Source organism: Prauserella aidingensis, from assembly GCF_024171865.1.
Lineage (GTDB): Bacteria > Actinomycetota > Actinomycetes > Mycobacteriales > Pseudonocardiaceae > Prauserella > Prauserella aidingensis.
Window position 1 is genome coordinate 344230 of sequence record NZ_JAMTCN010000001.1, and the last position, 57282, is coordinate 401511.

Sequence of the window (57282 nt, forward strand, 5' to 3'; positions counted from 1 at the left end):
GGTGCGGCCGATCCCGGAGGGCGTCGAGGTCAGAACGGCCGGCTCTGCCCAGGTCACGGGGGACACGGCGAAGGTCCCCGCCACGAACGTCACGCAGAACCGCGACTACTTCATCGTGCTCAAGAACGAGGGTGGCGGCTGGTGCTACCTGGGCGACCAGCTCACCTCCTGACGCGCGCCCGGTCTGACGGCGACTCCCGCGCGACCGGCCTCCCGGTCGCGCGGTGAGCGTCTCAGCCGCGGCTGGGCCTGCGCTGCTGCCGAGGCGGGGTCACGCCGTCGGCGAGCCTCCGGGTGGTGAGCAGGAACGCCGTGTGCGCGACCATCCGGTGCTCGGGGCGTACCGCGAGGCCGACGACGTGCCACGGCCGCAGCACGGTCTCCCACGCCTGGGGCTCGGTCCAGCACTGTTGTTCGCGCAGGGCCTCCGTCACGGCCGACAGCTGCGTGGTCGTGGCCACGTACACGACGAGCACACCGCCGGGGATCAGGTTCCTGTGGACGGTCGGCAGCACCTCCCAAGGGGAGAGCATGTCGAGGATGACGCGGTCGACCTCGCCCTCGTGGCCGGCGAGGTCGCCGCGGTGCAGCTCCCAGTTGTCGGGCCGGTGGCCGAAGAACCGTTCGACGTTGCGCTCGGCGTGCTCGGCGTGGTCGTCCCGGACCTCGTAGGAGGTCACACTGCCGTCGGCACCGACCGCGCGCAGCAGTGAGCACGTCAGGGCTCCGGAGCCTGCGCCCGCCTCGAGGACCCGGGCGCCGGGGAAGATGTCACCCCACATCACGATCTGGGCGGCGTCCTTCGGGTAGATCACCTGGGCGCCGCGCGGCATCGACAGGACATAGTCCGACAGCAGCGGCCGCAACGCCAGGTAACTGGTGCCGCCCGCGGACGTGATGACCGACGCCTCCGGCTTGCCGATGATGTCGTCGTGGGCGAGGGCGCCGCGGTGGGTGTGGTACTGCTCGCCCTCCGCGAGCACGATCGTGTAATGCCGTCCCTTCGGGTCGGTCAGTTGCACGCGATCCCCGACACGGAACGGTCCTGCGCTCACGAAACTCCCACTCTCACGCCGCTGCGGATACCTTTCGGCAGCGCTCGATCGTTCCAGACCGACCGGGCGCCGCCCTCAGCGGGTGCGGCGGTTCCCGGAGAGCGCGGCGCGCAGGTCGTCGCGGTGCAGTACGCCCGCGGGCCTGCCCTCGTCGTCGACGACGAGGAACTGCCACGCGGCGACCTCGGCGACGCGTTCGATCACCGCATCGCCCGTCTCCGACTCCAGCAGCACCGTCTCCGCGCGAATCGGCTCGGCGGCCAGTTCGGCGGGCGCCCGTGGCGATTCCGCGGCGAGCTGCTCGGCCGCGCTCTCGTCGAGCAGTCCCGCCGCGACCCCGTCGGCGCGCACGAGCACCACTCCCCTGCCTGCGGACGCCGACAGGGCCGACTCGACGGGGCTCTCGGCCGGCAGCTGGAGCACCGGTCGGGTCAGGTCTCCCAGTGCCAGTCCGGCCGGCCAGCTGCGCCGCTGTTCGGCGGCCATCTCGCCGGTCGCACCGGTGACCACGAACCACGCCGTCACGACGCACACCCCGAGCCGCAACCAGCGGTCGTCACTGCCCTCGGCCAGGCCCCACAGCGCCCACACCAGCAGGCCCAGTGCGACCAGTCCGCCGCCGAACACGGCCGCGCGCGTGCCCGACGCACGTTTTCCCGTGAGTGACCACACGCCCGCCCGCAGCATCCGGCCGCCGTCGAGCGGAAGCCCGGGCAGCAGGTTGAACACCCCGACCGCGAGGTTGGCCACCGCGCACTGGGCGACGAGCAGCCACACCGCACCGTCGGGCGGTACCGCGACCAGCAGCAACCCGCAGAACACGGCCAGCAGCACCGACACGACGGGGCCCGCCGCCGCGACCAGGCCCTCGTGTTTCGGCCTCTCCGGACTGCGGGCGACCTCCGACAACCCGCCGAGCAGGAACAACCGCAGTCTGCGCACGGGGATACCCAGCCGGATCGCGACGAGCACGTGGCCCAGTTCGTGAGCGAGCACCGACAGGCCCAGCAGGATCGCGAACGCGGCCGCCAGCGCCCACGACACGCCCGGCCCCGCGCCGGGCAGCAACCTGCCGACCAGCGGGCTGTACAGCACGACGATCAGCAGCGAACCGATCCACCACGACGGCGCGAGCAGCACGGGTACGCCGCCCACCCGGAACAGCAGCAGGCCGCCGTCGGTCACGGTCCCGCGCCGGGACCGGCTCGTCGTGTTCACCAGGCGAGGGTAGAACGCACCGTGTGCAACGACCGTTATCGCCGCGCCCGCACCCGGCGGTTCGCGACGCGGCCCGGGCGCCCGTGATCGGGTTCTGTCGGTGCCGCTCGTTAGGGTTCCGGGCATGAGCGAGGGCACGCATGACTGACACGCAGGCCGCCACCACCGCCACGGGTTCCACCACGTCCGAGGACCCGGCCGGCCCCGCCGACGGTGCCGGCAACGAGGCACTGCAGCCGCGCAGACGTCCCGCGCTGTCGCCGTCGCGGGCGGGTGACTTCAAGCAGTGCCCGCTGCTCTACCGGTTCCGTGCCATCGACAGGATTCCGGAACCGCCCACGAAGGCGCAGGTTCGGGGCACGCTGGTGCACTCGGTGCTCGAGCGACTGTTCGCCCTTCCCCGCGGCGACCGCAGTCCGGAGCGTGCGCACGAGCTGCTCGCACCGACGTGGGAGGAGCTGTACCGGGCGAGCCCGGAGTGGGCCGAGCTGTTCGCCGAGGACGAAACGGGGCCGGACGGCCACGCGGCCGGGTGGCTCGACGGGGCGGGCAAGCTGCTCGACGCCTACTTCGACCTCGAGGACCCGAATCGGCTCGATCCGGAGGCCTGCGAGCTGCACGTCGAGACCGAGCTCGGGTCCGGGCTGCGGCTGCGCGGCTACGTCGACCGCCTGGACGTCGCACCGACCGGCGAGATCCGCGTCGTCGACTACAAGACGGGTGCGGCGCCGCGCGCGATCGGCGAGGCCAAGGCGCTGTTCCAGATGAAGTTCTACGCCGTCGTGCTGTGGCGCACCCGCGGTGTGGTGCCCCGGCAGCTCAAACTGATGTACCTGCGCGACGGGCAGGACCTGGCCTACACCCCCGACGAGGACGAGCTGGCCCGGTTCGAACGCACCCTCGAGGCGATCTGGTCGGCCATCGTCACGGCGGGCAGGACCGGCGACTTCCGCCCGAGCCCGAGCAAGCTGTGCGACTGGTGCGCCCACCAGGCGCTGTGCCCGGCGTTCGGCGGTACGCCGCCGGAGTATCCGGGCTGGCCCGAACCCACCGGCGGTGAGGAGACGGTGCTCGACCGCGCGGATTGACCTCCTTGCGGGCCGTGGCAGGATCGACCGGCACGCCGGGCGCGATCAGCGCCGCACGCGAGTGCTGATCGACTACTCTGTTCCCGGCAATCGAGATCCAGGAGCGGCGCACAGTGCAGATCACCTCGGTGGTCAATCAGAAGGGCGGGGTCGGCAAGACCGCGCTGAGTGTCGGCGCCGCCGCCGCACTCGCGGAGCGGGGCCGCCGCGTTCTTCTCATCGACCTGGACCCGCAAGGGCACGCCACGACGGAGATGCTCGGCCTGCCGGAGGTTCCGGCTGACCGGCCCAGCCTCGCCAAGGCGCTCACGAAGACGTGGCGCGGCCCCGTCGAGGAACTCGTCGTGCCGCATCCGCGGAGCAACGTCGGCCGTGGCGGGGCGTTCGACGTCATCCCCACCTCCCCCGGCATGTTCGACCTGGTCCGCAGGCTCGACCAGTTCCGGGTGCCGGGCTGGCAGTTGGCGAGGGTCATCCAGTTCGCCAACTACGACCACGTGGTCATCGACTGTCCGCCCGCGCTCGACGTGCTGACCAACAACGCGCTCGTGGCCACCAGCGGTCTGCTCGTCCCGGTTCAGCCGGACCGCACGAGCATCCGTGCGCTGCGCCTCATGCAGGAGCAGATCCGGCATCTGGAGACGATGGTCGAACGGCCGCCGATCGACTACTACGGCCTCGTCCCGGGGCTGTACCGGCGTCCCATCTCCGGTTACGCCGTCACCGCGCTGCGCGAGCTGGAACAGTTCGGCATTCCGGTGCTACCGCACGTGCCGCTCGGCGTGGTGATGAACGAGGCCGCCGCCCGCGGCATGCCGGTCACGACGTTCGCCCCGGAGACCACGCATGCCGCGGCGTTCCGCGAGGTCGCCCGCGCGCTGGACAAATCACCGGGCACGGCCCCGCAGGCGCCCGCGGCACCGGAGCAGGACTTCGACTTCGAGGACTTCATCACCGACGTCGCGCACACCCGCAACGCCAACGACAACGGCGCCCGCAAGAAGCTCTACGACCTGTTGCCGAAACGCAGCAAGGACAACTAGGAGCACCGGGCGCGGCGCCTCCGCTGCGGCACCGTAGCGGAGGCGGCGTACCCCGGCGCCCACCGTGGCGATCCGTCGAGTGCGCTCGGGCCGTACGCGGAACTGCGCACGGCCCGAGCGGTCGCCTCGGCGTCCTACAGCCTGCAGGAGCGGATGTCCGAGGCCAGGATCGCCTTCGCCCCGACAGCGGCGAGCTCGTCCATCACCGCGTTGACCTGCTTGCGCGACACCATCGCCCGCACGGCGACCCAGTCCGGGTCGGCCAGGGGCGCGACCGTGGGCGACTCGAGTCCCGGCGTGATCGACGCGGCCTGCTCCAGCAGCGACCGGGGGCAGTCGTAGTCGAGCATCATGTAGTGCTGGGCGAACACCACACCCTGCAGCCGGGCCGTGAGCTGCTCGACCGCGGGGTTCTCACCGTTGCCGGTGCCGGTGATGACGACGGCCTCGGACACGCAGATCGGGTCACCGAAGGCCACGAGATCGTGTTGCCGCAGCGTCCGCCCGGAGCCCACCACGTCGGCGATCGCCTCGGCGACCCCGAGCTGGATCGAGATCTCCACCGCGCCGTCCAGCGGGATGACGTCGGCCTCGACGCCCTGCCGGGCCAGGTCGTCGCGCACCAGCCGGGGATAGGACGTGGCGAGCCGTTTGCCCTGCAGGTCCGCCACGGTCCAGTCCCGGTCGGCCGGCCCCGCGTAGCGGAAGGTCGAGCCGCCGAAGCCGAGGCCGAGCTTCTCCTGCACGTCCGCACCCGAGTCCAGGGCGAGGTCGCGGCCCGTGATGCCCAGGTCGAGTTCACCGGAGCCGACGTAGATCGGGATGTCCTTCGGCCGCAGGAAGAAGAACTCGACGTCGTTGACCGGGTCGAGCACCGTGAGGTCCCGCTGCTCATGTCGCTTGCGGTAGCCCGCTTCACCGAGCATCTCCGACGAGGGTCCGGCGAGCGCACCCTTGTTCGGCACCGCGACACGCAGCATCTGACGTCCTCTCTCGCTCACAGGTACCGGTAGACGTCGTCCATCGGGACGCCCCGGCCGATCAACAGCACCTGAACCCGGTACAGCAGCTGGGACACCTCTTCGGCCAGCCGCTCGTCCGATTCGTGCTCGGCGGCGATCCACACCTCGCCCGCCTCTTCCAGTACCTTCTTGCCCTGCGCATGCACGCCGGCGTCCAGCGCGGCGACGGTGCCCGACTCCGCGGGGCGGGTGCGGGCGCGCTCGGTCAGCTCGGCATACAGCTCGTCGAAGGTCTTCACGGGACGAATCCTGTCATCCGCGGCCGACGGACCGTCGAGCGGCCTGGCCGGTGATGTCGCAGGTCACCGGCTCCGGATCAGCCGAGCCAGCTCACCGGCGCCGACCCCCACGAGCGAGGGCCGGAACGTCCGCCCCGGACCTCGCTCGACCGCCACGTCGGCCTCGACGACCAGCACGGCGCAGCCTGCGGCCTCGGCGGACGCGGCCCCGACGTGTGAGTCCTCCACGGCCACGCAGGTGGCGGGGTCCACTCCGAGCAGCCGGGCGGCCCGCAGGTACGGCTCGGGATGAGGCTTGTTCTTGCCGTCGACCTCGTCCCCGCACACCGTGGCGGCGAAGAATTCTCGCCCGATCGTGTTGAGTGCGAGTTCGGTCAGGCCGCGCTCGGTGGAGGTCACCAACGCGCACGGCACGCCGGCCGCGCGCAGCTCTTCCAGGGCCTCGCGCGCGCCGGGCCGCCAGGGCAGCGCGCCGGAGAACAGCTCGGCCGTGCGCCCGCGCATCCAGTCCGCGACGTCGTCGGCGGCCTCGCCGGTCACCGCGCATCCCGCGATCTCCAGCAGCCGCCGGGACGTGGCCGCCATGTTCGACCCGACGAGCGCCGTCCGCTGGTCGGCGGTCAGCTCCCCGCCCAGCCGCTGGGCGGCCTCCGCGAGTACCACGTCCCAGAGCTTCTCGGAGTCGATCAGGGTGCCGTCCATGTCCCACAACACGGCGGCCGGACCGCCTTCACCGGGGTCGGAGGACGGATGGATCACGGACTTCTCCTCGGTTCGGCGAGCGCACCGCGGGCAGCGGCCGCCCGTCCAGCCTACGGTGGCGAACCGAGTCGCCGCCGGGACGTACGCTGGGCGGGTGAGCACGCCCTTCAACGACTTCACCGACGGCTCCCCCGACGGCGGCGAGGACCGGCAGCGCCGCGGCCCGGTCATGATCGCCTGTTTCGACGGGTGGAACGACGCGGGCGACGCGGCGAGCACCGCGCTCGAGCATCTCGCCCTGAACTGGGACGCGACACCGCTGGCCGAGCTCGAACCGGACGACTACTACGACTTCCAGGTCGCCCGGCCCACGGTGCGGATGGTCGACGGCGTGACCCGCCGGGTCGAGTGGCCGACGACACGGTTGTCGGTGTGCCGCCCCGCGGGCTCCGACCAGGACGTCGTGCTGGTGCAGGGGCCGGAGCCGAGCATGCGGTGGCGCGCGTTCTGCGCCGAGCTGCTCGAGCACGTCGAACAGCTCGGGGTGCAGACGGTGATCACCATAGGCGCGCTCGTCGGTGACACGGCGCACACCCGGCCGATCCCGGTGACCGGCACGGCCTACGACGCGGACGCCGCCAAGCGGTTCGGTCTCGAACGGGAGCGATACCAGGGCCCCACGGGCATCCTCGGCGTGTTCCAGGACCTGTGCGTCAAGGAAGGCGTGCCCGCGGTGTCCCTGTGGGCGGTCGTGCCGCACTACGTGTCGCACCCGCCGTCGCCGAAGGCCACGATCGCGCTGCTGAACAAGCTGGAGGACATCCTCGACGTCGGCATCCCGCTGGGTGCACTGCCGGAACAGGCAGAGGACTGGCAGAAGACCGTCAGCGAGATGGCCGACGAGGACGAGGAGATCTCCGAATACGTCCGCTCGCTCGAGGAACGGGGTGACGCGGAGATCGACCTCGAAGGCGCGAGCGGCGACATGATCGCCGCCGAGTTCGAGCGCTATCTGCGGCGGCGCAGGAACGACGGGCCCGGCCCCGCCGGCCGGTGACCGTCCCGCGCACGGGCGATTCCCCGGCGGCCCGGGTCGGGCTGCAGCTGGGCGCTCTGCTCGGCCCGTTCGGCGGCGGGATCGTCGCGGCCATCCTGCCGGAGATCGGGGCCGGCTTCGACGTCTCCGCCCAGGCGGCGGCGGCGTCGCTGACCGTGTACCTGGTGCCGTTCGCCGCGTTGATGCTCGTGTCCGGCACACTCGGCCAGCGCTGGGGCCCCGCCCGCACGATCCGGCTCGCCTACGTCGCGTACGCCGTGGTCACCCTCGTCGCCGCCGTGGCGCCGTGGTTCTGGCTCTTCCAGGTCGGGCGCGGCCTGATGGGATGTGCCAACGCCTTCACGACGCCGTTGCTGATGGCGCGGCTGGCGGCCATGACACCGCCGGACCGGCTCGGCAAGGCGCTCGGCGTGTTCGGCGCGATGCAGGCGGTGGGCCAGACCTCGGCCCCGCTGGTGGGTGGCCTCGCGGCCGCGGCGTCGTGGCGGTGGGCGTTCGTCGGCATCGCCCTGGTCGGCGCCGTACTGGCGGCCTGGCCACTGCCCGCCGACGACGCCGACGACCGCGCAGGCACCGCCCGGCTCCGCGATCCCTGGCGCGCGTCCGTCCTGTTGCCGGGGCTGGCGGCGCTCACCGCGTGGGGCTGTCTGGCGGGGCTGTCGTTCCTCGTGGCGTTCCGGTTGCAGGACGCGTTCGGCTTCGGCGCGGGAATGCGGGGCCTGCTGCTGACCGGATTCGGCGTCGCCGGGTTCCTGGCGGCCCGGTTCGCGGGCGCCGCCGCGGACCGCTTCGGCGGCCGCCTCACGGCACTGACGGGACTGCTGGCCGGTGCGGCACTGGTCGTCGTCATCGGGGCGACCGGGCTCGCGCCGCTCGCCGTGGCGGCGTGGGCCGCGGCCGGGGTGTGCAGTCAGCTGGTGCTCGTCGCCGTGAACACGACCGTGCTCTCGGGCGACGGGCCCGGCCGGAGCGGTGCGATCTCGGTGGTCCAGGCCATGCGGTTCCTGGGCATGGCCGCGGCACCGGCCGTGTTCACCGCGCCGTACCACGCCGACCCACTGCTGGGCTTCGCTCTTCCCGCGGCGGTGCTGCTCGCCACCGTGCCACTCACGGCGACGCTCGCCCGCGCCCGCGCCCGCGACTGACCCCCGCCGGAGTCCCGCCCGAGGGTCAGTCGGAGGTGAGGAGCTTGCGGAACGCCACCGGACCGCGGGCGCGTCGGCGCCATTCGCGCGGATAGCCGAGCGAGACCTCCTCGAAGCGCACGCCGTCCGCGTAGGTGGTGCGCGGGATGTGCAGGTGCCCGTAGACGGCAAGGCGCGCACGGAACCGGACGTGCCAGTCCTCCGTCCGGGTCGTGCCGCACCACATGGCGAACTCCGGGTAGTACAGCGGTGCGGTCGGATGCCGGTGCAGCGGCCAGTGCGACAGCAGCACCGTCTCGTGGTCGTCGGGGATCTCGGCGAGGCGCTTCTCGCTCAGCGTCAGCCGGTCCTCGCACCACTCGGCCCGGCCCGCGTACGGTTCGTGCCCGAGCAGGTACTCGTCGGTGCAGACCACGCCGGCATCCCTGGCCTGCCGCAGCGCCTCGTCCAGCGACGCGCCCTGCGCCGCGGGTGTGCGCCAGCTGTAGTCGTACAGCACGAACAGCGGCGCGATCGTGAGCGGGCGATCGGCGTACGGCCACACGGGGAACTCGTCCTCGGGCGTGAGCACGCCGATCTCCCGGCACCGGCGCACCAATTCGTCGTAGCGCGGACGGCCCGACGCCTGGTCGGGATCCTTCGCCGTGGTCCACAGTTCGTGGTTGCCGGGCACCCACACGACGGTGGCGAACCGCTCCCGCAGCCGGGCCAGCGTGTCGACGACGGTGCCGAGCCGTTCTCCGACGTCACCGGCGACCAACAGCCAGTCGTCGGGGGTGTCCGGCCGGATCACGTCGACGTGCGACTCGTTTCCGGTGTGGGTGACGTGCAGGTCGCTGGTGGCGTGGAGAGTAGGCACGCGGCCCACGGTATCTGTCCCCGCCGGGCCACGGGTCCCGTCTCGTCAGACCGTCTCCTCCAAGGAGATGCCGAGAAGCGCGTCGATCGCGGCGCCGATCGCCGCGGGCGCGTCCTCGTCACCGCCGGAACCGCTCGGCCCACCGCGGAGCGCCTCGTCGACCCACGCGTCCACGGCGGCGAGCGCGCGCGGCGTGTCGAGGTCGTTCGCCAGGTGCTGCCGCAGGCGGGCGATCGTGTCGGCCGCCTGCGGTCCCGCGGGCAGCCGGACGGCCTCGCGCCAGCGCGCGAGCCGCTGTTGCGCCGTGGCGAGCACCTCGTCGGTCCACGAGCGGTCGTCGCGGTAGTGGCCCGCGAACAGGCCCAGCCGGATGGCGTCCGGTTCGACGTCGGCGGCCCGGAGCCGGGACACGAACACCAGGTTGCCCTTGGACTTGGACATCTTGGCGCCGTCGAGCCCGATCATCCCGGCGTGCACGTAGTGCCGGGCGAACGGGTGGTCGCCCGCGAGCGCCTCGGCGTGCGCGGCGCTGTACTCGTGGTGCGGGAACGCGAGGTCCGAACCGCCGCCCTGCACGTCGAACCCGAGACCGAGCTGGTCGAGGGCGATGACGCTGCACTCGATGTGCCAGCCGGGCCTGCCCCTGCCGAGTTCGGACTCCCAGTACGGCTCGCCCGGCCGCTCGGTCCGCCACAGCAGTGCGTCGAGCGGATCGCGTTTGCCGGGTCGGTCGGGGTCGCCTCCCCGTTCCGCGAAGAACGTGGCCATCGTCTCCGCGTCGTAGCCGGACTCGTAGCCGAACCGGCCCGTGTAGGACCGGTCGAAGTAGATGTCCGGGTGCTCGGGGTCGTCGACCCGGTAGGCGGCGCCGGAGGCGAGGAGCTTGCCGATGACCTCGACGATGCGGGGGATCGACTCGACGGCACCGATGAAGTCACGGGGCGGCAGCACCCGGAGTGCCTCCATGTCTTCCCGGAACAGCGCGGTCTCACGCATGGCCAGCACGACCCAGTCGTCCTGGTCCCGCTCGGCACGTTCCAGCAACGGATCGTCGATGTCGGTGACGTTCTGCACATAGTGCACCTCGTGGCCCGCGTCGAGCCACAGCCGGTGCACGAGGTCGAACGCGAGGTACGTCGCGGCGTGCCCGAGGTGTGTGGCGTCGTACGGCGTGATGCCGCAGACGTACATCCGGGCGATCCGGCCGGGCGAGGTGGGACGGATCTCACCGGATGCCGTGTCGTACAGCCGCAGCGGGCGGGACTCTCCGGGGACACGGGGCACGGCGACCGAGGACCAAGTCTGCATATCTCAACCCTATGTGTGCCCCGGCGAATCGTTCCCGTCCGGTGGGAAGGACGCCGACCACAACGTCGTCAGACCGGCGAGCAGCTCGTCCGGGGTGGGAACGCCGTCCGGGTCGACCAGCCACTGGACGGCGAGGCCGTCACAGACGGCGACGACGAACGTGGCGACCGCGCGGCAACGGGGGTCGTCGCCGCGGGTGCCGTCACCCAGCGATTCGGCGACGAGATCCGCCACCCGCAGCCGGCAGGTCCGGTACAGCTCGGCCAGTTGCTGCCGCAGGTCGGGTGCGCGTTCCGCCTGCGCGAGCGCCTCGATGTAGGACACGAGCAGCCTGCGCTTGCCCGCCAGTCCCGCGAGCCATGCGGCCCAGGTCACGTGACCGCGTTCGATCGGAGAGGCCGTCGGGTCGGCCATCGCGAGTTCGGCGAGCTGGTCGGTCCACTCCTCGAACACCGTGCCGATCGCCGCGTTCAGCAGTCCGGACTTGGAGCCGAAGTGGTAACCGATGGAAGCCAGGTTGGTGCCGGAGGCCGCGACGAGGTCGCGCGCCGTGATGTGCGCGTAGCCCTTGTCCTCGAGCAGCGTTCGCGCCGCCGCGAGCAGATCGTCCCGGTGGCCCACGTCGCGCAGCCTACTGCCCGCGCGTCGCTGTGGATCCGCTGCCGCGCCGCGGGCCCGGTGGGCGGCACTGGACACCGAATCTATACGGGCGTATAAATCGGCGGCGAGGAGCAGGACCCGGACGGGCGTCCACCGCGCCGTCCGCCACCCCGTCCGCGCAAAGGAGCGCGCTCATGACGACGACCGAGTCCGCCGCATCCGACGCCCGGAGCACGGCCGTACGCACCGAGGACGTCACCGCCACCACCACACCGCCGGGGCCGCGCCTGCCGCAGGCCGTCCAGAGCGTGTTGTTCGGGTCGTACCGAGACCGGTGGATGCCCCGGCTGCGCCGCAGGCACGGCGACGTCTTCCGACTGCGCATCTTCCCCGAACGGGACGTCGTGCAGCTGGCGAACGTCGAGCACATCCGTGCCGTGTTCGGCGGCCCGGCCGAGGTGTTCCACGCCGGCGAGGGCAACGTGGTCCTCGAACCCGCCATGGGCAGGCATTCGGTGCTGCTCACCGACGAGGACGTCCATCTGCGCGCCCGCAAGCTCCTCATGCCCGCCTTCAACGGCTCCGCCCTGCGGGGCTACCGCGACCTGGTCACCGAACTCGCCGAGGCGGAGGTCGACGGCTGGCGGCCCGGCCCGTTGCGGTCGCACGGGCGGATGCAGGCCGTCACGCTGGAGATCATCCTGCGCGTGGTGTTCGGTGTGGCCGAAGGACCGCGGCTGGACCGCCTGCGCGAACTGCTCCGCCGCATCGTCGACATCGGACCGATCGACATCCTCGGCTGGCACCAGCCGACACTGCAGCGGTTCGGCGTGTGGAAGCGGGACGCCGAGGTGCGCAAGGCCGCCGACGAGCTCATCTACGCCGAGATCGCCGATCGCAGGCGGGCGGGCGACCTCGCCGACCGCCGCGACGTGCTGTCCCGGCTGCTGACCGTCGGAGAGGGTGCCGACGGCGACGGGCTCACCGACGCCGAACTGCGCGACCAGCTCATCACCCTGCTGCTCGCGGGCCACGAGACCACCGCGACGGCCCTCGCCTGGGCACTGCACGAACTCGCCCGCGACCCGCGGGCGCTGGCCGAGGCCGTTCGCGCCGCCGACGACGGAGACGAGAAGCACCTCGAGGCGGTCGTCAAGGAGGCGATGCGACTGCACCCGGTGATCTCGGAGGTCGCGCGCGTCGTCACCCGGGACGTCGAGATCGGCGGCTACCGCATTCCCGCGGGCCACACCGTCATGCCTTCGATCACGATGGTCCAGCACGACCCCGAGCACCACGACGACCCGCACGCGTTCCGCCCGGAGCGGTTCACCGGCTCCGGACCCGCCACCGGCACGTGGTTCCCGTTCGGGGGCGGTGTGCGGCGCTGCCTCGGCGCCGGCTTCTCGCTGCTCGAGTCCGCCGTCGTGCTGGGCGAGGTGCTACGGCGCTTCGACATCGCCCCGGACCGGCCGCGGGCCGAACACGCCAAGGCCCGCAACATCACGATGGTGCCCGCCCGCGGCGCCCGCCTCGTCGTCACCCCACGTTGACCCTCGCGTGTCCTGCGCTCGGACGGATCAGCCGCGCCGGCCGCGCAGGTAGTCACCCACCACGGCGGCACCCAGACCGTCGAGGTCCGGTGCCAGCACCCGGCCACCCGCCCGGCGGGCGAGCAGGTCCACGAACGCCTCGAGTCTCGGATCGTCACCCAGGCGGAAGACCGACAGCGCCGCCCCCGTCTTCGCGAGCCTGTCCACTTCGGACAACGTCTTGACGAGCGTCGTCGGGCTGGGCGGGTAGTCGAACAGTGCCTCACCGTCCGGTTCGAGGTGGGCGGTCGGCTCGCCGTCGGTGACCATCAGCACGACGGGTTGCGCGCTCGGATGACGCCGCAGGTGCCGCCCGGCGAGCAACAGCGCGTGGTGGGCGTTCGTACCCTGTTCCCACGTCCCGTCGAGGGCCACCAGCTCGGACAGCTCGACCTGCCGGGCGTAGCGACCGAACGTGATGATCTGCAGCGCGTCGGTGCGGAACCGTGTCGAGATCAGCTGGTGCAGGGCGAGGGCCGTACGTTTCATCGGCAGCCACCGGTCCTCGGCGACCATCGACCACGACGTGTCGACGCACAGCGCAACGGCGGCCCGCGACCGGTGTTCGGTCTCGGCGACCTCCACGTCGGACACGTCGAGGCGCACCGCGCCGCGCCCTGTCGACGCCGTGCGCAGCACCGCGTTCTGCACGGTTCTCGACACCGCCCACGGTTGCGTGTCCCCGAAGGCCCACGGCCGGGTCTGACCGGTCACGTCGCCGGCCGCGCCTGCCGCCGTGGTGTCGCGTTCGCCCCGTCCCGCCCGCAGCGCCCTGACCACATCGGACAGTGCCGTCTCGCCGAGCCTGCGCAGAGCCTTCGGCGACAGCCGCAACGAGCCGTCCGGGGTCCGCTCGAACACGCCCTGCCTGCTCAGCTCCCGTTCCAGTTCGGCGAGCCTGCGCGCGTCCACGCCCGCGTCGTCGCCGAGCTGACGTTCGAGCGACTCGAGGTCGATGTCCTCCATCCGGGCGCCGGGGTAGCTCTGTGCCAGCTGTTCGGCGAGCGCGTCCAGTTCGGACAGATCCGTCATCGCGCGGGCGCCCTCGGCGAGCCCCAGCGGATCCTCGCCACGGAAGCGGCCGGACGACGACCAGTCCTCCCCCGGCCTCGCGGCGCGCAACTGCTCGTCCAACCGTGACAGCTGCTCGGCGATGCGCGGGTCCCCGAAAGCCTGCTGCGAGAGCTGTGCCAGCTCCTGCCGCTGCTCGGGCGTCATCGAGTTGAGCGCCCGCTGCGCCGCCGCCGACCGCGCGGCCAACGCGTCGATCAGTTCGTCCACGTTCCGCGGGTTCTCCGGGAAGAGCTCACCGTGCCTGCGCATGAACTCGTCGAACCGCTCGTCGACGTCCGCGTCGCCACGGGCGTGCGCGGCGAGCAGGTCGTTGAGGTCGGCCAGCATGGCGCCGATCCGGTCGGCGTCCTCGGACGTGGCCTGTTGCAACGCCTCCTTCATGCCTTCGAACCGAGACCCGAGCAGCTCCTGCCCCAACAGCTCGCGGATCCGCTCGTAGTTGTCCCGGCCGGTCTCCGACCGCCACTCGTGGTCGGCCAGCTCCGAGACCGCGCCCGCCGTTCCCGGCGGCAACGCGTCGAGCCGCATCTCCTCGAAGCGGGCGTCGTCCGACGGATCGGTCGCCAGGCTCTGCCGCTCCGCCGCGAGCGCCTCGTCGAGCAGCCGCTGCACCTCCTGCAACGTGCCGTCCAGTCGGTGGCGGCGCTGAATCTCCGACCGGCGCTGCCACACCCGGCGGGTCAGCTCGTCCAGTCCGGGCGTGGCGGGAGTGCCCCGGCGCAGTAACTCGTCCATCGCCGACCGGGGCGAGGCGCCCTCCATCACGTCCCTGCCGATCTCGTCGACCGCCTCCCGCAGGTCGACCGGCGGCGCGAGCGGGTCCGGGCCGTCGTGATACGGCCCGTACCGGTACCCGTCGCCACTCATGGTCCGTAGACCGTCCTCGCCGCGCCGCCGTCGCCGGGCCCGCGGACGTCCTTGGCGACCTTCCTGCCGAGATACAGCGATTCGAGCGCCAGCTCGACCGCCGCGGCGATCCGGGCAGGCGGATCCCCCGGGCCCACGCCGCACCGCTCGGCCGCCTGGTGCAGCACCGGCAACTCCGGCAGGGCGGCGAGCAACTCCCCACCACGAACCCGCTCGCCCGTCTCGACCGGACTCCCCTCGGTCACCGCGTCCGCCAACGGCGTCAGATCGAGGCCCGCGAACCGGCCGCGCGCCGTCTCGGCCACCGCCACGCGCAGCAGGTGCACCAGTTGTTCGAGTTCACGCCCCTCTTCACCGGGTTCGAACTCCAGCTTGCCGCGCAGCACCTCCGGAACCGACTCGAGGTCCACGGGGCGCGCCACCGCGGGCTCCTCCCCCGTCAGCGCGCCACGTCGCAGCGCCGCCGCCGCGACCGTCTCCGCGGCCGCCACCGCGAACCGCGCCGACACCCCGGATCGTTGGTCGATGACGGTCGCCTCGCGCAGCGCGCGCACGAACCGTGCCAGCACCTCCACGAGCGGATCGCCGACCTCGGCGACCAGTTCCGACTCCTGCCGCACGAGGTCGATCTCGGCGTCGAGCTCGTGCGGGTAGTGCGTGCGCACCTCGGCGCCGAACCGGTCCTTGAGCGGGGTGATGATCCGCCCGCGGTTCGTGTAGTCCTCGGGGTTCGCCGTCGCGACGAGCAGCACGTCGAGCGGCAGGCGCAGCGTGTAGCCGCGGACCTGGATGTCGCGCTCCTCCATCACGTTCAGCAGCGCCACCTGGATCCGCTCGGCCAGGTCGGGCAGTTCGTTGAGGGCCACGATCCCGCGGTGCGCACGCGGCACCAGTCCGAAGTGGATGGTCTCCGGGTCGCCGAGCGTCCGCCCCTCGGCGACCTTGACGGGGTCCACGTCGCCGATCAGGTCGCCCACGGACGTGTCGGGCGTGGCGAGCTTCTCCGCGTACCGCTCGCTGCGGTGCAGCCACCGGACCGGCAGCTCGTCGCCGAGTTCGGCCGCGCGGCGCACCGCCGCGGGCGTGATCGGGTCCAGCGGGTGCTCGGCGAGTTCGGAGCCCTCGATGGCCGGGGCCCACTCGTCGAGCAGCCCCGCGAGCGTGCGCAGCAGGCGTGTCTTGCCCTGACCGCGTTCGCCGAGCAGCGCGACGTCGTGTCGAGCCAGTAGCGCGCGTTCCAGCTGCGGCACGACCGTGTCGCCGAATCCGACGATGCCCGGCCAGGGGTCGCGGCCCTCGCGCAGCGCCGCGAGCAGGTTGTCGGCGATCTCGTCCTTCACACCACGGGGCGTATGACCGGCGGCGCGCAGTTGTCCCGCCGTGCGGGGCAGATCCGCGGGCACGGTCTCCTCTGGGGCCTTCACCCCGACCAGCCTATCCCCGCTGCGACGGTCGCGTCACGATCGGCGATCGCCCGGGATCGCCCGGCGGCTCCGGCCGGTACGCTCGGGCCCTGTGTGTTGTCCCAGTGCGACTCTGGCCGTGTGGTCCTCGGCATGGCTCCACGGCGCGGCCGCGTCCGACAACGTGCTCGACTCCCTGCTGCCGTGGGGCGAAGCGCACGAGGTCGTCGCCGCCGACGATGCCACCGCTTCCGCCCTCGATCTGCCCGTGACGGGCGGCTTCCCCGCCCAACCCGCCCAGCTGCTCGGCACGCTCCGCCGACTCGGCACCCCCGACACGCGGCTGGTCCTGCCCGTGCCGGGCGACGTCCGCGGACTCGGTGGCGGCGGGGAGTTCCCGAAGGCGGCACTGGCCGCGGGTGAGGCCGTGGTTCTGCCCGGCGCCGGCTACGGCATCGTGCCGCACCACATCGCCGAGGGCCTCGTCCGGTGGACCGTCCACCCGCTCGCGACCCCCGGCCCGGTCACGCCGCAGGACGTCGGGCTCGAGCACCTCGGCCTCGCCGAGGCCGAACACGGCCTGACCGACGCGATCCGTGACAGCGCGGGCGCACTCCAGGCACTCGACGTGGCCAGCGAACGGCCGAGCGTGCGCTCCGAGCTGTCGGCACGGCTCCGCGCGCGCCCCTCCCCCGACTGGCCCGACGGCATGCCCGGCCGCGCACTCCGTGTGCTCCAGCGCGCGGAGGAGATCGGCGCGATCCTCGAGGTCGCCTCCACCGAGGAGCCCGGCGGCGCACTGTCGGCGTCGGCCGCCGAGCGGCGCGCCGATGCACTCCGGCCCCTGTCGGAAGCGGTGCGCACCGCCAGGTGCGCGGCGGTCAACGAAGCCGTGCGCGTGTTCGCCGATCAGGCCAACCGGCCGTGACACGCCACGGCCGAGCCGTATAGGACGTTATACACAACGAGGGTCTGCGGCCGAGGGTCTGCGGTGACGTGCCGCAGCGGCCCGCCGCTCCGGCACGTCACCACTCCGGCGTCTCACCGGGTCGGCACGTCCGCGGCTACTCCGCTGCGGGCCGCTTCACCGATGCGCAGCATCCCTCGGCGCACGGCGCGCCGTTCCGGGTACAGCCCGCCACGGGAAAGACCTCGGACAGCTTGCGCACTCCCCCGCCCGCGAGGTGCTCCTGCGCGAGTTCGACGACGAGTTCGGCGAACCGCGGATCCCCGTTCGGGGTGGCCGCACGGGCGAAGCCCATCCCCAGTTCGGCCGCCCGGTCGGCCGCCTCGTTGTCGAGATCCCACACCACTTCCAGGTGGTCCGAGACGAAACCGATCGGGCTCACCACCACGGCACCGACACCCTGCTCGTGCAGCGCGTCGATGTGGTCGACGATGTCCGGCTCCAGCCACGGGATGTGCGGCGGACCGGACCGCGACTGCCACACGACGTCGTACTCGGAGACGCCCGCCTGCGCGGCAACGAGCCGCGCGGCCTCGAAGACCTGCTTCGAGTACCACTCCCCGCCCGTCTCCGGCGGCCCCGCCGCCGCGTCGGCGGCCGTGGGAATCGAGTGGGCGGTGAACACCGTGCGCGCCTGCCGCCCGCCGAGTTCGGCGTGGGCGGCCCTGACGGCGTCGGCGTTCGCGGCGACGAACAGGGGATGATCGAAGAACTGGCGGAGCTTGACCAGCTCCGGCGCTCCCTCGCCCACGGCCGCACGGGCACGCGCGATGTCCTCGTCGTACTGCCGGCACGCCGAGTAGCCGCCGTAGGCGCTCGTCGGGAAGACCAGCGCCCGCCGCACCCCGTCTGCCTGCATCCGCGCGAGCGTGTCCTCGACCATCGGATGCCAGTTGCGGTTGCCGAAGTACACCGGGAGATCGATACCGCGGGAGGCGAGCTCCTTCTCCACCGCGGCCATCGCCTCACGGTTGAGGCGGTTGATGGGCGAGACTCCGCCGAAGTGGCGGTAGTGCTCGGCCACCTCCTCGAGTCGCTCCCGCGGCACTCCCCTGCCCCGCGTCACGTTCTCCAGGAACGGCATCACGTCGTCCGGACCCTCCGGCCCGCCGAACGACAACCACAGCAGCGCGTCGTAACTCACGGTGTCCATCTTTCCGCTGTGGCCCACGGCACGCAGCACCGGGTCGACCCCACACGAGCCGGCCGACCCGATGCGGGCGTCCGCCCCGGACCGGCAGCGCCGGGGACGGCCGAACAGGTCACCCGCGACCGACCCCGCCGGACGCGGGGAATTACTGGCCGGTGGCGTGGACGCCGCCGTCAACCATGATCATCGAGCCGGTCGTGGCAGGCATCCAGTCCGACATCGCGGCGCAGATGGTCTTCGCCACCGGTGTCGGGTCCGTCGTGTCCCAGCCCAGCGGGGCACGGTCGCCCCAGCCGTCCTCGAGCTCACCGAAGCCGGGGATCGACTTGGCCGCCATGGTCTTCACCGGGCCCGCCGACACGAGATTGACCCGCACCCCGTGCGGCCCGAGGTCGCGGGCGAGGTACCGGTTGACCGACTCCAGCGCCGCCTTCGCGACACCCATCCAGTTGTAGGCGGGCCACGCGACGCGGGCGTCGAAGTCCATGCCCACCAGCGCCGAACCGGGGCTCAGCAGCGGCAGCACGGCCTTGGCGAGCGCCTTGTACGAGTAGGCGGACACCTCGACGGCCTTGCCGACGTCCTCCGACGGCGCGTCCATGAACGGGGCGCCCAGGCAGGTCTCCGGTGCGAACGCGATGGAGTGCAGCACGCCGTCCAGCCCGTCGACGTGCTCGGCCACCCGGTCCGCGAGCGTGTCGAGGTGCTCCGGGTTCTGCACGTCCAGCTCGATCACGGGCGCGGGCTCGGGCAGCCGCTTGGCGATGCGCTCGATGAGCGACATCCTGCCGAAGCCGGTCAGCACCACCTGCGCACCCTGTTCCTGCGCCGTCCTCGCGGCGTGGAACGCGATCGACGCGTCCGTGATGACGCCGGTGATCAACAGGCGCTTACCTTCGAGCAGTCCGGACACGGAATTCTTCCCTTCGTGTGTACCGATGGTCGCGGCGGTGATGCCGGGTGAACGGGATGTGGACAGGGCGCCGGGCGACCGTGCCGCGGCGCGGCCCACGACACCGGCCGCAGGGCGCGGCGCGCAGGGCGGCGTCCGGAGACGGCGGGTGTCGCGTGCCGGGACAGTGTCCCCCGACGGTCGCGCGTGTCGCCCGGTGGGCCCGCGCGGCCCGCGGAGGCGCGATGCGGCTCGCGGCGGCTCAGTGCCCCATACCGAGGCCGCCGTCCACCGGCAGCACCGCCCCGTTGACGTAGCCCGCCTCGTCGGAGGCCAGGAACCGCACCATGTTGGCGATGTCCTCGGGCGCGCCGTACCGCCCCGCCGGGATCTGCGCCAGCGCGGCCTCCCGCTGCTGCTCGGTCAGCTCGTCGGTCATGTCGGTCTCGACGAAACCGGGCGCGACGACGTTGGCCGTGATGTTGCGGGAACCGAGCTCGCGGGTGATGGAGCGGGCCACACCGACCAGACCGGCCTTGCTCGCCGCGTAGTTCACCTGACCCGCGCCGCCGGAGAGCCCGACGACCGACGAGATGAACACGAGCCTGCCCCACTTCGCCCGCAGCATGCCACGGCTGGCGCGCTTGGCGACCCGGTAGGCACCGGTGAGGTTCGCGTCGACCACGCGGGTGAACGACTCCTCGTTCATCCGCATCAGCAGCGTGTCGTCGGTGATGCCGGCGTTGGACACCAGCACCTCCACGGCTCCCTGGTGCTCCTCGACCTCCTTGAACGCGGCGTCGATCTGCTCGGAGTCGGTGACGTCGGCCTGCACGCCGAACAGCCCCTCCGGCGCGCCCGATCCGCGGTGGGTCACCGCCACCCGATGCCCGGCCTCGGCCAGACCGCGCGCGATCGCCAGTCCGATGCCGCGGTTGCCTCCGGTGACCAGAACCGACCGTCCCACGAGAAACCTCTCCTCACGCCGCATGGCAATTGTCCGCCGTGAGGCTATCCGGCACGGGCCGCTCCGCTGCCCGGTACCCGGAGGTAACCCGGCCGTGCCCGGCATGGTCTTCACCACACGGCCCGCCGGCCCGCGGGTGCGACGGGCCGCCCGCGGCCGGCGCGGCGCGGTCGGCAGAATCGGTGCGTGGCCGTCGCCCGGCCGCCCGCCGTACGAACGAGGAGAAACCACCGACGTGTTCCGGGTCGTCTTCTACCACCCCGAGATCCCGCCCAACACCGGCAACGCGATCCGGCTGTCGGCCAACACCGGCTGCGAACTGCACCTCGTCGAGCCGCTCGGGTTCGGCTTCGAGGACAAGCAGCTGCGCCGCGCCGGGCTCGACTACCACGACCTGGCCGACGTCCATGTGCATCCGTCGCTGGAGGCGGCGTGGGAGACGCTGCTTCCCGCCAACGTCCACGCGTTCACCGCCAGGGGCGACCGGCTGTACACGGACGTCTCGTACGCGCCCGACGACGTGCTGCTGTTCGGCCCCGAGTCGACCGGTCTGCCCGACGAGGTCCTCACCGACCCGGCCGTCACCGAACGGGTCCAGCTGCCGATGCTGCCGACGTCGCGGTCGCTCAACCTCACCAACACCGCCTCGATCGCCGTGTACGAGGCCTGGCGGCAGCACGGCTTCCCGGGAGCGCGGCCCACCGGGGCGTGACGGGCGGCGCTCAGTCGGGCAGGCGCCGTCCGATGAGCAGCGAACTGGCCGCCGCACCGAACAGCACCAGCGTGCCCAGCACCACCCAGGGCCTGCTGGCGTCGGTGTCCTTGGTCTCGTATCCGATCTGCTCGCCGAGGCTCTCGTAGACCTGGTCGAGCTCCTCGGCGGTGGCCGCCTTGTAGAAGTCGCCGCCGGACAGCCGGGCGATCTCGCGCATCGACGCGTCGTCGACCTGGACCGGCACGTCCTTGCCCTCGATCTCGACGCTGCCGTGCGAGGTGCCGAACGAGATCGTGCTGACGGGGATGTCCTTCTCCTTGGCCTTCGTCGCCGCGGTGAACGCGCCGCGCGGGGCGTACTCGTCCTGCGGGACGGTCTGTTTGCCGTCGGTCATGAGGACGATGCGAGCGGGCGGCGGCCCCTGCGCACCGCCCACGACCGCCGAGAAGCTCTCCACCGACTGCAGCGCAGCGAAGATGCCCTCACCGGTCGCCGTGGACTGGGCCAGCTTCAGATTCCGGATCGCGCTGGTGACACCGTCACGTTCGGTGGTGGGCGCCACCAGGACGGTCGCCGTGCCCGCGAACGAGATCAGCCCCAGGTTCACGCCCGGGGTGAGTCCCTCGGCGAACTGCGACGCGGCGTCCTGCGCCGCTTTCAATCGGGTCGGCTCGACGTCGGTCGCCTCCATCGACAGCGACACGTCCATCACGAGCATGACCGTGGCCCGGTTCCGCGGAACCTTCTGCTCCGCCGTCGGACCCGCCAACGCGAACGTCAACAGCAACAGCGACACCATCAGCAGCGCCGACGGCACGTGCCGCGTCCACCGCCTGCCCGTCGGTGCGACCCGTTCCAGCAACGCGAGGTTCGAGAACCGCATCGTCCGCTTGCGCCGCGACCGGACCGCCAGCACGTAGCCGACCGCGACCGCGGCGACGACGACCAGCAGCAGGAACCACCAGGGCGACGCGAAGCCGGTCAGGTTCATGAGGCCGCCCCCGACCAACCGCGCTTGCGGGCGACCACGAACCGGACCGTATCGGCGATCCAGTCGGAGTCGGTGCGCAGCACGAGGTGCCCGGCGCCGGCCTGCCGCAGCGCGCGGGCCACCTCACCGCGGTGCTGCTGGGCCGCGGCGGCGAACTCCTTCCGCAGCTGCGCCGACGCGTGCACCTCGCGCTGCCTGCCGGTCTCCGGGTCGGCGAGCACGATGTCCCCGACCTCCGGCAGGTCGACGTCCCGCGGGTCGAGCACTTCGACACCGATCAGGTCGTGCCGCGCGGACAGCCCACGCAACGGCTGCTGCCACGCGGTGTCGCCGAGGAAATCGGACACGACGACGGCGAGCCCGCGCCGTCGCGGCGGGCGGCGCAGCTGGTCGACGAGTTCGGCCAGGTTCCCGCGCGTGCCCTCCTCGGCCCGGGGCATCTCCGCGATCGTGCGCACCAGGTTGCGTGCGTGTGCGCGTCCCCCGCGCGCGGGCACGCGCACGGTCTCGGCGCCGTTCGAGACGAGTGCGCCCACGCGGTTGCCGCCACCGAGGGTCAGGTGGGTGACCGCGGCGGCGGCGCACACGACGAGGTCGCGCTTCTCGCACGCGGCGGTACCGAAGTCGAGGCTCGCCGACACGTCCGCGACGATCCACGTCTCCAGTTCCCGGTCGGCGACCGTCTCGCGGATGTGCGGCGTGGTGGTTCGGGCGGTCACGGCCCAGTCCATGCGGCGCACGTCGTCACCGGGCTGGTACGGACGCGCCTCCCCCGGTTCGGAGCCCGGCCCGGGGACCAGGCCGAGGTGGTTGCCCTGCAGGAGGCCGTCGAGTCGACCGCGGACCTCGAGTTCCAGGGTGCGCAGGCCGGCCGCCATCCGGTCGCCCCGCAGCACGGGCGGAGCCCACGACGGCCTCCCCTCGCGGCTGCCTGCGGCGGCAGGCCCCACACCGAGCGGGCCTCCGGGGTCGTTCGTGCGCGCCATGTCGACGGACTACCTGCCCGGCGCGCCGGCGGCAACGGACGGCTGACCACCCTGCGGGCCCTGCGGCCGCGCGGTGACCTGCGGCAGCGGCACGGTCTGCAGGATGCGGCTCACGATGTGGTCGAGCGGCACGCCGTCGGCGAGCGCGTCGTAGGACAGCACCAGCCGGTGGCGCAGCACGTCGCCTGCGACGTCGACGATGTCCTGCGGCAGCACGTAGTCACGGCCGCGGACCAGCGCGAGAGCGCGGGCGGCGGAGATGATGCCGAGGCTGGCACGCGGCGAGGCGCCGTAGGACACCCAGCCCGCGACGTCGGACAGTCCGTGCTCGCTGGGAGTCCGCGTCGCCAGCACCAGGCGGACCACGTAGTCGACGAGCGCGTGGTGGACGAACACCTGCGAGGCCACGCCCTGCAGCCGGACGAGCTCGTCCGGGGTGAGGACCGTCTGCGGTTCGGGCGCGGCGACGCCCATCCGGTAGACGATCTCGCGCTCCTCCTCGGCCGTCGGGTACTCGACGATGATCTTGAAGAGGAACCGGTCGCGCTGCGCCTCCGGGAGCGGGTACACGCCCTCGTTCTCGATCGGGTTCTGCGTCGCCAGCACGAGGAACGGGTCCGGCATCGGGAAGGTCTCGCCGCCGAGGGAGACGTGCCGTTCGGCCATCACCTCGAGCATGGCCGACTGGACCTTCGCCGGGGCGCGGTTGATCTCGTCGGCGAGGACGAAGTTGGCGACCACCGGGCCCAGCTCGACGTCGAACTTCTCGCTGCCCTGGCGGTAGATGCGGGTGCCGAGGATGTCGGCGGGCACGAGGTCGGGGGTGAACTGCACGCGCGAGAACGAGCCGCCGACGACCTTCGCGAACGTCTCGACGGCCAGGGTCTTCGCGACGCCGGGCACGCCCTCGAGCAGCAGGTGGCCCTTGGCGAGCAGCCCCACGAGCATGCGCTCGACCAACCGGTCCTGGCCGACGATGACGCGTTTCACCTCGAACACGGTGCGTTCGAGCAGCTGGGCGTCGCGTGCCGGTGCGCCGGGTTCCGCCCCGTTCGCGTTGTCGGGGGTGCCGGGCTCGGTCACACCTAACCTCCTTGCGGTGATCTTCCCTCTCGCCGGGACCGTACCGCTCGCGGGCGCGCACCCGGCGGGTGAGGTGGAGGGTTCCATGGAACCCCACTCCCGGTATGACGCCTGTGAACCACGTCGCCCCTCACGGCAGGTCGTCGACGGTGTCGACGTCGGCGGCCTCGTCGCCGCGCGCGGGCACGTCGACGATCGTGAGCTCGCCGAGCACCCGGCGCACCGAGGCGCCCGCGGGGTCGGCGGGAAGGGCCTCGCGCAGCGACGTCGTCCGCCACGCTCCGAGCAGCCACTGCCTGCGGCCGTCCGCGTCGACGAGGACCGCGCCGTCCGGCGCCTCGGCGTGGCCACCGTCGTGCGGCCGGTCGAGCGCCTCCAGCAGGCGGCCGACGACGGCCGCCGTCACGCCGCGCAGGTCCCCGGCCAGCACCACCACCCGCGACCGGTGCACGAACGCCAGCCCGGCGGCGAGTGCCGCGACGGGGCCGGTCCCCGGCGGCTCTTCCCGGGTCCAGACCACACCGTCCACCCCCGGTCGCCGCGGCCCGACGACCACGACCGGATCGGCGTCGGACAACGCCGCCAGTGATCGCGCGAGCAGGGTGCGTCCGCCGACCTCGAGCATCGGCTTGTCCACGCCGCCGAGCCGTTCGGCGGCGCCACCGGCGACGACGACGCCCCCGTACGCGCGTCGCCCGGTCGCCGGCCCCGCGTCCTCCGGCCGGGGCTCGCTCCCTGCGATCACCCGATGAGGCGTGTGGCGTACGGGAGGATGTCGCCGTACCGCACGGGGACCACGCGGACGTGCCCACCGGAGTACGGCGCCTCGATCATCTGCCCGTTGCCGAGGTACAGCGCCACGTGGTGGATGCCGCCGTTGCCCCAGAACAGCATGTCGCCGCGCCGCATCTGCGACAGCGGCACCTTCCGTCCCGCGTCGTACTGGTACCCGCTGTAGTGCGGCAGCGCCTGCACCCCGGCGAAGGCGTAGATCATCAGTCCGGAACAGTCGAAGCCGATCTTGGCGTAGTCGCCGTGGGCGTCGGCGACACCGCCGTCCCGGATGCCGTAGGTCGGGCCGTGCGCGTTGCCGCCGCCCCAGGCGTACTGCACCCCGAGCTGGGACATCGCACGCTGGACCACCGTTTCGACGCTCGCACCCGCCGGAACCGACGCGGCCTGGCTCTGCGGGGACGGAGCCGAAGCGCCACCGCCGGACGCCGCGGCGGCCGCCTGCTGCGCCTGGGCCGCCTCTTCGGCCTCCTTCTCGGCGAGCCACGCCTCGTACCGTTCACGCTGCCCCTCGAGCCCGCCGACGCGGGAGCGTGCCTCCTGCAACTGCTGCTCGACGGCGCTCTTCTCGGCCCGGAGTTCCTCGGCACGGGACGCCTGACCGTTGCGGGCCTCGACGGCAGCTTGCTGCGCCTGCTCGGCCGCGGTCTTCGCCCGCGCCGCCGCTGCCCGCTTCTGCCGGGCGTTCTCCAGCGCCTGCCTGGCGGCGGCCTCCTTGTTCGACTTGCGCACCTGCGCACGCTTCATGCTGCCCAGCGCGTCCAGCTCGCTGCCGCCGACGGCGCCCAGCAGCTGCTCACGGGCGAGCAGGTCCTTCGGCGAGTCGGCACCCAGGTAGGCGCTCAGCGACCCGACCGTGGTGCCCTGCCGGTGACTCGCGGCAGCGAAGCGGTCCAGCGACTCCCGCGCGTTGCGGATGGCGCCCGACGCGCTCCGCACCTCGGCGCGCGCCGACTCCGCCTCGGCCTCGGCCGTGTCCGCCTCCGCCCGCGCCCGCTGCAGGTCCACCCTGGCCTTGTTGGCCTGCTCCAGCTTCCGCTCCACCTTGTTGCGCAGGGTGGTCAGTTTGGCCTCGGCGTCGGCGAGACGGCTCGTGAGTCGGCCGACCTCGCCGGCCTTCTCGGACGCCTCCGCGCGGCTCGCGTCGAGTTCCGCATCGCTCGGGTTCGGCGGCGGTGGCGGCACCGCGACGGCCGCGGGTGGAGCCGCCAGCAGCACCGCGAGCGCGAACACTCCGGCCGCCAGTCCCCTACCGGACCTCCGTCCCCCCGGCCGCGACGACGACGTCCGCGCCGTGCGGTCCACGCTCGTCCGCATCCGATCCCACCTCCTGCTACTCCGAGTAGGACTCTGCCACCCACGACCCGGCCTCACCATTCACCACATGCGGAACACGCGCATCGCGCGTCACATTTCCCCGGGTGGGGGACCCGCGTCCGGATTGTCGGGCAAATCGGGCAAGATGTGGCGCATGGTCAACTCCCGTCCCCCTGTGGTCGTGGCACGCGTTGTCGCGACCGCACTGACCGGGGCCGGTCTCGCGCTCGCCGTCGTCGGCACGTTCCTGCCCTGGTTCGTCTCCGGCGAGGTGACCCGCAGCAGCTACGAGGCCGTGGGACTGGTCGAGCACTTCGACCTCGCGGGCGCTGCCGGACCGGCCGTGGCCGTGTGGCCTGCGGTGCCACTGCTGGCCGCGGTCTGCGCCGCCGCGCTGGTCACCCGGTTCGTCCGCACCGCCGCCGTGGCGTGCCTGGTGTGGTCGCTCCTCGTGGGATTCACCGCGGTGTGCACCGTCGCCCAAGCGGGCGACTACGGGGCGGCCGGCGTCGACCGGACCGGTCCCGTGGTGACCGCCGTCGGCGCAGGCCTGGCAGTGGTGGCCGCGCTCGTCGCCGTGGTGCTCGCCGGCCGCGCGGCCCGGCACCCACGGCCGCCGACCGTCGCGGCTGCGGGCGGACCACCGGGGCACGGCTGACCACGACCGCGCACCCGGTCGCGGCGGGGTCACGGAACGACGAGGGTGCCGTCCCCGTCGGACCGGAGACTGTGCACGCACCCCCGCGTGCACAGGGATCGACACGGAACAGGTGGGTATCGTGACCACTCCGCAAGGCCCCGGCGAGCCCTGGGAGGGCCGGGCCGGCGAGCAGCCGGGACCGCAGTACGGGCAGGACCACGGATCGCCGTACGGCGGACAGCCACAGCAGGGCGGGTACCCGCCGTACGGCCAGTACCCCTACGGCCAGCCGCCGCAGGGGAATCCGCAGGAATATCCGCAGCAGGGATTCGGCCAGCCCGGGTATCCGCAGCAGCCCTACGGCCAGCCCGGCCCCTACCAGCAGGGCGGGTACCCGCCCTACGAGCAGCCCGGCCAGCCCGGCGGGGTCGGTTCCGCGCAGCCGTCGGGCAGCGGCCGCAAGCGCGGCCTGATCATCGGGCTCGTCGTCGCGCTGGTCGTCGCCGCGGGCGCCGTGGGCAGCTACTTCGCCTTCTTCCAGCAGAGCTCCGTGGCCGCGGGCTCCCCGTCCCCCACCGAGGCCGTGCGCAAACTCGCGACCTCGTTCGAGGGCGGTGATCTCGCAGGGGTGTTGGGCACCCTGGCGCCGTCGGAATCGCGACTGCTCACCGATACGGCCGACGAAACGGTCGCCGAGTACAAGCGCCTCGGCCTGTTCACCGAGGACGCCGACCCCGAGATGCTCGGCGGACTCAGCATGTCCACGGAGAAGCTGCGCTTCGACGAGCAGGGTGAGGAACGGATCAACGACCGCGTCGCGGTCACCGAGCTCACCAGCGGCACGATCACGTTCAAGGCCGACTCCTCCGAAGTGCAGTTCGCACCCGAGTTCAAGGACCAGCTGCTCGAGGACTGGCCCATCAAGGACGGCACGCACACGATCGACATCGCCGAGGATCTCGACGAGCCGCTCCGCATCGCGGCCGTCCAGGAGAACGGCGAGTGGTACCCGAGCCTCTTCTACACGCTCGCCGACAAGATCCTCCAGGACGAAGACCTCGAATGGCCGTCCCAGTCGATTCCTGCCCGCGGGGCGGGCTCACCCGACGAGGCGATCAAGGGTGTCGTCAACGCCGCGCTGGGCGGGGACCTGGAACGCGTCATCGAACTGCTGGCGCCGGACGAGATGGCGGTGCTGCACGACGCGGGCCCGCTGCTGCTCGAGGAGGCGGGCGACTTCGAGGGCGTGCCGGGAGCCGAGGTCACCGACCTGCAGACCGAGAACTCCGAGGTCCAGCGTGGCACGCGCGCCACGATCACCTCGGTGACGGTGTCCGCCCAGGGCAGCACCGTCACGGTCGCCAAGTCCGGCGACTGCTACGAGGTGCAGGCGCAGGGCCGGAGTCAGCGGCTGTGCGCCGATCAGTTCGCCCAGCTCGCCGCGGGTGAGAACGCCGCCGACATGCCACCCGCCGTCGCCGGGATGGTCTCCAACCTGGTCGGCGGGATCATGGAACAGGGAGTCGGCGTCGTGACCACCGAGATCGACGGCGAGCACTACGTCAGCCCGGTGCGCACGCTGAACGACCTGGGCATGACGGTCCTGCGCAGCCTCGAACCGGAGGACGTCGAGGCCATGTTCGGCGGGAACTGAACCGCCGACGGCACGACCGCGGGCCCGGCGCAGGGGAGGCCGCCGGGCCCGCGCTGCTGTTCCGGGGCTGCTGTTCCGGGTGCGCGTCAGCGCCGGGCGTGGACGCCCCACGCGCCCCAGTGCACGACCTCCTCGACCGGGGCCCGTTTCGGCCGGGCCCACCGGCCTCGCTCCGGGTAGCCCATCGGGACCAGCGCCATCGTGAGCGCGTCCTCCGGCAGTCCGAGGAGGGCGCGGAGCTCGTCCTCGTGTCCCGCGTAGAGGGTGGTCAGCGACGTGCCGACGCCGTGCACCCGCGCGGCGAGGCAGAGGTTCTGGACGGCGCCGTAGATCGACGCGCCCGTCCGGGGGTCCGTGGCCGTCGCCGCTCCCCGCAGCACCGGGAAGACCCACACCGGCGCTTCCTCGAGGTGGTGGGCCAGGTGCTCGGCGCCGCGGAAGCCCGCCGGACTCAGCCCCTCGGCCGTGCCCGCGAGGAACTCGTCGCGCCGGTGTCCGTAGGCGCGCTCCCAGTTCTCGCGGTACCAGGGCGTGATCCGCCGTTTGACCTCCGGGTCGGTGACCACGACCCAACCCCACCCCTGCCGGTTGCCCCCGGAGGGTCCGCGCACCGCGGCGTCGAGGATGTCCCACAGAACCTCGTCCGGAATCGGCTCCGGTGAGAGGTAGCGGCGGGACGGCGTCGAATGCAGGACGTCGAGCGCGCTCGGCGGCTCGTCGGTTCGCACCTCGTCGCCGGTTCGCGTGTCGCCGGTTCGCGTGTCGGCGGTCGCACCGTCGGTCATGGTCGGCTCCCCTCCGGGATGGTCGCGGCCCGGCGCGGGCCCGGTGCCCGCGCCGCAGTCCTGATCCAGCCCTATCATCGCCACGGCCACACCCGTCCCGCCCGGCGGAGGGGCAGCCCGCGGTCGTCGCCGGGCACACGGCCGTTCGGGACCGCGGCGGATATCACACACGTCCCACGACATCCGGGCGCACCCTTGGTTGAATACAAAAAAGGACAAGCGTACTGTTTACAGCGCAGGGATTGTCCGAGCCCACCTCTGCGGGCGCGACGGGGGTGCGCAAGACTCGGCCCTGGGTACCCGAACTAACCGCCGCATGGAGTGAGACGTGACTGCACCCGCCAGCAAGAACAGCTTCGGCGCTCGCGACACACTGAAGGTCGGTGACGCCTCGTACGAGGTGTTCCGCCTGAACAAGGTCGAGGGCTCGCAGCGGCTGCCGTACAGCCTGAAGATTCTTCTCGAGAACCTTCTGCGCACCGAGGACGGCGCCAACATCACCGCGGAGCACATCCGCGCCCTGGGCAACTGGGATCCGAAGGCCGACCCGTCCACCGAGATCCAGTTCACGCCCGCCCGCGTGGTGATGCAGGACTTCACCGGCGTGCCGTGCGTGGTCGACCTCGCCACGATGCGGGAGGCCGTCACCGCTCTCGGCGGCGATCCGGACCAGGTCAACCCGCTCGCGCCCGCCGAGATGGTCATCGACCACTCGGTGGTGATCGACATCTTCGGCCGCGCCGACGCGTTCGAGCGCAACGTCGAGATCGAGTACGAGCGCAACAGGGAGCGCTACCAGTTCCTGCGCTGGGGCCAGAACGCGTTCGAGGAGTTCAAGGTCGTCCCGCCGGGCACCGGCATCGTCCACCAGGTCAACATCGAGCACCTGGCGCGCACGATCATGGCCCGGAACGGCCAGGCCTACCCGGACACCTGCGTCGGTACCGACTCGCACACCACGATGGTCAACGGTCTCGGCGTGCTGGGCTGGGGTGTCGGCGGTATCGAGGCCGAGGCCGCGATGCTCGGCCAGCCGGTGTCGATGCTCATCCCGAAGGTCGTCGGCTTCAAGCTGACCGGCCAGATCCCGCCCGGCGCCACCGCGACCGACGTCGTGCTGACGATCACCGAGATGCTGCGCAAGCACGGTGTGGTCGGCAAGTTCGTCGAGTTCTACGGTGACGGCGTGGGCGCCGTGCCGCTGGCCAACCGCGCCACGATCGGCAACATGAGCCCCGAGTTCGGCTCCACCGCCGCGATCTTCCCGATCGACGAGGAGACGATCCGGTACCTCAAGCTCACGGGCCGCTCCGAGGAACAGCTCGCACTCGTCGAGGCCTACTCCAAGGAGCAGGGCCTGTGGCACGACCCGGCCCACGAGCCGGAGTACTCCGAGTACCTGGAGCTGGACCTGTCGACGGTCGTGCCGTCCATCGCCGGTCCGAAGCGCCCGCAGGACCGCATCGAGCTGACCGACGCCAAGACGTCGTTCCGCAAGTCGGTGCGCGACTACGTCCAGGACGACCAGGCCACGCCGCACACGAAGATCGACGAGAAGGTCGAGGAGTCCTTCCCGGCCAGCGACGCGCCCGCGCTGTCGTTCGCCGACGAGGACTCCGTCGCGGTGCAGTCGGCCGCCAACGGCGCGGACGGCCGCCCGTCGAAGCCGGTGACCGTCACGTCGGCCGAGCGCGGCGAGTTCGTGCTCGACCACGGCGCCGTGGTGATCGCCTCGATCACCTCGTGCACGAACACCTCCAACCCGTCGGTCATGCTCGGCGCGGCGCTGCTCGCCCGCAACGCCGTCGAGAAGGGCCTGTCGTCGAAGCCGTGGGTCAAGACGTCGATGGCCCCGGGCTCGCAGGTCGTCACCGACTACTACGAGAAGGCCGGCCTGTGGCCGTACCTGGAGAAGCTGGGCTACCACCTGGTCGGCTACGGCTGCACGACCTGCATCGGCAACTCCGGTCCGCTGCCGGAGGAGATCTCGCAGGCCATCCAGGACAACGACCTCACCGCCGTGTCGGTGCTGTCCGGTAACCGCAACTTCGAGGGCCGGATCAACCCCGACGTCAAGATGAACTACCTGGCCTCGCCGCCGCTGGTCATCGCCTACGCGCTCGCGGGCACGATGGACTTCGACTTCGAGAACCAGCCGCTCGGCCAGGACACCGACGGCAACGACGTCTACCTGCGCGACATCTGGCCGTCGCCGCAGGAGATCCAGTCCACGATCGACTCGGCGATCACGCAGGAGATGTTCACCAAGGACTACTCCGACGTGTTCGACGGCGGCGAGCGCTGGAAGTCGCTGCCCACGCCCGAGGGCAAGACGTTCGAGTGGGACCCGCAGTCCACCTACGTCCGCAAGCCCCCGTACTTCGACGGCATGGGCGCCGAGCCGGAGCCGGTCACCGACATCTCCGGTGCCCGGGTGCTGGCGCTGCTGGGCGACTCGGTCACCACCGACCACATCTCCCCCGCCGGTGCCATCAAGGAGGACTCGCCCGCGGGCCGGTACCTGAAGGAGAACGGCCTCGAGCGCAAGGACTTCAACTCGTACGGCTCGCGCCGCGGCAACCACGAGGTGATGATCCGCGGCACGTTCGCCAACATCCGGCTGCGCAACCTGCTGCTCGACGACGTCCAGGGCGGCTACACCCGCGACTTCACGCAGGAGGGCGGTCCGCAGGCGTTCATCTACGACGCGGCTCAGAACTACGCCGCGGAGGGCACGCCGCTGGTCGTGCTGGGCGGCAAGGAGTACGGCTCCGGGTCGTCGCGTGACTGGGCGGCCAAGGGCACGCGCCTGCTGGGCGTGCGCGCGGTGATCGCCGAGTCGTTCGAGCGGATCCACCGGTCGAACCTGATCGGCATGGGTGTCGTGCCGCTGCAGTTCCCGCAGGGCTCCACGGCGTCCTCGCTGGGCCTCGACGGCACGGAGACCTACGACATCGCCGGCATCACCGAGCTCAACAACGGTGTCACGCCGTCGACGGTCAAGGTCACGGCCACCAAGACCGACGGCCAGAAGGTCGAGTTCGACGCCGACGTCCGCATCGACACCCCCGGTGAGGCGGACTACTACCGCAACGGCGGCATCCTGCAGTACGTGCTGCGGAACCTGACCACGTCCTGAGTCACCGGCCACGCGACACGATCCGGTCGCTGACCCCCTCCAAGCGCCCCGCCAGGCCTCGGCCCGGCGGGGCGCTTGCTCGTTCATGGCTCCGGCTTCGAACCACAGAGGTAAAACGCTCGTGGTACATTGGTGGCGTGACGACGACCCGGGAACGCATCATCACCAGCACCGAACCCGTCTTCGACGCGCACGGTTTCGCCGGCATCGGCGTCGACCGGCTGACCGAGGCGGCCGGAGTCTCCTCCCGCACCTTGTACAAGCACATGGGCAGCAAGACCGGTCTCATCGCCGCGGTCCTGGACGCTCGCCGGGACCGGTTCAGCCGCGTTTTCGCCGTCTCGACAGTCGATGAACTCTTCGACGCGCTGGCGAGCTGGGTCCGTTCCGAGGGTGCGCGCGGGTGTCTGTTCCTGCGTGCGCTCGGCGAGGACGGACACGGCGTCGCGGAGGTGGAGCACGCGGTCGCGGAGTACCGGGAGCTGCTGCACCGGGTGATGGCCTCGATCGTCGAGCGGGAAACCGGCGGTGCGGACGAACTGCTCGCCGAACAGTTGCTCGTGGTCTTCGAAGGTGCGACCTCGGCGGCCTCCTACCGCGGACAGCGGGCTGTGGACGCCGCTCGCGCCGCCGCGAGATCCCTCGTCGTCGCACGCACCTGAATCGGCCTCGACCTGTCGAACGGAGCCCGTCCCCATGCAGCTGCTGACCGTCTTTTCCCACCCCTTCACCGACCGTTACCCGGCCGCGGTGATGGACGCGTTCCACGAGCCCTTCCGGCAGGCGGGGCACACGATCGACGTGCTCGACCTGCACCGCGAAGGGTTCGATCCGCGGTTCACCGAAGCCGATCACGCACACTTCTGGGGCGGCCCGGTTCCGGACGGGATCGCCGAGATGCACCGCCGGGTCGAGGCCGCGGACAGGCTCGCCTTCGTCTACCCCGTCTACTGGTGGGGGATGCCCGCGATGATGAAGGGGTGGATCGAGCGCGTCTTCACCGGTGGCTGGGCGTACCAGTACGGCGCCGGTGTCGACGACCGCGGCAAGCAGCCTCTCCACGCACTGCTGCCGAGCATCCCCACCGTGCTCATCGGCGTGGGCGGGTCGAAGCAGCGAACGTACGACAAGTACGGCTACGACGAGGCGATGCGCACCCAGATCGATGTCGGCATCTTCGCCTACTGCGGTATCGACGACGTCGAGAGCCACCTCATCCACGACGTCGAAGGCGAGCACAACGCACCCCGGCGCGAGGCCGGGATCGCGCAGGCCGGCCGTATCGCGGAGGCCTTCATCGCGCCCGACCGCGTGGCGCGGACGGCGAAGGCCGACCACCTGGCCGCTCGGCAGGGGATGCTGTCCCGGTGATAATCGCCTCGCGCCCGCGCCCCGGTGATGGTTCCGTGTCGGGGTGATTCCCTCCGACGTCTTCCGCGACCTGCCAGTGCTGACCGATGACCGCGTCCGGCTCGTGCCGCTCGGCGAGGAGCATTTCGACGGGGTGCGCCGGATGCTCGACGACCCGGAGGTCCGCAGGTTGACCGGGACGCACCACACGTTCACCGACGAGGAGGTGCGACGTCTCCTCGCCACCCGCTCCGACCACCACGACCGGGCGGACTGGGCCATCACCGACGCCGCCACGGGAGCGTTCCTGGGCGAGGCGGTGCTGCACGAGCTGGACCCGCCCAACGCCGCGGCGGGGTACCGCATCGCGCTGCTCGGGCCCGAGGCCTTCAGCCGCGGCTACGGCACGGCGTCGACCCGGCTGGTGCGCGACTACGCCTTCGACGTGGCCGGACTGCACCGGGTGGGACTCGAGGTGTTCGACTTCAACGTGCGTGCCCAGCGGGTCTACGAGAAGTGCGGGTTCGTCCGTGAAGGGATCCACCGCCAGGCGATCTGGTGGAACGGCATCTGGCACGACATGATCACGATGGGCATCGTCGCGAGCGATCCGCGTCCGGGGTGAGCACGAAGATCGGGAAGTCGCGGCCCGCCTCGTCGCGCTCCATGGCGTAACCGGGCCAGAAGCCGAGCAGCCGCCGCCACGTGGCCTCGCGGTCCAGACCGGTGAGTTCACGGGCGCGCACCGGGATGTCACGGCCACGCACGCGCACCTGCGCGTCCGGCCGGGCGCGCAGGTTGAGCACCCACGCCGGGTCGTGGGGGCGGCCCCAGTTCGATCCGGTGACGACGAAGACCTCGTCGTCACCCACCGTCTCTCCGGTGGCGCCTCCGCGGCAGCGTGCCCGGCCCACGCGGTGCGGGGTGCCGCGGTCGGGCATGTAGAGCAGGTTGCTCTCCCTCGGCCGGCCGGTCCGCCGTCCCGTCGTGATCAGCCGCAGCGACGGCAGACCGGCGATGCCGACCAGGCTCACCCGGCCCCGGGAGGCGCGATGCAGCCGGGTGTCGGCCCACACGACAGCCTCGGCGAGCTTCATCAACGACCGCCGCCGGCCGAGCAACCGCGCGACGGCGGGCAACGGGTTCCGCATACCGGACATTCGACCATTCCCGGCAGCGGCACCGCACACCGGTTTTCCCGGGGCGGCCGCCGAAGGCGGAACACGTGGCCCGGTCGGTGACAGCGGCGTCAGGGGCTCACGGCGAGTTCGCCGCGCAGTAGGCGCCCCGCCTCGGGGATGGCGGGCGGGTGCCCCAGTGCGGTGAGTGTCTCGAACGCCGTCGCCGTGGCCGCCGTGACAACCGGAAGGCCGAGTTCCTGCTCCACGGCCTCGACCGCGTCCAGGGACGGCATCTGCACGCACGCCGACAGGACGACGGCCTCGGCCCCGTCCCGGTGCAGGCCTCGGGCTATCCCCGGCAGGTTTGCCTGGTCCAGCCTTCCGACCTCGAGGTTGTCCGGCACCTCGAGCGACACCGCGTCGAGCACTCGGACTCCCTCACCGTCGATGTAGGACCGCACCGTCTCCGTCAGCGGCGCCAGGTACGGCGTGACGATGGCGACCTGCCGCGCGCCGATCGCCCGCAACGTACGCACGAGCGCACCGGCGCTGCTCACGACCTCCGCGGGGTGACCGTTGTCGGCGGCCGCCCCACCGATCACCTTCTCCGACTCGACATGCGCGCCCGCCCCCTGTGCCATCACGGCGACGAGGCACGCGTAGGCGATCGCGTCGACGTCGGCGTCCGACACCGCGGTCGCACAGTCGGCGGCCTTGTCCACCATGGCCAGCAGTTCGTCGCGGTTGACATTGCGCATCCGCGCTCGCGCGGAGTGGAACGTGTACCGGTGGCCGGTGGCCTCGGTCTGCCGCCGGAACAACTCCGGCAGTTCGGTCTCCATCGTGGTGTTGGAGCTCGGGACGATCAGGCCGATACGGGACCGGCCCGTGGACTGCTGCTCGGGAGACTGGGACTCGGCGGACACTGCGTTCATCGGAATTCGACTCCTTGGTCGGAGGGGCCCGTACCGGCGGGGTCGGGCGCTGCTGGTTCGGGAGAGGCGGGTTCGGACACTGCGGCGAGCGCCCGCCAGACGGTTTCGGGCGTGATCGGGAGGCTGTCGAGATCGACGCCGTACTCGGCCAGCGCATCGCACACGGCGTTGGCGACGGCGGCACCCGGCGGGATCGTGCCGACCTCGCCCACACCGCGAATGCCGAACGGAGTGACCGGCGACGGCACCTCGGTGTGCAGCAGTTCCATCGACGGCAGGTCGGCCGCCGTGGGCACGAAGTAGTCCATCATCGACCCGTTGATCAGCTGCCCGGTCTCGGGGTCGTAGCGGAGTTCCTCGCTCAGCGCGGCGCCGAATCCCTGAGCCAGCGCGCCGCGCACCTGACCGTCGACGATCTTCGGGTTCACCACGGTGCCCGCGTCGTGGACCATCACGAACCGTTCGACGTCGAACTCCCCCGTCTCGGGATCGACCGACACCGCGGCGGCGGCCGTCCCGAACGAGTACGCGGCGTCGGCGGGTTCGAAGTGCGCGGTCGCCTCCAGGCCCGGGTCCTCCTCCGGCGGGATGCCCTGGCCGGTGATCGCCACGGTGTACAGGTCCGCCAACGTCGCGGCCACGTCGCCGTCGCGGCGATGCCGGACGACCGAGCCGGCGATCTCAAGGTCCTCCTCGGCGACCTCCAGCCGCCACGCCGCCAGCCGCAGGGTCTTGGCGGCCAGCGCGTGCGCGGCCTCGCGCAGCGCTCCCGCCGCGGCGATCATCGTGCGGGAGGCGAACGACCCCGTGTTCAGCGGCGAGGCCGCCGTGTCACCGGCGTGGACCCGCACCAGGTCGTAGTCGGTGCCGAACACCTCCGCCACGACCTGCGCGAACGCCGTCTCGCTGCTCTGTCCGATGCTGGAGACACCCGTGTACACGTCGATCCCGCCGGAACGGTTGGCGCGCAACGTCACGCTCTCGTGCGCGCCGAACTGTGAACCGCGTTTGGCGAGGAACCGCGCGCTCGCGTAGCCGGTGCGCTCGACGAACGAGGAGAAGCCGATACCGACGAGACGGCCGTCCTCGCGCGGCGTGCGCGAGTGGCCGCGGTGTTCGGCCCAGCCGATCCGCTCGGCCGCCATGCGCAAGCAATGTTCGTAGTCACCGCTGTCGTACACCGCACCGGACGGGTTTCGCCACGGCAATTCCCGCGGAGTGAGCATGTTCCGTGCGCGCAGCTCGACGGGGTCGAGGTCGAGGCGCCGCGCGAGCCGGTCCATGAGCCGTTCGTAGGCGAAGTTCACCTCGGGCTGGCCGTAACCGCGGTAGGCCCCGATCGGGGTCTTGTTGGTCAGCGTGACGCGGCGTTCGGTGTAGCCGTCCTCGACCCGGTAGGGACCGTTGAACACCACACTGGACAGTTGTGCCGATCCGAACGGTGAGTTCCAGCCGCCGATGTCGGTGGCGTAGACGTCGGTCATCGCCAGGATCGTGCCGTCAGCGGCAGCGGCGATGCGGTAGTCGTGCACCGACTCCCGTGCATGGGTGCTGGCTCGGAAGTGCTCGGCGCGGTCCTCGCTCCACTTCACGGGGCGGCGCAGGGCCATCGCGTGCAGGCAGGCGAGCACGTCCTCGGGAAACACGCCCAGTTTGAGCCCGAAACCGCCCCCGACGTCCGAGGCCACCGTGCGGATGTCGCTCTCGGACAGTCGGAGCGATTCGGCGAGCTGCTTACGCACCAGGTGCGGCACCTGGGTCGAGCAGTGCACGACCAGTTCGCGCGCGCCCGGCCGCCACTGCGCGACGACACCGCGGGTCTCCATCGGCAACGCGGTGACCCTGCCGATGCGGAACCGCCCCTCCTCCACGACGTCCGCCTCGGCCAGCCGTGCGTCCGGGTCTCCGCTGCCGCTGGAGTTGGCGGCGAGGAGGTTCGACTCCAGCACGGACGGATGCAGCACGGGAGCGTCCGGTTCGAGTGCCGCGAGCACGTCGGTGACGTGCGGCAGCGGTTCGTAGGTGATCTCGAGTGCCTCGACCGCATCCTCGGCGACGTGCCTGCTCGTGGCGACGACGCTGGCCACCGGCTGGCCCTCGTGCGTGGCCACGTCCTGCGCCAGCGCGTAGTACGGCAGCGTCGGCGCACCCGGTACGGGGCGCAGCACCGTGATCGGGTCGCTGAGCCTGCGCAGCGTGGCCGGGTCGAGTACGTGCTCGACACCGTCCATCCGATCGGCGGCGCTCGTGTCGACGGACGTGATCCTGGCGTGGGGGTACGGACAGCGTGCGACCGCCATGTACAGGACTCGCGCCGGCTCGACGTCGTCGGTGAACCGGCCGTCACCCCGGACCAGCCGCTCGTCCTCCTTGCGCGAGAGCGACGCGCCGAGGCTGCCACCCGCCACGGCGGTCTGTTCTCGCGAGTCCTCCAGTGCCGTCATACCGACCTCACCTCTCCGCCGGATCCGGCTTGTTGCGGGTGTTCGGCGAACCAGCGTTCGATCGCCGACACGACGTTCTCGTAGCCGGTGCAGCGGCACAGCACACCCGCGATCTCCTCGCGGATCTCGCCCCGTGACGGGCAACCACCCTGGTATCCGAGTGCCGTCGCGGTCATCAGGAAGCCCGGGGAGCAGAAGCCGCACTGCAGTCCGTGCTCGTCGGACAGCGCCTGTTGCACCGGAGCGAGCTCGTCGCCCGCCAGTGACTCGACGGTCTGCACGCTCCGGCCGTCGAGCTGGCACGCGAGCATGAGGCAGCTCTTCACGGCCTCACCGTCGACGACCACCGTGCACATGCCGCAGGATCCCTGCTCACAGCCGAGATGCGTGCCGGTGAGCCCGAGGTGCTGCCGGAGAAAGTCCGCCACGTGCAGCCGGGGTGGCACCTGCGTGCGCACCGCATCACCGTTGACCGTCGTGTCCAGTTCCACGAGTGCCGCGGGCGCGTGCTCGCCGTCCGTCCCGCCGTGGCTCGTCGCCGTTTCCGTCATCGCTTGTCCGCGGGCCGCATCTCCGACACCGTGAGCTCACCGGCGTCGACGATCAGCTCGTCGTCGAGGTAGAGGCTGTTGCCGCGCATAGGAATGTCGAAGTGGCACGGCGTGTCGTTGGGACCGCCGAGCTCGTTGTTCGGGCCGATGGAGAACATCACGTTGCCGTAGAAACTGCGCAGTTCCATGCCCATGCCGCCGGGGAACTGGGTCAGCCCGTGCCAGTGGGCGCGTTCGTCGAGGCCCCAGCCGACGTGGCTCATCCCGTAACCGCGCGGGTCGTCGAACGACTTGATGTAGGACGCGAGCAGTTCGGCATCCAACCCCGACGAACCGGCGCCGCCGCGGATGTCCTGGATGAAGCCCTGCTCGATGGTGATCTCCACGGGCGTCTGCACGTAGGTGTTGAACGGCAGCAGCACGTCCCCCGGGGCGAGCACGATCTTGCCGTCGACGCCGTCGTCGGCACCGCCGGTGAACACGAATGCGGCGGGCCAGTGGTCCCAGCGGCCCGGGGTGTCGGTGTAGCCGTACTCCGACATCGTCGGGTACACGCCGAGCCGGTAGGTCACATCGGTGCCGTGCGGGCTGGTGATGCGCATGGTCTGTGCCTTGGCCAGCAGCTCCGCGCCGGTCTCGACCCGCTCGCGCAGCTCCTTGGTCGGCATCAGCCGTGCCAGCAGTTCGGGCGGTTCGACCGCCGTCAGGATGCGCGTACCGGCGTCCTGGATTTCGAACTGTTCCTTCGAGAACAGGAGGAACGTGCAGTCCACGACCATGTCGACGGCCTTCAGCGCTTCGACGGCGTGCCGGTTGCCCGCCAGTCCGGAGTCGCCCACCGCCCACGCGCCGGAGGCGTTGACGGGCGCCGGCATCCGCAGATGGAACGCCTGGGCGCCGAGTTGGCGAGCCGCCCACAGGAACGCGTCGGCGTACTCGCCGCGTTCGGACCCGCGGGTCAGCACGGCGACCGTCTCCCCCTCGTGCACACCGGAGAAGGTCAGCTGTCGCAGGCAGATGTCGTTGAACAGGTTCTGGTCCATGATGGTTCTCTCCTACTCCGGACGGGTCGCCGTCACGTGGGGCCGGACGGCATCGAGAAAGCCGGTGGGGTTGTCCCAGGGCACCATGTGGCCCGCCCCGGGAACGGTCAGCAGTGGGATCTCGGGACGCGTGCGGGTCAGTTCCTCCGCTGCGCGGGGTGGGACGACGGGGCTGTCGCCGCCCCGGACGAGCGCCACCGGCGCGGTGACCTTCGCCCAGTACTCGAAGAAGTCCTCGCGTTCGAACCCCGCGTGGGTCTCGACGACGGCGGTCTCGTCGCACGTGGCCAGCACCTCGGCACGCAGGCGCAGTTCGCGTTCGGGCCAGGCCGGGTAGAACCTCCGCACCTCGTCGGCGGTCGTGCCGCGCTGCGCCTCGCGCAGCTGTTCGAGAAACGCCTTGCGGGAGGTCGGATACGGGTCCCGACCGGGACCGGATGTCGGCGGGTCCACCAGGACGAGCGGCCCGTGGCCGCCGGGCGCGTGCAGCACCGCGTAGGCGGCCGCGATCCGCGCGCCCATCGAGTGTCCGATCACGGCCGGTGACGCCAGGTCCAGTGCCTCGACCAGGCCCGCGACGTCGGCGGCGTAGTCGGTGAGCCGGTAGCCGCCCGAAGGGCCGCGGTCACTGTCTCCCCTGCCGCGAACGTCCGGCACCGTCACCCGGAAACCCCACTCGGCCAACCGCACCGCGACGAAATCCGCGGTGACGGCCGGACTGGTGATGCCGGGCAGCAACAGCAGGTCCGGATCTCCGGTGTCGCCGTAGCGCAGCACGTGGTGGCGCAGCCCGTTGGCGTCGGCGAAGGCGCTCTCCCCCGCGATGTCGATCGTGCTCATCGTGGTCACTCCTCCTCCGGCAACCGGGCGGACGCCCAGTCCAGCCATTCCGCGACATGGCCCTGCGCGGCGGGCACGCGCACCCGCTCGGCCATGTACTGCAACTTGGCGGCCGCTTTCTCCCGGGAGCACGCGCCGCTCGTGACCCAGCCGGCCGTCAGGTCGGCGAGGGTTTCCAGGAAGGACAGTGAGTCGGCGGCCTGCAGTTCGTCGCCGCCGCTCAGGCCGCCGACCTCGTGCAGGCCGACGAGCCTGCGCACCTCCGCCACGTCCACCTCGGCAGCCACGGGCCCGACGCCACCGAGCCACACGGTGACCGCATCCGCGGACCGCAGGCTGTGCGCGAACAGGTAGAACGGGTCGTCCCAGTCCGTGTTCGCATGGTCCAGAACCGGCCCGCCGGGGAACATCCGCTCGATGTCGTGGGTGAGCGCGGCGAGGCGTGCCTCGGCCGTGGCGTCCGGGACGAGGTGCACGAGCCAGTCGCGCGCCCGGCGCAGGTGCAGTTCCTGGCCGTACGGTGCGATCCACCCGGTCGCCAGTCGTTCGACCTCGGTGCCCGGCGCGAGGGCGGGCGGCGCCCACGGGGTCACGGAGGTCATGACCGCCCCCGCCCCATGCTGTGCCCGAGTGCGACGAGTCCGACGGCCAGGGACGCGGCGCTCAGCGCGGCCGCGACCTTCGCCCACCGCTCGGCGGCGGCCGATTCGGGGGCATGTCCGGGTTCGGCGATCTGTCGGACGGAACGGTCGCGGTCGCCTGTCGCCACCTCCCGTGCGCCGCCCGGCGTGTCCGCGGCCAGGGCCGGTGACGGCCGCTGCGGCGTCTCACCGCCGAGGGCGGCCTCGAGGTTGCGCGCGAACTCCGCGGTGACCTTGCCCGCCTGTTTCGCGACGACCTTCTGCCCGACACTGCCGAGCGCGCCCGCCAGTGCCACGTCGCCGTCGACGACCACGGTCGTACCGTCGCCGCCGGGCTCCAGTTCGACGGCGACCGAAGCCCGCACGTTGCCCATCGCGCCGCGCACCGTCTTGCCGGTCGCCGTGAACGCGACCCGTTTCTCCGGCACCCGCTCCACGATCGTCAGGTCGGCCGCGAACGTCGCCGACATCGGGCCGACGCTCTGCGTCACCCGCACCCGCAGCTCGTCCGGACCGGACATGCTCAGGTCCTCGACACCCGGCATGCACTTCGCGACCAGTTCCGGCTGGTCCACGAAGTTCCACACCTCGGCCACAGGGCGTCCGAGGCGGAACTCTTCCCGCAGTTTCATGGTGTCCCCTCCCCCCACGCCTGCCGGGCGTGGGACTCGCGCAGTTCGGTGAGCACTCTGCGCACGTACACGGGCAGCAGATGGCGGCGGTACTCCGCACTCGCGCGGATGTCCGACGGCGGATCGGCGACCTCGAGCGCGGCGTCGGACGCAGCCGCCACGTCGGCGTCACGAAGTTCCGTACCCTCGAGCCGGTCGGCGGACGCGGTGGCGAGCACGGGGGTGTCGGCCACGCCGCCCAGCGCGATCCGAACGTCCCGCCACCGGCCACCGTCGTCGCGGCTGCCCGCGGCAGCCACGCTGACGACGGCGAAATCGTTGTGTTTGCGGCACAGTTCCCGGAAGGCGACCGCCTCGGCCGGTGGTGGGAACTCGACCGCGACGACCAGTTCCCGGGGATCGACCGCGGTGGCGTACGAGCCCTCGTACAGCTCGTCGACCGGGATCCGGCGGACACCCTCCGGACCGGCGGCTACCACCACCGCGTCGAGGGTGAGGCACGCCAGCGGCAGCTCACCGGTCGGATCGGCGTGCACCAGAGCCCCGCCGACCGTGCCGCGGTTGCGCACCTGCCGGTCTCCGATGTGCCGCACGATCCGCGGCAGCAGCGGCAGTCGCCGTGCCAGCAGGGAGGAACGCTCCACGGTGGAGTACCGGACGAGTGATCCGATGGTCACGCGGTCGCCGTCGGCGACGATGTCGTCGAGTTCGTCGATCTCGTTGATGTCGACGATCGCGTCCGGCCGCCACAGCCGCATGTTCAGCATCGGCACCAGGCTCTGTCCTCCGGCCAGTACCCGCGCGGTTCCCGGGTAGTCGCCGAGTGTGGCTACGGCGTCGGCCACCGACCGAGGCCGGTGGTACTCGAACGGGGCCGGTTTCATGCGCCGCCGCTCCCCCGCACGACCCGCTGCCCGGCGAACCGCGCGAGCACCCGGTCGACCGGCGACTTGCGGTCGCCGACCAGTTGCTCGGTCCCGCGCCTGCTCCACACCGTCTCCGGGCGCACCTGCAGCACGCGCACCTCACCGTGCTCGCCGACAGCCCACTCGATGTCCTGTGGCGCGCCGCGGTGCCGTTCGATCCGCTTCGCCAGCTCGGCGAGCGCGTGGAGCTGCTCGTCGGTCACGCACGGCTGCGAGCGCAGTTCGTCAGCCACCTCGACCAGCGCCACTTCGCCGCATCCGGGATCGAAGGCGAACTTGGATTCCTGCTCGACGATGTCCCGGTCGAGCACTTCGAAGGTGACCTTGTCGACGCGGTACCGGCTCGGGGTGATCCCGCCGCTGACGACGCCCTCACCGAGTCCCCAGCATCCTTCGACGACGACCTTCGAGCGATCGCCGCTGACCGGGTCGAGGGTGAACATCACCCCGGCCGACCGTGCGGCCACCATCTGCTGGACACCGACGCAGATGCCCAGATCGGAGGGCGGAGGCTTCTCGTCCTCGGTACGGTATGTCAGCACCGCCTCACCGAACATGCCCGCCCAGCAGCGCCGCACATGCCGGAGCAGCTCCTCGACGCCGCGGATCCACAGGAACGTGTCGTACTGGCCCGCGAAGCTCGCGCCCGCGAGGTCCTCGGACTCACCGCTCGAGCGTACGGCGACAGGTACATCGACCTGTCCTGAACGCGTGCCGAGCTCGGCGTACGCCTCGCACACCGCGGTCTCCAGTTCCGGCGGCAGCGGCGCGGACTCGATCTCAGCGGTCAGTCCGGCGCTGATCTCCCGGATCTCCGACAGCTCGGCGTTCGCTGCCTGGCTGCGTGCCTCCTCGGCGCGCCGTGTCAGTCCCGCCGCGTCGAGGAACCGTCGGTAGGCGCCGGTGGTGATCCCGAATCCGGGCGGCACCTCGAAGCGGGCCGCGTGCATGTCCGCGAGGCTGCCGAACTTGCCGCCCAGCAGCCGGTTCCCCGGTGCCTCGGGGTCGTCGATCCACAGTACGTGCGGGGTGGTGGTCATGCGGATGCCTCCTCGATGACACGGACGACGCCGGTGCCGCCGTCCACTTCGATGAGCTGACCGGTCTCGATGGACGTCGTCGCGAAGCCCGTGCCGACCACCGAGGGCAGGCCATACTCGCGGCAGATGATCGCGGTGTGCGCCATGATGCCGCCGACGTCGGAGACGGCGGCCGACAAGCGGGAGAACACCGGGGCCCAGCTCGGCGCGGTGATGCGGCAGACGAGGATGTCCCCGTCCTCCACCAGGTGCAGGTCCTCGGGGTCGAGGATCACGCGTGCCTTTCCGACGGCTGAACCCGCCGAGGCGGCGACGCCACGCAGCTGCCCGTCGTCGGCCCCGTCCTCGCCACCGGTGCCCAGCCATTCGTCGATCGACTGCTGCGTGATGCCCCAGAGCATCACCGTCAGCGGTTCGGTGATGAACTCCGGCGGCACCCCGAGCGCCGGCTGCGGCGGGTGGGCCTTCAGCACGTCCCGAATGCGGCGGCGGCGCTCGACCTCCGGCCGCCAGTACGTCACGCCCCTGGCCTCGGCATCGGTCGCCCACCCGATGATCAGGTCGTAGAGCGCGGAATAGATCTCGTTGCGGTGCAGGTAGAAGATGTCCTCGCGGTCGTCGAGGAAGTCGTGTGCGACGAACACGTCGCCGAGCTCCCGTACCTTCGAGAAGAACAGCGTGTGGTGCCAGTGTTCGACGTAGAAGTTGTGGTTCTCGACGAACGGGAACACCTTCCGTGCCAGCTCGATCAGGCCGTCGAACTCCTCGCGGTCGGCCTCGGTCGGCAGGTAGCCGCGGTACTCCTCGGTGATGCGGCTGCGTTCGGCGAGGATCGACTCGAGCGGGCGGTCGATCTCCTCACCATCGAGCAGGTTCTTGATGTAGCCCCGCATCGCGGTGAACGGCAGGCGTAGATCGTCGATCCACGCCCGGTCGCTGTGCGTGTAGCCCGCGCCGGTCGAGAACCAGAACCACGGGTCCTGCGCCTCCTCGAACGCCTCGATCCACCGTGGACCGTTGGGGTGGGCCCGTACCGCCGCGATCGCGGCGTCCGGATCCTCCGTACCCAGCAGCTGGTCCGTCACACCGAGCTCGACGGCCAATCGCGCCAGCTTGCGCAGCTCGTCGTCCGGACGGAACAGCAGGATGTCGATGCCCGACACCATCTTCGCCAGCGTCTGATCGGTGATCCCGGGGAATGCGGCCTGGCAGAATTCCTGGAACGTGAGATAGGCGCCGTAACCGAGGTTGAGCATCTCGAAGTGGTAGGAGCCCATCTCGAACAGGTTGTGGATGAGTTCGCCGTACTTCGTGAGGAGCTCGTAGCTCGAGTACGTCCCGCGGTGGGATAGCACGCTCTCGAGGGGCTCCCGGTCCGGCAGTGGCCGGAACTCGATCGCCTTGAGCCGCTTGATGCAGTCGGTGGCCTTTGCCTCCCACTCCTCGTAGATCTCGTCCCAGTTCTCGTAGTAGTGGCCGGCACGTTCCGAGAACTCCTCGGCCCGGCGGGCGATCTCGTCCGGGTCGGTGACCGCACTCGGGCTGATGTAGAGGTACCCGTTGATGATCCGGTGCTCGATGCCGCCCGCGGGCGGGACCGGCCAGACCCGCGTGGACATCTGACTGGCGGCCACCCACCAGTTCTCGGTCATGATGGTGTCGAACGGGTACAGCGGTTCGGGGTTGTGCATCCCGTCGAAGAACCAGAACTTGCCGTCCTCGCTCTCGGCGCGTTCCTCGCTCAACAGCGCGTAGTAGGGGTACATGCTCTGCCAGCCTTCGGCCCCTTCCGGAGTCCGGATCGCGAACGGACTCGCGAACCGTTCACCGGGAACGGCTTCGGCCGGGGTCGTATCCGGGTGGGAATCAGCCAGTGTCATGGGTACGCCTCCGCCTGGGATCGGGTCGTGGAACTGCGCTCGCGCAGCGGTCTCCGGTCAGGGCCGGGATGCTGAGGAATTCGGGATGGTCAGGGCCTCGGGGTATCGAGAGTTGCGAGATAGCTGAGGACATCGGCGACCTCGACGACGTCGCCGTACTTCTGATCGATGTCGAACAGGTTCGCCTCGTGGGGTTCCTGAGCTCTGTCGGCGACGCACTCGCGGGGAACGAGTACCGGGTAGCCGTACTGGACCGCGTCCACGACGGTCGCCCTGACACAGCCGCTGGTCGTCGCCCCGGCCACGACGACCGTGTCCACTCCGGACGCGGCGAGGTAGGACGACAGTGCGGTACCGAAGAACGCCGACGCTCCGGTCTTGACGACGAGGTGCTCGTCCGGCCGCGGTTCGAGCCGGTCGTCGATCTCGACGAGCCTGCTGCCCACTTCGAGGGCCCGCATGCCGGTGGCCTTCTTCAGCCAGGTCAGGGTGTCCCGCTGCGCCGGGTCGTAGGCGATGGTCGTGAACACCACCGGCAGGTCCGCTGCACGTGCAGCGTCGAGCAACCGGGCGGTCGCCGCGATCTCGCCGGACATGTCGGAGCCCGTAGGGCTCGCCGGGTCGGTGAAGCCGTAGGAGAAGTCGACCACCACCACCGCCGGGCGGGCGCCACGCTCCACCGGCCTGCCGAAACCGGCCCGGTCGTAGACGTGGTCGGTCGTGTGTGTGCCTGCCACGGCGGCTCCCTTCATTGGAACACCTCCGCCAGTTTGCATACCGGTATACCATTTTGGCAAGAGGTGTTTCCCGTTCGAACCGATGATGACCGAGTCTGCCCCTCCCGTCCGGATCCGGGAATCCCTCCGGCGCATCCGCAACGCAGCCGTCATCAATCGTCATCGCCGCGTCACACGAACCTCCGTCGTACGGGCCCTGCCGCACCGGGCCGGTACGATCACCGGATGCCGCGGGCAACTCTGCGGCGAACGCGATGCGATGTCAGACGACGTGTGGCGACGAACTAGGCGCGAGGACGGAGCGACGAATGCAGCAACCGGGACGCGGCGCGATCCCCTTGTCCCAGCGGACGAGCGAGGGTGTCGCACGCGTGCTGCGTTCGGAGATCTTCTCCGGCGAGCTGAAGCCCGGGGAACCGCTGCGGGAGAGACTCCTCGCGGAACAGCTCGGAGTCAGCCGGACCCCGGTACGCGAAGCACTGTTCACGCTGCAGAGCGAAGGACTGATCGAACTCACGCCCAACCGGGGCGCGACCGTCCGCACCATCACCTCCCACGACATCATGCAGGTCTACACGCTGCGCGAGGTGCTGGAGTCGTACGCGGCGAAGGAGGCGGCCACCGGCCGGACCGAAGACGACCTCGAGGCCCTCGAGGACGCCCACGCAAAGCTGGTCCGCATCTCACCCAGCGGGAACGCGAGCCAGCAGGCGATAGCCGATCTCGCCTTCCACACGCTGGTCGCCGAGGCCACGGGCAGTCGGATGCTCCAGACGACGATGGGACACGTCCTCGCGTTCACGGTGAGCTTCCGGTCGAACTACTCCTACCCCGCCGAGCGCTCGGCCATCGCGGTCGAACAGCACCGGGCTGTGCTCGACGCCATCCACGCCCGGGACGCCGCGGGCGCGGAGCGCCTCATGCGCGAACACGTCGAATCGGCGCGGCTGTTCGCCGTCCAGCATTTCGAACGACTGCAGGACGCCGACACGTAGACACCGAGTGCAGGACACGCGGCTCAGCCGGCTCGGGCGAGGGAGACGCCGAAGCGGTCCTGCTCGTCGGTCCACCAGTGGTCGAGCGCGAAACCCGCGTCGGCGAGTTCGCCTCGCACGCCGTCGGGCCGGAACTTGGCCGAGACCTCGGTCCGCAGGTGCTCACCGGCGCGGAACTCGACGTCCAGTCCGGCACCCGGCACGTGCACGACCAGGTCACGGCGGGCGCGCAGGCGCATCTCGATCCACTCGTGTTCGGCGTCCCACGCGGCCACGTGGTCGAAGTCGGCCGGGTCCGCGTCCGCACCCAGCCGGGCGTTGAGCACGGTCAGCACGTTGCGGTTGAACTCGGCCGTCACGCCGCGCGCGTCGTCGTAGGCGGCCACGAGCGTGGCGGGGTCCTTCACCAGGTCGGTGCCGAGCAGCAACCACTCCCCCGGTTTCAGCACCTCCCGCACCGACCGGAGGAACGCCGCGCGCTCGGCGGGTGGGAAGTTGCCGATCGTGCCGCCCAAGAACGCCACGAGCCGCGGTGACGTACCGGGCAGCTCGCCCAGGTTCACGGTGAAGTCCCCGACGACCCCGTGCACGACGAGGTCGGGATAGTCCGCGGCGATCGCCTCGGCCGCCCCGGTCAGCGCGGAGGCCGACACGTCCTGCGGCACGAAGCCCGTCAACGTCCCGGCCGACCGCAGTGCATCCAGCAACGCCCGCGTCTTCTCGCTCGACCCGGCGCCCAGCTCCACGAGGGTGCGGGCCCCGGTCGCCGCGGCGATCGCCGGGGACTCTCGCAACAGCACCTCGCGCTCGGCGCGTGTCGGGTAGTACTCCGGTAGCGCGGTGATCTGTTCGAACAGCTCACTGCCCCGCGCGTCGTAGAACCACGTCGCGGGCAGCCACTTCTGCGGCGCCGACAGTCCTTCCCGGACGTCGCGGCGCAGTGCCGCGGTCAGGTCCTCGCCGGTGCGGTGTCGTTCGATGATCACGTCGTTCACGTGGAGCTCCGTTCGTCGAGGGGCACGATCCGGTCGACGACCGCGCCGGTACCGTCCCGGCGGGCCACGACGAGGTGTCGGTCGGGCACCGGCTGCCACGCCGGATCGTCGTCGTACGGTTCCGAGGCGACCGCCACGCCGCCGGCACGGGCGAGGACCGACAGCGAATGGGTCCACGCCGTCGCGACGAGCAGGTCACGGCCGGTGAGCACGAGGTTGAGCCGCGACCCCGGTGCGGCGCGCTCCACATCGGACACCAACTGCGCGACCTCGGTCACGGGGTCACCGCCCGCGGCCAGCCGCCTGCGCAGCAACGCCCACAGCAGCGCCGAATCGGTGCGTGCCTCCAGGCCCAGCAGGTCCACGACGGGCAGTTTCTCCGCGAGCCCCGCCACCGAGGACGGCCAGCCGGTCACCACGCCGTTGTGGCTGAACATCCACCGGTCGTCGACGAACGGTGCGCAGGCACCTTCCTCGACCGGCATACCCGGGGTGCCCGAGCGCACCGCGCCGACGAACGCCGCCGGCCGTACCGTCTCGGCCAGCCGTGGCAGCGTCTCGTCGGTCCACACGGGTCGCGCGCGGCGGTACCGCACGGGAGGTCCCTCGTCGTCGGCCAGCCAGGCGAGGCCGAAGCCGTCGGCGTTGACGGTGCCACCTCCACGCATGTCCGCGGGCGCATGGGCCTGCACGAGCAACGCGTGCGGCGCCCCCACGAGCGGACCCACGGGCGAGACCGGTGCTCCGAGGTAGGCGAGATGGCGGCACACCGCTCACATCACCTCGTCGCGCGTCAGGTCGCGGGCACAGCGGAACCCGGTGAAGATCTGCCTGCGGATCGGGAGGTCCCAGTTGCGGAACGTGCCGCGGATCGCCACCGGGTCGGTGCCGAACGAGCCGCCGCGGAGCACCTTGTGGTCGCCGCCGAAGAACACCTCGGAGTACTCGCGATACGGGAACGCGGTGAACCCCGGGTAGCCGCGGAAGTCCGTGGACGTCCATTCCCACACGTCGCCGATCAGCTGGTGCGCCCCCACCGGCGAAGCACCCTCCGGGTAGGCGCCGACCGGTGCGGGCCGCAGGTGACGCTGGCCGAGGTTGGCACGGTCGGGCGTCGGGTCGTCGTCCCCCCACGGGTAGCGCAGGGACCGGCGGGAGACCGGATCGTGGCGGGCCGCCTTCTCCCATTCCGCCTCGGTCGGCAGTCGCCTGCCCGCCCATGCCGCGTAGGCCTCCGCCTCGTGGAACGACACGTGCAGGACCGGCTCGTCGGCAGGCACCGGCTCGTCCACGCCGAACCGCCTCCGCCGCCAGTGTCCGCCGTCGCGATACCAGAACCGTGGCGCCGTGATGCCGTGGGCGGACACGTACGCCCAGCCGGCCTCGCTCCACCACCGCGGGTCGTCGTACCCGCCGGCCTCGACGAACGCGGCGTAGCGCTCGCACGTCACCGGAACCGTGTCGAGCGCGAACCCGTCGACGTGCACCTCGTGGGCGGGCCGCTCGTTGTCGAGCGCCCACGGCTCCACCGACGTGCCCATGACGAACGGCCCCGCTGGGACGACGACCTCCTCCGGCAGCGGGCCCGCGCGCCTGCCGGGCGGCGGGGGCGCCTCGAGCAACGGATCGCCCCGGCGCAGTTGGTGGGTGGCGAGCATGGTCTCGTCGTGCTGCTGCTCGTGCTGGGCGATCATGCCGAAGGCGAAGCCCGACTCCGTCAGCCGGTCGCCCTGCAACGGGACACGGTCGAGCGCGTCGAGCGCCTTCTCCCGCACCTGGCCGACGTAGGCGCGTGCCTCGTCAGGGCCGAGCAGCGGCAGTTCCGGCCGGTCGGCGCGCGGGTGCTGGAACGCGTCGTACAGATCGTCGATGTCGGGCCGCAGCGGTTCGCGGCCGCCGACGTCGCGCACGAGCCAGATCTCCTCCTGGCTGCCGACGTGCGCGAGGTCCCACACCAGCGGCGACATGAGCTTCGAATGCTGCCGGGTGAGCTCGGTGTCGTCGATGTCGGTCAGCGTCGCCGTACGCCGGCGCGCCCGGTCCAGCGCCGCCGCGGCGTGGGCACGCAGCGCCTCCGAACCCTCCGTGCCCGGGTGCGCGCCCGCGGGCTCGGTCGTACCGGGAGCGGCGGTGACGTCCTGGGCGGACGCCGGGGAACGGTCGAACGCGGCCATGTTTCCTCCTCGAACGGGACTGGCTCGAACGGGCCTGTGGGATGGGCGGGACACGGACGGGACAGCCGTGGCGACCGTCCCGGCGACGCCGGCCGGCCGCCACGGGTCAGCCGGGGTGCGGGCCGAGCCGGACGTCGACGGCGGCCGTGATCTCGTCGATCAGCGCCGGCGGCAACCCGAGGTCGGCCAGCCCGTCGCAACCGAGCTCGGCGACGGCTCGCGCGCCGCGGTGCAGCGCCGGGTCGGCGAGTCCGAGGCGGGCGGCGTCGGCCCACCTGCCCTCGGTGGCGGCACAGACCTCGCGGACGCGGTCGACCACGGCGGGCCCCCGCAGCAGGGCGGCCACCAGGGCGACGGGATCGACCCACCGGCCCGCGGGCTGGGCGTCGACGTAGCGCACCTCGAGGTGCCCTCGCGGCCGGACCGGCGTGAACAGCGTGGTCAGGTGGTAGTCGAGGTCTCCGAAGGTGGGCGGTGGCCAGTGCCGGGCGACGCCGCGGCGCGCGATCCAGTCGGCGAACGTCAGCCGGTCGGGCGCGTCCCACGCTCCGGCCGCGCGCCTGCGCACCATGAGCGGGGTGTCCAGCACGCGGGAGGCCCAGCGTGCGGGCGGATCGTTGACGGCGCCTCCGGCCGCGGCGGGGTCGGTACGCGCAGGCTCGGTCTCCATCACGGCACGCCAGCGCGCCGAGGCGTGCCCGCTGTCTCGGCCGAGGTGCGTGCGCGAATTGGCGAACAGGGCGAGCAGGACGGGGCCGAGCGCGTGGACGGCCGCCCAGCGGGACGGCAGCGTGTCGGGCTCACCGGCGTCGACACACACCTGCACCGCCGCGGTGCTGCACATCATCGTGGCGCCCGCGGGGCCGATGGTGGCGAACCGCCGTTGCATCGCCGCGTAGCGTTCCGTCTCGAGCAGCCGCCGCGGCGGGCGCAACGGGTCGATGGCCTGCTCGCCGAGGACGAGTCCCTCACCGGCGAGCAGCTCGGTCACGTGGGTCAGGTCGGCACCCGCGTCGGACACCAACGCCGGGATCGAGGCGTGCGGACGGGTGGAGATCTCCACCTGGCCGCCCGGTTCGAGGGTGAGCGCCGAACCGGACGGCAGTGGAGCCGCCCGGCCGCCGGGGGCGAGCGTGGCCGGGGCGTGCCGGCCGAGCGCGCGGCCCAGCCGGTCGCGGTCCGGGGTCCTGCGCGGGTCGGCGGCGTCGTGGACGAGGAACTCGAGTTCGGCGCCGGTCAGTCGCGGCGGTCCGTGCTTGAAGCAGACCGAGGCGACGTACGCCTCTCCTTGGGCGCGATCGGCGATCGCGCACGCGGCGACCTCGGCGGCCGTCTCCCGCGTTCCGTCCGGCGCCGGGATCTCGGCAGCCGGGATCCCAGGAGCCGGGGTCCCAGGAGCCGCGGTGTCGGGAGCCGGGACGTCCGGGCCCGGCCTGCCGGGTGCGCGCTCGTCCCGGGTCGTGGCGCCAGAGGCAGCGCCCTCGTGAGTGGGGGTTTCCGGGGGCGGGCTCCCTCCCGAGGCCGGCGTTCCCGGGGTTGTCGTGCCCGGGGTTGTGGTGCCGGGGGTTGGTGTGACAGAACCGTGCATCGCCGTCATGCGACCACCGCATCCGCTCGAGGACCGTCGGTGTCGGACGCTACCGGCGCCCACCGACAATCGCAGCCTTACGCGCTCGCCGGGGCGCGCCGCGGATGCCGCGGGGCGGGCGCGACACGCCCCTCCCAGTACGTACGTACGGTTTGCATCCGGTGCACACGCGGTGTCAAGATCGGTGAATGCCACGGGTCAGCCAGGACCACCTCGAGGCGCGCAGGCGCCAGATCCTCGACGGGGCACGCCTGTGTTTCGGACGGTTCGGCTACGAAGGTGCCACCGTCCGCAGGCTCGAAGAGGCGACCGGCCTCTCACGCGGCGCCATCTTCCACCATTTCCGCGACAAGGAGTCGCTCTTCCTCGCCCTCGCCGAGGACGACGCCGCCCGCATGGCCGACGTCGTCGCGCGGCAGGGTCTGGTCCAGGTGATGCGTGACCTGCTGGCGGGCGACTCCGAACACCCCGCCGACTGGCTCGGCACCCGCTTGGAGGTCTCCCGCAGACTGCGCACCGATCCCGAGTTCCGCGGCCGGTGGGCCGAGCACTCGCAACAGCTCACGACGGCCACCCGCAAGCGGCTCGAGTGGCAGCGCCGGTCCGGCAACCTGCGCGACGACATCAGCGTCGACGTGCTCGCCGAGTACCTCCAGCTCGTACTGGAGGGCCTCGTCTCCCACCTCGCCATGGGCCTGCCCGCCGACGACCTGGAACCCGTCCTGGACGTCGTCGAGGACAGCGTCCGCAGGCACCGCGGCGACTGACCCGGGCGGTGCCGGGGCCACCGTCCGACCCGGGCACCGCCCGGTTCGGGAACTCCGCCACCGTCACCGCCGTTTGTCCTGGTTAAGATACCCGTATCCCCTGTTGGCCCGTGTTCTGTCGAGGAGTGACGTCGTTCGTGCGCGATGCGCAGTCGCCGGGAGACAGTATTCGGCCGGGTGACGGACCCGGCTCGCTGATGTCTCCCCCTGCCCGCCCCGCTCATCCGGCCCCGGGCGGCGCATTCTGATGGACGTCCTGCTCACCATCGGCGGCCTGCTCGTCGTCCTGCTCCTGACCGTCGGCACGGGCCTCGCGGTGGCGGCCGAGTTCTCGCTCACGACCCTTGAGCGCAGCACCATCGAGGCGAACGTCCGCCAGGTCGGCGACCGGCGGGCACGCACCGTTCTCAAGGCGCACCGCACGCTCTCGTTCCAGCTGTCCGGCGCCCAGGTCGCGATCACGCTGACGACGCTGCTCACCGGGTACGTCGCCGAACCCTTGCTGGGCCAGGTCATCCGCCCGGTGCTGACCGGGGTCGGACTGCCCGACGGCGCCGCACGGGGCACGTCGCTCGTGCTGTCGATGCTGCTGGCCACGGCGCTGTCGATGGTCATCGGCGAGATGGTGCCGAAGAACCTGGCCGTCTCGCTGCCCCTCAAGACGGCGCGGGCCGTCGCCGGGTACCACTCGCGGTTCTCGGCGCTGTTCCGCTGGCTCATCGCGCTCATGAACAACAGCGCCAACGTCGTCGTGCGCAAGCTCGGCATCGAGCCGCAGGAGGAACTGCGCTCGGCGCGGTCGCCCCAGGAGCTCGGCTCGATCGTGCGCACGAGCGCCGCGAGCGGCACGCTCGACGTCGCGACGGCCCAGCTGCTCGACCGTTCGCTGCGCTTCGGGGAACGCACCGCGGCGGAACTGATGACGCCGCGGGTGCGCGTCGAATCGCTGCACGTCGACGAGACGGTCGCCGACCTCGTCGACCTGTCGCGCAGCACCGGCCTCTCGCGGTTCCCCGTGTACCGCGAGGACCTCGACGACGTACAGGGCGCGGTCCACGTCAAGCAGGCGTTCACGGTCCGCGCGGACGAACGCCGCACCGTGCCGATCGGCTCGGTGATGCGGCCCGTGCCGACCGTGCCGGAGTCGCTACCGGGCGACGCGCTGCTCGAGCGGCTCCGCGCGTCCCGGTTCCAGCTCGCGATCGTGGTCGACGAGTACGGCGGCAGCGCCGGACTCGTCACGCTCGAGGACGTGGTCGAGGAGATCATCGGCGACGTCCGGGACGAGCACGACGACCGCGAGGAACCGTCCTCGCAGCAGATCGGCGTCGACAGCTGGGCCGTGTCCGGTCAGCTGCGCGGTGACGAGGTCGCCGACATCACCGGGTTCGCCATGCCCGACGGCGACTACGAGACGATCGCCGGGCTGATCCTCGAACGGCTGGGCCGGATCCCCGACGTCGACGACGCGGTCGACATCGACGGCTGGCGGCTCACCGTCACCGAGATGGACCGGCACCGCATCGCCGAGGTCCGCGTCGAACGACGGGAGGTGCCTGCGTGAACGACTGGGTCGCCATCTCCCTCATCGGGGTCCTGCTGGCATTGAACGCGTTCTTCGTCGGCGCCGAGTTCGCGCTCATCTCCTCCCGGCGCGACCGGCTCGAGGCGCTGCTGGAATCCGGCAAGGGCCGGGCCAGGACCGTCATCAAGGCGGGGCAGAACGTCTCGCTCATGCTCGCCGGGGCCCAGCTGGGCATCACCGTGTGCTCGCTGCTGCTGCTCCAGTTCGGCGAACCGGCCGTGGCGCACCGGCTCGAGGCGGCCGTGCACGCACTCGGTGTCCCCCTGCCCGCGTACGTCGTTCACGCCGTCGCCTTCGTCGTCACGCTCGTCGCCATCACGCTGCTGCACGTGCTGGTCGGCGAGATGGTGCCGAAGAACATCGCGATCGCCGAGCCGGAGCGGATGGCGCTGTGGCTCGTGCCCGTGCACGTGGCGTGGGTCCGGCTGGTGCACCCGTTCCTGTGGCTGCTCAACGGCATCGCCAACGGTGTACTGCGGCTCATGCGGGTCGAGCCGAGGGACGAGGTCGACACCGGCTACACCTCCGACGAGCTGGCCGCGCTGCTCAGCGAGTCACGGCGGGAGGGCCTGCTCGAACACGCCGAACACCGGCGCCTGTCGCAGACCCTCTCGTCGGCCGACAAGACCGTCGCCGACATCATCGTGCCGATGTCCGACCTGAGGACCGTGCCCGACCACCCGACGCTCGGCGACGTCGAGGCCGCCGTGTCCGCCACGGGATTCTCCCGCTACCCGCTGCGCGCCGACGACGGCACACTCGTCGGCTACCTGCACGTCAAGGACGTGCTGGCCCACCTCGGCGACGACCCCGGCGCGCGGGTACCGGCGAACAAGATCCGCAGGCTGACCCAACTGCCGGTCCACGCGCGGCTGGACACGGCGTTGTCGGCGATGCGCAGGGAAGGCAGCCATCTGGCGACCGCCACCGACGACGACGGCGAGGTCGTCGGGGTGGCGGCACTCGAGGACCTGGTGGAGGAGTACGTCGGCACGGTGCGGGACGGCACGCATGTCACCTGACACGGTGCTCACCGAACCGGAGTGGCGTGCCCGCGAGGAGGCCCACATCGCGCGCATGCGGCCGTGGACGGGGCCGCACCAGGACCGCCGGTCGCGGGGCGAGAAGCATCCGGTGCTGGACTTCCTGTTCACGTACTACTCGTTGCCACCGTCCCAGTTGCAGCGCTGGCAGCCCGGCGTCGACGTGCTGCTCACCGGCGAGGGCGCCCGCCGGTTCCTCGACCGCACGGGGTACGTGGAGACGGCCGAGGGCGTCCACGCCGATCCGGTGCTGCCGCCGAAGCGCGCCCGCATGGCGCGGTACGCCGTCTCCCTCCTGGAGGCGACGGCGGCGCGACAACCCCGGCTCAACTGTTTCGGCCTCCACGAATGGGCGATGGTGTATCGCCACCCGCCGGATCAGGTCCGCCACGCTCAGTTACCACTGCGGCTGGGTTCCCGTGGCACCGACGACGTCGTCGAGAGCCTGAACATCCGGTGCGGCCACTTCGACGCCTTCCGGTTCTTCACCGAGCAGGCACGGCCGCTCAACACATTGCAGCCGACCAGGGAGACGCAGCGCGACCTGGATCAGCCCGGCTGCCTGCACGTCGGTATGGACCTGTACAAATGGGCCTACAAGCTCGGGCCGCTCGTGCCGTCGGAGCTGCTCGGCGACTGTTTCGAGCTGGCGGCCGACATCCGCGTGCTCGACATGCGGGCCAGCCCGTACGATCTGTCGGCACTCGGCTACTCCCCCGTCCCGATCGAGACTGCGGCGGGCCGGGCCGAGTACGCCCGGTACCAGGCGGACTTCGCCCGCCGTGCGACTCCGTTGCGCGAACGGTTGATCACCCTCTACCGCGGGTTGCTTTCGGGAACGGAAGTCGGATCCGAATCACAGTAATCCGACGGGCTGGGCTGTTAGGGTGGTTACGTTTTTGTCACGTCGACAGAGTGTGATCGGCACTCCGTGCAGGTGAGAGGACGCGAATGGGGCGGCACTACAGAGCCGACGATCCGGCTCCCGGGCACCCTGATCCGCTAGGCAAGGCGAGACAGGCGATCGGCGGAGCGAACGCGGGCGGCGGCTCGCCGGACGACTGGTTCCGCGACACGACGACGCCGCCTGCGGCCTACCGCAGCACGCCCGGCTACGCGCCGGCCCCGGACGACGTCCTGTCCACCTCACCTGCGATGCACCCGGTGGCACCACGCCGCACCGCCGACGAGAGCGCCACCGAACTGACCACCCGCCTCGACCCGGTCCCGCCGGCCGCAGCGCCGTCACCCCACGCCGGTGCCGGCCACACGACGAACCCCCCGGCCCCTGATCACGCCGCGGCCGCGGAACGGCCCCCGCGTCCCCGGCAGCGGCCCGGCGGCCGTCCCCCCGTCCACGACGCCGGTCACGCCACGGGCGAGCACCCACCCGCGGCGGACCGCCACGACGCCGCGACCACCGGACCGGCACCCGGCCCGGTCGCCGCGACGCGCGGCCCCGCCGACCGGACTCCCGACAGCGGTACGGACGACCGCGAGGCACCCGGCGGCACCACCGACGCCGACCGCGACGCGGTCACGTCCACCGGCGGGCGCCGCCGCGTCACCTCGACCGGCAGGCACAGCACCGTCAGCGCGACGGGCGGCCACCGCGCCGTCACGTCCACGGGCCGGCACGGCACGG

At 71.6% G+C, this 57282-nt stretch carries 55 protein-coding genes (2 of these 55 cut by a window edge); 20 read left to right on the forward strand and 35 right to left on the reverse strand.

The genetic code is table 11. From position 1 onward, the window contains the following. A protein-coding gene (locus LY13_RS01320; protein WP_253826252.1) for a hypothetical protein crosses the window boundary here: on the forward strand, positions 1 to 172 show its end. Its footprint begins 581 nt before the window's first position; 172 of the gene's 753 nt are visible here — the last part of the coding sequence; the start codon falls outside the window, past its left edge; its stop codon occupies positions 170 to 172. A gap of 61 nt (positions 173 to 233) precedes the next feature. Here LY13_RS01320 and LY13_RS01325 read toward each other — a convergent pair whose 3' ends face one another. Both LY13_RS01325 and LY13_RS01330 read right to left on the reverse strand, forming a co-directional pair. Further along, positions 234 to 1055 carry a tRNA (adenine-N1)-methyltransferase gene (locus tag LY13_RS01325; protein ID WP_253826253.1) on the reverse strand — a complete coding sequence of 274 codons (822 nt, stop codon included), beginning with the start codon at positions 1053 to 1055 and terminating at the stop codon, positions 234 to 236. Positions 1056 to 1130: 75 nt separating this feature from the next. After that, positions 1131 to 2273: a site-2 protease family protein gene (locus tag LY13_RS01330; RefSeq protein WP_253826254.1), complete on the reverse strand. Its 1143-nt coding sequence runs from the start codon at positions 2271 to 2273 to the stop codon at positions 1131 to 1133. A gap of 140 nt (positions 2274 to 2413) precedes the next feature. Between LY13_RS01330 and LY13_RS01335 the strand changes: the two genes are divergently transcribed. Together LY13_RS01335 and LY13_RS01340 are read left to right on the forward strand one after the other, a co-directional pair. Then, positions 2414 to 3361 (forward strand): RecB family exonuclease, encoded by a 948-nt coding sequence (locus tag LY13_RS01335; protein WP_253826255.1) that lies wholly within the window; start codon positions 2414 to 2416, stop codon positions 3359 to 3361. A 113-nt stretch (positions 3362 to 3474) separates the two neighbouring features. Next, positions 3475 to 4404: a ParA family protein gene (locus tag LY13_RS01340; RefSeq protein WP_253826256.1), complete on the forward strand. Its 930-nt coding sequence runs from the start codon at positions 3475 to 3477 to the stop codon at positions 4402 to 4404. A 134-nt stretch (positions 4405 to 4538) separates the two neighbouring features. Here the strand turns inward: LY13_RS01340 and hisG are convergent, their stop codons facing one another. From hisG to LY13_RS01355, 3 genes are all read right to left on the reverse strand, one after another. Next, positions 4539 to 5384 carry an ATP phosphoribosyltransferase gene (gene hisG / locus LY13_RS01345; protein ID WP_253826257.1) on the reverse strand — a complete coding sequence of 282 codons (846 nt, stop codon included), beginning with the start codon at positions 5382 to 5384 and terminating at the stop codon, positions 4539 to 4541. A 17-nt stretch (positions 5385 to 5401) separates the two neighbouring features. Further along, on the reverse strand, positions 5402 to 5665 hold the full coding sequence (locus LY13_RS01350) for a phosphoribosyl-ATP diphosphatase (protein WP_253826258.1): 264 nt from the start codon (positions 5663 to 5665) through the stop codon (positions 5402 to 5404). Between the two features lie 63 nt (positions 5666 to 5728). After that, positions 5729 to 6424: an HAD family hydrolase gene (locus tag LY13_RS01355; protein ID WP_308216243.1), complete on the reverse strand. Its 696-nt coding sequence runs from the start codon at positions 6422 to 6424 to the stop codon at positions 5729 to 5731. Between the two features lie 172 nt (positions 6425 to 6596). Here LY13_RS01355 and LY13_RS01360 point away from each other — a divergent pair, with 172 nt between their 5' ends. After that, the gene (locus tag LY13_RS01360) at positions 6597 to 7424 is read left to right on the forward strand and encodes a PAC2 family protein (RefSeq protein ID WP_253826385.1); all 828 of its coding nucleotides are present in this window, start codon (positions 6597 to 6599) and stop codon (positions 7422 to 7424) included. Next, complete coding sequence (locus LY13_RS01365) at positions 7421 to 8569, forward strand: MFS transporter (protein WP_253826259.1); 1149 nt, start codon at positions 7421 to 7423, stop codon at positions 8567 to 8569. Before LY13_RS01360 ends, LY13_RS01365 begins: the two co-directional genes overlap by 4 nt. 25 nt (positions 8570 to 8594) lie before the next feature. Here the strand turns inward: LY13_RS01365 and LY13_RS01370 are convergent, their stop codons facing one another. The 3 genes from LY13_RS01370 to LY13_RS01380 are packed head-to-tail and all read right to left on the reverse strand — an operon-like array spanning position 8595 to position 11357. Then, positions 8595 to 9437, reverse strand: a complete 843-nt coding sequence (locus tag LY13_RS01370; protein WP_253826260.1) for a metallophosphoesterase family protein — start codon at positions 9435 to 9437, stop codon at positions 8595 to 8597. 36 nt (positions 9438 to 9473) lie between these two features. Then, positions 9474 to 10736, reverse strand: coding sequence for a cysteine--1-D-myo-inosityl 2-amino-2-deoxy-alpha-D-glucopyranoside ligase (gene mshC / locus LY13_RS01375; RefSeq protein WP_253826261.1), 1263 nt, complete (start codon positions 10734 to 10736; stop codon positions 9474 to 9476). A 9-nt stretch (positions 10737 to 10745) separates the two neighbouring features. Continuing rightward, on the reverse strand, positions 10746 to 11357 hold the full coding sequence (locus LY13_RS01380; RefSeq protein WP_253826262.1) for a TetR/AcrR family transcriptional regulator: 612 nt from the start codon (positions 11355 to 11357) through the stop codon (positions 10746 to 10748). Positions 11358 to 11530: 173 nt separating this feature from the next. Between LY13_RS01380 and LY13_RS01385 the strand changes: the two genes are divergently transcribed. Next, complete coding sequence (locus tag LY13_RS01385) at positions 11531 to 12889, forward strand: cytochrome P450 (protein WP_253826263.1); 1359 nt, start codon at positions 11531 to 11533, stop codon at positions 12887 to 12889. A gap of 27 nt (positions 12890 to 12916) precedes the next feature. Here the strand turns inward: LY13_RS01385 and LY13_RS01390 are convergent, their stop codons facing one another. Together LY13_RS01390 and LY13_RS01395 are read right to left on the reverse strand one after the other, a co-directional pair. Further along, the gene (locus tag LY13_RS01390) at positions 12917 to 14869 is read right to left on the reverse strand and encodes a vWA domain-containing protein (RefSeq protein WP_253826264.1); all 1953 of its coding nucleotides are present in this window, start codon (positions 14867 to 14869) and stop codon (positions 12917 to 12919) included. Further along, the gene (locus LY13_RS01395; protein WP_253826265.1) at positions 14866 to 16293 is read right to left on the reverse strand and encodes an ATP-binding protein; all 1428 of its coding nucleotides are present in this window, start codon (positions 16291 to 16293) and stop codon (positions 14866 to 14868) included. The genes LY13_RS01390 and LY13_RS01395 overlap by 4 nt, the downstream gene beginning before the upstream one ends. A 91-nt stretch (positions 16294 to 16384) precedes the next feature. Here LY13_RS01395 and LY13_RS01400 point away from each other — a divergent pair, with 91 nt between their 5' ends. After that, positions 16385 to 17200: an Rv1486c family protein gene (locus tag LY13_RS01400; protein WP_253826266.1), complete on the forward strand. Its 816-nt coding sequence runs from the start codon at positions 16385 to 16387 to the stop codon at positions 17198 to 17200. Between the two features lie 136 nt (positions 17201 to 17336). Here LY13_RS01400 and LY13_RS01405 read toward each other — a convergent pair whose 3' ends face one another. The 3 genes from LY13_RS01405 to fabG all read right to left on the reverse strand — a co-directional run bounded on the left by LY13_RS01405 (position 17337) and on the right by fabG (position 20248). Beyond that, positions 17337 to 18383: a ferrochelatase gene (locus LY13_RS01405; RefSeq protein WP_253826386.1), complete on the reverse strand. Its 1047-nt coding sequence runs from the start codon at positions 18381 to 18383 to the stop codon at positions 17337 to 17339. 151 nt (positions 18384 to 18534) lie between these two features. Next, entirely contained in the window at positions 18535 to 19302 is a 768-nt protein-coding gene (gene fabI, locus LY13_RS01410; protein ID WP_253826267.1) for an enoyl-ACP reductase FabI, read from the reverse strand. A 241-nt stretch (positions 19303 to 19543) separates the two neighbouring features. After that, entirely contained in the window at positions 19544 to 20248 is a 705-nt protein-coding gene (gene fabG / locus LY13_RS01415) for a 3-oxoacyl-ACP reductase FabG (RefSeq protein ID WP_253826268.1), read from the reverse strand. Between the two features lie 235 nt (positions 20249 to 20483). Here fabG and LY13_RS01420 point away from each other — a divergent pair, with 235 nt between their 5' ends. Further along, a complete protein-coding gene (locus LY13_RS01420) occupies positions 20484 to 20960 on the forward strand; it encodes a tRNA (cytidine(34)-2'-O)-methyltransferase (RefSeq protein ID WP_253826269.1) in 477 nt (158 codons plus the stop codon). A gap of 10 nt (positions 20961 to 20970) precedes the next feature. On the opposite strand, the gene LY13_RS01425 is transcribed toward LY13_RS01420, so the two are convergent. The 5 genes from LY13_RS01425 to LY13_RS01445 all read right to left on the reverse strand — a co-directional run bounded on the left by LY13_RS01425 (position 20971) and on the right by LY13_RS01445 (position 26132). Continuing rightward, positions 20971 to 21954 (reverse strand): VWA domain-containing protein, encoded by a 984-nt coding sequence (locus LY13_RS01425; RefSeq protein WP_253826270.1) that lies wholly within the window; start codon positions 21952 to 21954, stop codon positions 20971 to 20973. Further along, entirely contained in the window at positions 21951 to 22832 is an 882-nt protein-coding gene (locus LY13_RS01430) for a DUF58 domain-containing protein (protein WP_253826387.1), read from the reverse strand. Before LY13_RS01430 ends, LY13_RS01425 begins: the two co-directional genes overlap by 4 nt. Positions 22833 to 22949: 117 nt before the next feature. Beyond that, positions 22950 to 24023 (reverse strand): AAA family ATPase, encoded by a 1074-nt coding sequence (locus LY13_RS01435; protein ID WP_253826271.1) that lies wholly within the window; start codon positions 24021 to 24023, stop codon positions 22950 to 22952. 130 nt (positions 24024 to 24153) lie between these two features. Continuing rightward, entirely contained in the window at positions 24154 to 24768 is a 615-nt protein-coding gene (gene mobA / locus LY13_RS01440; RefSeq protein WP_253826272.1) for a molybdenum cofactor guanylyltransferase, read from the reverse strand. Beyond that, on the reverse strand, positions 24765 to 26132 hold the full coding sequence (locus LY13_RS01445; protein WP_253826273.1) for an NlpC/P60 family protein: 1368 nt from the start codon (positions 26130 to 26132) through the stop codon (positions 24765 to 24767). The genes mobA and LY13_RS01445 overlap by 4 nt, the downstream gene beginning before the upstream one ends. A 67-nt stretch (positions 26133 to 26199) precedes the next feature. Between LY13_RS01445 and LY13_RS01450 the strand changes: the two genes are divergently transcribed. Continuing rightward, positions 26200 to 26790 (forward strand): hypothetical protein, encoded by a 591-nt coding sequence (locus LY13_RS01450; RefSeq protein WP_253826274.1) that lies wholly within the window; start codon positions 26200 to 26202, stop codon positions 26788 to 26790. Positions 26791 to 26911: 121 nt separating this feature from the next. Beyond that, positions 26912 to 28426 carry a proline-rich domain-containing protein gene (locus LY13_RS01455; RefSeq protein WP_253826275.1) on the forward strand — a complete coding sequence of 505 codons (1515 nt, stop codon included), beginning with the start codon at positions 26912 to 26914 and terminating at the stop codon, positions 28424 to 28426. A gap of 86 nt (positions 28427 to 28512) precedes the next feature. On the opposite strand, the gene LY13_RS01460 is transcribed toward LY13_RS01455, so the two are convergent. Beyond that, positions 28513 to 29211: a nitroreductase family protein gene (locus LY13_RS01460; RefSeq protein WP_253826276.1), complete on the reverse strand. Its 699-nt coding sequence runs from the start codon at positions 29209 to 29211 to the stop codon at positions 28513 to 28515. A 328-nt stretch (positions 29212 to 29539) separates the two neighbouring features. Between LY13_RS01460 and LY13_RS01465 the strand changes: the two genes are divergently transcribed. The 4 genes from LY13_RS01465 to LY13_RS01480 all read left to right on the forward strand — a co-directional run bounded on the left by LY13_RS01465 (position 29540) and on the right by LY13_RS01480 (position 34325). Continuing rightward, positions 29540 to 32350, forward strand: a complete 2811-nt coding sequence (locus tag LY13_RS01465) for an aconitate hydratase (RefSeq protein ID WP_253826277.1) — start codon at positions 29540 to 29542, stop codon at positions 32348 to 32350. Positions 32351 to 32487: 137 nt separating this feature from the next. Then, the gene (locus tag LY13_RS01470) at positions 32488 to 33012 is read left to right on the forward strand and encodes a TetR/AcrR family transcriptional regulator (protein ID WP_253826278.1); all 525 of its coding nucleotides are present in this window, start codon (positions 32488 to 32490) and stop codon (positions 33010 to 33012) included. Between the two features lie 34 nt (positions 33013 to 33046). Next, on the forward strand, positions 33047 to 33721 hold the full coding sequence (locus LY13_RS01475) for an NAD(P)H-dependent oxidoreductase (protein ID WP_253826279.1): 675 nt from the start codon (positions 33047 to 33049) through the stop codon (positions 33719 to 33721). A 43-nt stretch (positions 33722 to 33764) separates the two neighbouring features. Next, entirely contained in the window at positions 33765 to 34325 is a 561-nt protein-coding gene (locus LY13_RS01480) for a GNAT family N-acetyltransferase (RefSeq protein ID WP_253826280.1), read from the forward strand. Here the strand turns inward: LY13_RS01480 and LY13_RS01485 are convergent. The 12 genes from LY13_RS01485 to LY13_RS01540 all read right to left on the reverse strand — a co-directional run bounded on the left by LY13_RS01485 (position 34285) and on the right by LY13_RS01540 (position 46490). Further along, on the reverse strand, positions 34285 to 34851 hold the full coding sequence (locus LY13_RS01485; protein ID WP_253826281.1) for a nitroreductase/quinone reductase family protein: 567 nt from the start codon (positions 34849 to 34851) through the stop codon (positions 34285 to 34287). The two genes, LY13_RS01480 and LY13_RS01485, sit on opposite strands and share 41 nt — an antisense overlap. A 98-nt stretch (positions 34852 to 34949) precedes the next feature. Then, positions 34950 to 35756: a maleate cis-trans isomerase family protein gene (locus LY13_RS01490; RefSeq protein ID WP_301298257.1), complete on the reverse strand. Its 807-nt coding sequence runs from the start codon at positions 35754 to 35756 to the stop codon at positions 34950 to 34952. After that, the gene (locus LY13_RS01495) at positions 35753 to 38200 is read right to left on the reverse strand and encodes a xanthine dehydrogenase family protein molybdopterin-binding subunit (protein ID WP_253826282.1); all 2448 of its coding nucleotides are present in this window, start codon (positions 38198 to 38200) and stop codon (positions 35753 to 35755) included. The genes LY13_RS01490 and LY13_RS01495 overlap by 4 nt, the downstream gene beginning before the upstream one ends. Continuing rightward, entirely contained in the window at positions 38197 to 38751 is a 555-nt protein-coding gene (locus tag LY13_RS01500) for a (2Fe-2S)-binding protein (protein ID WP_253826283.1), read from the reverse strand. Before LY13_RS01500 ends, LY13_RS01495 begins: the two co-directional genes overlap by 4 nt. Continuing rightward, positions 38748 to 39794, reverse strand: a complete 1047-nt coding sequence (locus tag LY13_RS01505) for a 2,5-dihydroxypyridine 5,6-dioxygenase NicX family protein (RefSeq protein WP_253826284.1) — start codon at positions 39792 to 39794, stop codon at positions 38748 to 38750. Before LY13_RS01505 ends, LY13_RS01500 begins: the two co-directional genes overlap by 4 nt. Positions 39795 to 39806: 12 nt before the next feature. Further along, positions 39807 to 40634 (reverse strand): alpha/beta fold hydrolase, encoded by an 828-nt coding sequence (locus tag LY13_RS01510; protein ID WP_253826285.1) that lies wholly within the window; start codon positions 40632 to 40634, stop codon positions 39807 to 39809. A gap of 5 nt (positions 40635 to 40639) precedes the next feature. Beyond that, complete coding sequence (locus tag LY13_RS01515) at positions 40640 to 41236, reverse strand: hypothetical protein (RefSeq protein WP_253826286.1); 597 nt, start codon at positions 41234 to 41236, stop codon at positions 40640 to 40642. Continuing rightward, positions 41233 to 41907, reverse strand: coding sequence for an SRPBCC family protein (locus tag LY13_RS01520; protein WP_253826287.1), 675 nt, complete (start codon positions 41905 to 41907; stop codon positions 41233 to 41235). The genes LY13_RS01515 and LY13_RS01520 overlap by 4 nt, the downstream gene beginning before the upstream one ends. Beyond that, positions 41904 to 42791, reverse strand: coding sequence for an FAD binding domain-containing protein (locus LY13_RS01525; protein WP_253826288.1), 888 nt, complete (start codon positions 42789 to 42791; stop codon positions 41904 to 41906). Before LY13_RS01525 ends, LY13_RS01520 begins: the two co-directional genes overlap by 4 nt. Continuing rightward, positions 42788 to 43873 (reverse strand): PEP/pyruvate-binding domain-containing protein, encoded by a 1086-nt coding sequence (locus LY13_RS01530; protein ID WP_253826289.1) that lies wholly within the window; start codon positions 43871 to 43873, stop codon positions 42788 to 42790. Before LY13_RS01530 ends, LY13_RS01525 begins: the two co-directional genes overlap by 4 nt. Continuing rightward, the gene (locus tag LY13_RS01535) at positions 43870 to 45753 is read right to left on the reverse strand and encodes a PEP-utilizing enzyme (RefSeq protein WP_253826290.1); all 1884 of its coding nucleotides are present in this window, start codon (positions 45751 to 45753) and stop codon (positions 43870 to 43872) included. Before LY13_RS01535 ends, LY13_RS01530 begins: the two co-directional genes overlap by 4 nt. Before the next feature lie 89 nt (positions 45754 to 45842). Further along, on the reverse strand, positions 45843 to 46490 hold the full coding sequence (locus tag LY13_RS01540) for an isochorismatase family protein (protein ID WP_308216244.1): 648 nt from the start codon (positions 46488 to 46490) through the stop codon (positions 45843 to 45845). 308 nt (positions 46491 to 46798) lie between these two features. Between LY13_RS01540 and LY13_RS01545 the strand changes: the two genes are divergently transcribed. After that, positions 46799 to 47485: a GntR family transcriptional regulator gene (locus tag LY13_RS01545; protein ID WP_253826292.1), complete on the forward strand. Its 687-nt coding sequence runs from the start codon at positions 46799 to 46801 to the stop codon at positions 47483 to 47485. A 23-nt stretch (positions 47486 to 47508) separates the two neighbouring features. Here LY13_RS01545 and egtD read toward each other — a convergent pair whose 3' ends face one another. From egtD to LY13_RS01565, 4 genes are all read right to left on the reverse strand, one after another. Beyond that, on the reverse strand, positions 47509 to 48480 hold the full coding sequence (gene egtD, locus LY13_RS01550) for an L-histidine N(alpha)-methyltransferase (RefSeq protein ID WP_253826293.1): 972 nt from the start codon (positions 48478 to 48480) through the stop codon (positions 47509 to 47511). Continuing rightward, positions 48477 to 49250, reverse strand: a complete 774-nt coding sequence (gene egtC / locus LY13_RS01555; protein WP_253826294.1) for an ergothioneine biosynthesis protein EgtC — start codon at positions 49248 to 49250, stop codon at positions 48477 to 48479. The genes egtD and egtC overlap by 4 nt, the downstream gene beginning before the upstream one ends. Before the next feature lie 3 nt (positions 49251 to 49253). Further along, a complete protein-coding gene (egtB, locus tag LY13_RS01560) occupies positions 49254 to 50654 on the reverse strand; it encodes an ergothioneine biosynthesis protein EgtB (RefSeq protein WP_253826295.1) in 1401 nt (466 codons plus the stop codon). 106 nt (positions 50655 to 50760) lie between these two features. Beyond that, positions 50761 to 52251, reverse strand: a complete 1491-nt coding sequence (locus LY13_RS01565) for a glutamate-cysteine ligase family protein (RefSeq protein WP_253826296.1) — start codon at positions 52249 to 52251, stop codon at positions 50761 to 50763. A 179-nt stretch (positions 52252 to 52430) separates the two neighbouring features. Here LY13_RS01565 and LY13_RS01570 point away from each other — a divergent pair, with 179 nt between their 5' ends. The 5 genes from LY13_RS01570 to LY13_RS01590 form a co-directional block, all read left to right on the forward strand. Next, positions 52431 to 53009 (forward strand): TetR/AcrR family transcriptional regulator, encoded by a 579-nt coding sequence (locus LY13_RS01570; RefSeq protein ID WP_253826297.1) that lies wholly within the window; start codon positions 52431 to 52433, stop codon positions 53007 to 53009. 247 nt (positions 53010 to 53256) lie between these two features. Beyond that, positions 53257 to 54573, forward strand: coding sequence for a hemolysin family protein (locus tag LY13_RS01575; protein WP_253826298.1), 1317 nt, complete (start codon positions 53257 to 53259; stop codon positions 54571 to 54573). Beyond that, on the forward strand, positions 54570 to 55616 hold the full coding sequence (locus tag LY13_RS01580) for a hemolysin family protein (protein ID WP_253826299.1): 1047 nt from the start codon (positions 54570 to 54572) through the stop codon (positions 55614 to 55616). The genes LY13_RS01575 and LY13_RS01580 overlap by 4 nt, the downstream gene beginning before the upstream one ends. Next, positions 55606 to 56502 carry a 3-methyladenine DNA glycosylase gene (locus LY13_RS01585; RefSeq protein ID WP_253826300.1) on the forward strand — a complete coding sequence of 299 codons (897 nt, stop codon included), beginning with the start codon at positions 55606 to 55608 and terminating at the stop codon, positions 56500 to 56502. Before LY13_RS01580 ends, LY13_RS01585 begins: the two co-directional genes overlap by 11 nt. An 86-nt stretch (positions 56503 to 56588) precedes the next feature. After that, positions 56589 to 57282, forward strand: partial view of a substrate-binding domain-containing protein gene (locus LY13_RS01590; RefSeq protein ID WP_253826301.1) — the 5' portion only. It continues 596 nt past the right edge of the window; the window shows 694 of its 1290 coding nt (coding positions 1-694); its start codon is at positions 56589 to 56591; its stop codon lies off the right edge, out of view.

Coding starts and splice junctions, on each gene's coding strand:
- LY13_RS01335 (WP_253826255.1), top strand. CDS start 2,414: ATGACTGACACGCAGGCCGCCACCACCGCCACGGGTTCCACCACGTCC.
- hisG (WP_253826257.1), bottom strand. CDS start 5,384: ATGCTGCGTGTCGCGGTGCCGAACAAGGGTGCGCTCGCCGGACCCTCG.
- LY13_RS01360 (WP_253826385.1), top strand. CDS start 6,597: ATGATCGCCTGTTTCGACGGGTGGAACGACGCGGGCGACGCGGCGAGC.
- mshC (WP_253826261.1), bottom strand. CDS start 10,736: ATGCAGACTTGGTCCTCGGTCGCCGTGCCCCGTGTCCCCGGAGAGTCC.
- LY13_RS01385 (WP_253826263.1), top strand. CDS start 11,531: ATGACGACGACCGAGTCCGCCGCATCCGACGCCCGGAGCACGGCCGTA.
- LY13_RS01390 (WP_253826264.1), bottom strand. CDS start 14,869: ATGAGTGGCGACGGGTACCGGTACGGGCCGTATCACGACGGCCCGGAC.
- LY13_RS01425 (WP_253826270.1), bottom strand. CDS start 21,954: ATGAACCTGACCGGCTTCGCGTCGCCCTGGTGGTTCCTGCTGCTGGTC.
- LY13_RS01430 (WP_253826387.1), bottom strand. CDS start 22,832: ATGGCGGCCGGCCTGCGCACCCTGGAACTCGAGGTCCGCGGTCGACTC.
- LY13_RS01445 (WP_253826273.1), bottom strand. CDS start 26,132: ATGCGGACGAGCGTGGACCGCACGGCGCGGACGTCGTCGTCGCGGCCG.
- LY13_RS01450 (WP_253826274.1), top strand. CDS start 26,200: ATGCGGAACACGCGCATCGCGCGTCACATTTCCCCGGGTGGGGGACCC.
- LY13_RS01460 (WP_253826276.1), bottom strand. CDS start 29,211: ATGACCGACGGTGCGACCGCCGACACGCGAACCGGCGACACGCGAACC.
- LY13_RS01475 (WP_253826279.1), top strand. CDS start 33,047: ATGCAGCTGCTGACCGTCTTTTCCCACCCCTTCACCGACCGTTACCCG.
- LY13_RS01485 (WP_253826281.1), bottom strand. CDS start 34,851: ATGCGGAACCCGTTGCCCGCCGTCGCGCGGTTGCTCGGCCGGCGGCGG.
- LY13_RS01490 (WP_301298257.1), bottom strand. CDS start 35,756: ATGAACGCAGTGTCCGCCGAGTCCCAGTCTCCCGAGCAGCAGTCCACG.
- LY13_RS01495 (WP_253826282.1), bottom strand. CDS start 38,200: ATGACGGCACTGGAGGACTCGCGAGAACAGACCGCCGTGGCGGGTGGC.
- LY13_RS01500 (WP_253826283.1), bottom strand. CDS start 38,751: ATGACGGAAACGGCGACGAGCCACGGCGGGACGGACGGCGAGCACGCG.
- LY13_RS01505 (WP_253826284.1), bottom strand. CDS start 39,794: ATGGACCAGAACCTGTTCAACGACATCTGCCTGCGACAGCTGACCTTC.
- LY13_RS01510 (WP_253826285.1), bottom strand. CDS start 40,634: ATGAGCACGATCGACATCGCGGGGGAGAGCGCCTTCGCCGACGCCAAC.
- LY13_RS01515 (WP_253826286.1), bottom strand. CDS start 41,236: ATGACCTCCGTGACCCCGTGGGCGCCGCCCGCCCTCGCGCCGGGCACC.
- LY13_RS01520 (WP_253826287.1), bottom strand. CDS start 41,907: ATGAAACTGCGGGAAGAGTTCCGCCTCGGACGCCCTGTGGCCGAGGTG.
- LY13_RS01525 (WP_253826288.1), bottom strand. CDS start 42,791: ATGAAACCGGCCCCGTTCGAGTACCACCGGCCTCGGTCGGTGGCCGAC.
- LY13_RS01530 (WP_253826289.1), bottom strand. CDS start 43,873: ATGACCACCACCCCGCACGTACTGTGGATCGACGACCCCGAGGCACCG.
- LY13_RS01535 (WP_253826290.1), bottom strand. CDS start 45,753: ATGACACTGGCTGATTCCCACCCGGATACGACCCCGGCCGAAGCCGTT.
- LY13_RS01545 (WP_253826292.1), top strand. CDS start 46,799: ATGCAGCAACCGGGACGCGGCGCGATCCCCTTGTCCCAGCGGACGAGC.
- egtB (WP_253826295.1), bottom strand. CDS start 50,654: ATGGCCGCGTTCGACCGTTCCCCGGCGTCCGCCCAGGACGTCACCGCC.
- LY13_RS01565 (WP_253826296.1), bottom strand. CDS start 52,251: ATGACGGCGATGCACGGTTCTGTCACACCAACCCCCGGCACCACAACC.
- LY13_RS01570 (WP_253826297.1), top strand. CDS start 52,431: ATGCCACGGGTCAGCCAGGACCACCTCGAGGCGCGCAGGCGCCAGATC.
- LY13_RS01575 (WP_253826298.1), top strand. CDS start 53,257: ATGGACGTCCTGCTCACCATCGGCGGCCTGCTCGTCGTCCTGCTCCTG.
- LY13_RS01585 (WP_253826300.1), top strand. CDS start 55,606: ATGTCACCTGACACGGTGCTCACCGAACCGGAGTGGCGTGCCCGCGAG.